We start from the raw sequence: 55,551 nt of genomic DNA on the forward strand, positions 1-55,551 counted from the left end.
CCCGTCACCGCCAAGGGCGCCCCGATCGCGGGCATCGGCGTCGCCGGTGCGCCCTCCGGCGACCTCGACGAGAAGTTCGCCCAGGCGGGCGTGGCCGCGCTCGGCAACTGAGCGCTCGGCGACTGAGCGCTCGGCGACCGAGCCCCCGGTGACCGAGCCTTCGTTCAACCGAGCCTTCGTTCACCGAGCCCCCGGTGACCGAGCCCTCGTTCGACCGAGCCCTCGTTCGACCGAGCCCTCGTTCACCGAGCCCCCGCTCGGCGGCAGTAGCCCCCCAGCCGGCGGTGGCGCCCGGACCCCCGCCGGGCGCCACCGCCGTTCCCGTACCGCGCCCGGTCCGGGAGGGTTCCTTAGGATCGGTACGTGACCCAGCGCAACCGGACCGGAGCCGCCGCGGCCCTTCTCGCCCTCGCGCTCCTCGCGGGCGGCTGTACGGAGGCCGCAAGCGGCGTCCGGGGCGCCCCCGGGGCCGCCGGGCTGCGCGACCCGTACTTCCCGAAGCTCGGCAACGGCGGCTACGACGTGGGGCACTACGCCCTGACCCTCTCCTACGACCCGGTCACCGGGCGCCTCGACGGCACCGCCGAGATCACCGCCCGCGCCACCCAGGACCTCAGCGCCTTCAACCTCGACCTGGCCGGTCTCCGCGTGACCAGGGCGACGGTCGACGGAGCCCCCGCCGCGTACAACAGGGCCGGGAACGAGCTGACGCTCCGCCCGCACGAGGAGATCCCCGACGGCGCGGAGTTCGGCGCCACCGTCACCTATACGGGCGTGCCGGAGCCGATCACGGACGCGGACGGCTCCGTGGAGGGCTGGCTGCGCACCGGAGGCGGTGCCGTCGCGGTCGGTGAGCCGGAAGGCTCCATGACCTGGTTCCCCGGCAACCACCATCCCTCCGACAAGGCCGCGTACGACATCACCCTCACCGTCCCGGCCGGGCTCGACGCGCTCTCCAACGGCGTCAGGACCGAGCGGCGCACGGAGCGGGACGGCCGTGTCACCACCGTGTGGCACGCGGCCGAACCGATGGCGAGCTATCTGGCGACGGTCGCGATCGGCCGGTACGAGACGACGACCGCGACGGCCACCGGATCCCTGCCCGTCCTGACCGCCGCCGAGCCCTCCGTCGCGGCGCGCAGCGCGGCGCTGCGGGGGGAGATCCCCGGGATCCTCGCCCGGCAGGCCGAGCGCTTCGGCCCGTACCCCTTCTCGGCCGCCGGGGCGATCGTCACCAAGGACGGGACCCTCGGCTACGCCCTGGAGACACAGACCCGGCCCGTCTTCCCCGCGGCCTCCTTCGACCGTCCGACCCTCGTCCACGAGCTGGCCCACCAGTGGTTCGGGAACTCGGTCACCCCCGCCACCTGGCAGGACCTGTGGCTGAACGAGGGCTTCGCGACGTACGCCGAGTGGCTCTACACGGAGGAGTACGAGAACGTCCCGGCGCGGACGCACTTCGAGCGGGCCTTCGCCCAGCAGGCCAACTGGGCCTTCCCGCCGGCCGATCCGCCCTCCGCCGCGAACCTCTTCGACCCGCCCGTCTACCAGCGCGGCGCGATGGTCCTGCACAAGCTGCGCGAGACGGTCGGCGAGGCGGCCTTCGACGAGATCCTGCGCGGCTGGCCCGCGAAGTACCGGCACGCCAACGCCTCCACGGACGACTTCACGGCCTACGCGGAGAGCGTGGCGGGGAAGGACCTCGACGGGCTGTGGGACGTCTGGCTGTACGGCGAGGGGAAGCCGAGGACTCCCTGATCCGGATCGGTCCGATCGGCCCGGTCCGCTCGGATCCCGGCCGCCCGCCGATCAGCCGAGGCTCTTGCGCAGGACGACGCAGGGGCGGCCGTGCGCGCGGTCCGGGCGGCGGGCGGTCTCCCGGTAGCCGAGGGAGGTCCAGAAGGCGAGCGCCTTCGGGTTGTTCTCCAGGACGGCGAGCCGCAGTCCGGTGCGCCCCGCCGCGCGGAAGCGGTCCTCGACGTATGCGGCGAGCCGGCGCCCGTGACCGGCGCGCCGCTCACCCGCGTGGACCATGAGCAGGCCGAGCCACGGGTCGGGGTCGGCCGGGTCGGGGTGACGGCCGAGGGTCACGGCGACGGCGACGAGGCGGCCCTCGGAGCGGGCGAGGAGGACCTCGGCGGTGGGCTGGGCGAGCTCGTCGGCGAGGGCGGCCGCGACCTGCTCGGGGCGGATGTCGGAGGGGTCCGGGAAGTCGCCGCTGAGTTGCTGGAACTCCTCGTTCGACGCGTACAGCGCGGTGATTTCGGTGAGCAGCGGGCCGGGGAGGGCCGCACCGTCCTCCAGGGCCTTGGGCGCGAGGGCTTCGACGATCACGCGGAAAGGGTAGAGCCCCGGCCGGGAATCCCGGCCGGGGCTCTAGGGGGTGTCGTGCCGATCAGGCCGGACACCCCCTACCCGTGTCCTGGCTCGTGCGTCAGAGGTTGACGCCGAAGTCGCGGGCGATGCCCTCAAGGCCCGAGGCGTAGCCCTGGCCCACGGCGCGGAACTTCCACTCGGCGCCGTTGCGGTAGAGCTCGCCGAAGACCATGGCCGTCTCGACGGCGGCGTCCTCGGAGAGGTCGTAGCGGGCGAGCTCGGCGCCGCCGGCCTGGTTGACGATGCGGATGTACGCGTTCCGCACCTGGCCGAAGTTCTGCGAGCGGGCGACCGCGTCGTAGATGGAGACCGGGAAGACGATCTTGTCGACGTTCGCCGGGAGGCCCGCGAGGTTGACGTTGATCTGCTCGTCGTCGCCGCCGCCCTCGCCGGTGCGGTTGTCGCCGGTGTGGACGATGGTCTGGTCCGGCGTCGACTTGTTGTTGAAGAAGACGAAGTGGGCGTCGGAGGCGACCTTGCCGGCGGCGTCCACACCGATCGCCGAGGCGTCGAGGTCGAAGTCGGTGCCGGTGGTGGTGCGGACGTCCCAGCCGAGGCCCACGGTGACGGCGGTGAGGCCCGGGGCCTCCTTGGTCAGAGAGACGTTGCCGCCCTTGGACAGGCTCACAGCCATGGAAAGTCCCTTTCATCGTGGTGTCGTCGCCTGGAGAAACGCGCGCGGGCCCTCAGCGGTTCCCGACGGGTTCCCGGCGAAAACAGGATGACTCCAACAGCCCACACCGGGGAACATGGAGGGCATGTCCGGTCCCTATCCCATTCGCGGCTCCGTCTCGCTTCCCGAGGCCGAGCTCCAGTGGCGTTTCTCGCGTTCGTCGGGCCCGGGCGGGCAGCACGTCAACACCAGTGACTCGCAGGTGGAGCTCCGCTTCGACCTCGCGGCCACGGAGTCGCTGCCCGAGGTGTGGAAGGCCCGCGCCCTGGAGCGCCTCGCCTCCCGCCTGGTCAACGGCGTCGTGACGGTCCGGGCCTCGGAGCACCGCTCCCAGTGGCGTAACCGCGAGACGGCGTCGGTGCGCCTCGCGGCCCTGCTCGCGGAGGCGACGGCCCCGCCGCCGAAGCCCCGCAGGGCGACGAAGATCCCGCGCGGCATCAACGAGCGCCGGCTGCGCGAGAAGAAGCAGCGCTCGGAGACCAAGCGCACCCGGCAGTCCCGCGGCGACTGGGGCTGAGCGCCCCGCCGGCACCAGATGGCGGGCGCTACGTTACGGGCAGCCTGTAGCGCATCCGGTAGCGGTGCGCCGCCTTCGTCATCAGTGTGACCTCGATCGGACGCTGGGCGTCGGAGTAGACCACCCGGAAGGCGACCAGAACAGGCATGTCCTTCGGAAGCTCCAGCGCCACGACCTCTTCCTCCGTCGGGATCTCGGACGACAGTTCGTCCACGAACTCGCGAGGAGGGAAACCCATCGAGTCGAGCAGCGCCGGCGTACCGCCTCGAATCCGCTTCCTCTCCAGCATGGCCGTGCCCTCGACCAGGTTCAGCGGGTAGTACGACTTCGTGAGTTCCGTGGGCTCCTCGTCCAGGAACAGGATCTGCCTGCGGAGCACGGCCCGCTCGCCATCTTCCAGCCCAAGGGCTTCGGCCACCTCCTTCGGTGGGATGACGACCTCGACGTCGAGCAGCTGAGACCTGCCGACCTGCTGCCGCTTCGCGGCCTCGGAGACCCACGGGTAGGGCTCGCCCGACACGGCTGGCCTCATGTAGGCAAGCGGCTCGACGGACTGCTGCGCGTGCTGCCGCACGTATACGCCCTTGCCTGGGAGTCCTTCGAGGAGTCCCTCGGACTTCAGCGACTGGAGGGCCTTCTGAATGGTCGTGTTGGCCACGCCGCCGTACTGCTCCATCAGCTCGGCCGTCGAGCCCAGCTTGCTCCCCGGAGGGAGTTCTCCGCGGGTGATCCGTCGGCGGAGTTCCGCCGCGATCTTCTGGTGCGGTGATCTCGGATCCTTGAACGCCTTCGCCATCACACGCCCTGCTTCCCGAGCCGATACGTGAGGTGTCTGCCCGCTGGCATGGTCATCAGAGAGGCCTCCATCGGTGTGCCGTCGGCGGTCCGCGTCAGGCGGAGCAGGTGGAGGACAGCGCTGCCCTCAGGTAGGCCCAAGTGCTCGCGCTCCTCGGTGGTGGCGAGGTCGGCACTCACGTCCTCCACGACCTCGGCGCCCGTGTATCCCAGCTCCTTGAGCAGGGTGACGGCGCCGCCAGGCACCTTGCGCGGTTCGGCCAAGGGTGTGCCACCGGCAATGGGGACGGGGTAGTAGGAGTCGGCCAGCTCCACGGGTCGGCCATCGAGCAGGATCAGCCGACGCCTGACGATCACACGCTCGGCGACGGGCAGCCGCAGGGCTGTGCGGACAGCATCGGGGGGGTTCACCTCGCCTGCCTGGAGAAGTCGTTGGCCGCCACGGCGCCCACGGCGAGCGGCCTCATCGGACCATGCGTCGCTCCGGCCGGGCTCGCGCGGGGCCAGGTATGGCGCAGTCTCGCTGATCCACGCGTCGCCCGACATCTTCTACCTCCAACTCACTGTTGTCAGCGACCCTACTTCCTTGCTCCTGCCGGACTCGGTAACCTTAAGGCCTTGCCGCTTATAGTCGTTTGCGCTTAAGGTGGGTTGCATGGAAACGACGGACGCTGACGAACCGCAGTGTGGTGCTCCCGTGCCGCCGGCGGGTTTGAGCCCCGCTCTCCGCGCTCGGGCCGAGGCTGGATGGCAGAAGTTTCTCGATCGGTGGATCGATGCCTGCGGGGAGTCCGAGGGGTGAACGCGCCGGGCGTCGGGGACCGGGAGAACCACCCCCTCCTTCACTGGATGGTCCGCGACATCGTGAGTCAGGGTGAAGGGGTGCTGACGGCCGTCGTTCACGAGTGGCGCGGTGGCCGACTCCTGCGTATCGCTTACCTTCAGCCCGCCGTCGGCGTCGCCTGGACCACGGCAGCCGACAACATCCGGCCCGCTCTGTGGCGCAGCGCATCGCCTTCCGGGACCCCTGCGAAGGAGGGGCGGAAGCGCCATGAGGTGCCGTGGCCCCAGTCACCGCCGGCCGTGGCTGGTTGCCTTCTGGGGTCTTCCCCTGCCCCGGTTCAGCGGGATCCAGCGTGGAACCCTGGGCCTTCAGGTCCGGGAGGAAGTGATTCTCTGGGCTGCTCTGACCGGGGCATGTGTACGGATCTGAGGTGTTGTCAGTGGTGCGGGCTAGGTTGATGGCGTGAAGGTTGTCGTGCAGGTGAAGTTGATGCCTGATGCCGTGCGGGCGTCGGCTATCGGTGCGACTCTGCGCGCGGTCAACGAGCGGGCGAACTGGGTGTCGGGGGTGGCGTTCGAGCGCGGTGTGCCGCGTGAGTACGAACTGCGCAAGCACACCTACGCCGAGCTGAAAGCGGCCGGTCTCGGGGCGCAGGCGGCACAGCACGCGATCAAGAAGGTCTGTGACGCCTACGCGACGTTGAAGGCGAACATCCGGGCGGGGAACCTGGGGAAGCCGGGCTCGAAGCGGCGGGTGAAGGCGGAGTCGAAGCCGATCGTGTTCCGGCCGGAGGCGGCGCACCCGTTTGACGACCGGTGTCTGTCCTGGCAGTACGACACACGGACGGTCAGCATCTGGAGCACCGCCGGGCGGTTGAAGAACGTCCGGTTCGCCTGCTCTGCCGGCGCGCTCAGGATGCTCCGCGAGTCTCGCAAGGGCGAGTCGGATCTGATCGAGCGTGATGGCGTGTTCTATCTGATCGCGGTGTGCGAGGTCCCCGAGGCGCCGCTCAACGAGAATCCATCCGGGTTCATCGGTGTGGATCTCGGGATCGTCAACATTGCCACGACGTCCACCGGCTACCGGGCCGCCGGGCGCGGTCTCAACCGGCACCGGAAGCGGCAGCTCGAACTGCGCCGCAAGTTGCAGGCCAAGGGCACCCGGTCCGCCAAACGCCGACTGAAGCACCGCGCTCGCAAGGAGGCGCGGCACGCCGCGAACGTCAACCACATCATCTCGAAGAAGATCGTCACCACCGCTGAACGCACCGGACGCGGAATCGCACTCGAAGACCTGAGTGGGATCCGCGACCGGGTACGGCTCCGCAAGGACCAGCGGGCACCACTGCACTCGTGGAGCTTCCACCAGCTCGGCCGGTTTATCGCCTACAAGGCGCTGCGGGCCGGAGTACCGCTGGTGTACGTCGATCCGGCGCACACCAGCCAACAGTGCTCCCAGTGCGGCCACATCGACCGGAGGAACCGGGTCGATCAAGCGACGTTCGCGTGCAGGGCCTGCGGGTTCTATGCCAACGCGGACGACAACGCGTCCCACAACATTGACCGCAAAGGTCAAGACGTGTGGACCGCGGGGCGTGAGTCACGCGTCCCAGCCACCCCATAGGGGTGTCCGGATGGAGGAGACAAACCCAGCAACCAGTTGGGCTCTACCTCCGCGCCCGGTCGTTCACGACCGGGTCAAGTTGACCTCAGGTGCCGGTACTTCCCCTGGAAGTACGTCAGTGGCCCGCTGCCGTCCGTCGAGGGCAGGCCCGCCGTCAGGACCCGGCCCACGACCAGGGTGTGGTCCCCGGCCACGACACGGCTCTCCGTGCGGCACTCCAGGACCGAGAGCGCGCCGTCGAGCAGCGGAGCGCCGCTCTCCTCGCCGCGCGTGTACGGGAGGTCGGCGAAGAGGAGCCGGTCGCTGACGCGGTTCTTCATCGCGAAGCGCCCGGCGACCTGCCGCTGCCCCTCTGCGAGGACCGAGACGGCCCAGACGGGGACCTCGGCGAGCAGGTCGTCCATGCGGGAGCCGTTGCGGAGGCTGACCAGGACCAGGGGCGGGTCGAGGGAGACCGACATGAAGGCGGTGGCCGTCATGCCGATGTCCTCGCCGCGCGGGCCCTCGTCGGGGTCGTGCGCCGTCACCAGGACCACGCCTGCGGCGAGGCGGGACATCGCCGCCCGGAACTCGTCGTTGCTCACCCCCTCAGCATGGGGGACGGCCAGGTCGGACACGGGGGGCGGGGCGGGGGTCTTCTGCAGCACACTCGCACGGTAGTCCGGGCCGTCCGGCGGCCGCATCGGGCCCCGGGACCAGTTCGCCACCCCCGGGGGTCCTAGGACCCCCGGGTCGTCGGCCGTACCGGTCGACACGTGTCGACCAGTACGGGACCAGCGCGGGACCGGTACACGACCGGTACGGACCGGTAGGCCCAGACCACCCCGGGGGGTTGTGCGCGACCCGCCATGACCTGTTGTGACTTGAGTCACAGAGGCCAGTATTTGCTGACCCTGTGTACCGGGTACGCAGCGCGCTGTGATTCAGTGGCAGGGACAGTGCAGCACGAAGCCGATGAGAACCCTGGAGTTGCTGTCGAGGTCTCGGGGAGAGCGAGCGATGGAGACCGAGTCGGAGCCGTACGTCCGTCTCTCGACCCTGCGGCAGCTGCATCAGGTCGTGGCGGACCTCAACACAGCCCGCAGCCTGGCGGACACCCTGCAGACCGTCGCCGACGGTGTGGTCGCCGGTCTCAACTACGAGCTGGCCTGCGTCAACCTCGTCCGCCCCGACGGTGACCTCGTCGTCGCCGCCTTCGCCGGAAGCTCCGCCGCCGAGGCCCTGATCACCGGCCGGGTCGGCTCCCGCGCCTCCTGGGACCGCCGCCTCTCCATGGGCTCCTCCTGGGGCGACCTCCGCTTCATCCCGCACACCGAGGGCTGGGTGCTCATGGAGGACGACGTCCCCCAGTGGCACACCGACGGCCCCGCGCCCCGCTTCGAGGACGAGTGGCACCCCCACGACCGCCTCTACGCCCCCATGTACGCCTCCGGCTCCGGCCGGGAGCTGCTCGGCGTCATATCCGTCGACCGCCCGCGCAACGGCCGGCACCCCGGCCCCTGGGGCCAGGAAGCGCTCCAGATGTACGCCTCGCAGTCGGCGATCGCCATCAGCAACGCACGCCTCCGCTCCAACATGCAGCGCGCCCTGGTCCGGCTCGAACGGGAACAGCAGGCCCTCCGCGCCAGCGAGGAGTCCTTCCGGCAGGCCTTCGAGTACGCCCCCTCCGGCATGGCCATCGCCGAGATGGGCGGCGACCAGCACGGCCGGCTGCTCCGCACCAACGACGCCCTGTGCCGGCTCCTCGGCCGGCCCGCCTCCGTCATGCGCCGCTACTCCTTCGCCGACCTCGTCCACCCCGAGGACATAGGCACCCTGCTCCGGACCTCCGCCGAGGGCGGCCGCGCCGAGCTGCGCCTCGGGCGGCGCGACGGCACCTACGTCTGGGTGTCCCTGCGCAACTCGGTCGTCGCCGACACCGCCGACGGCCCCCGCTTCCTCCTCACCCACGTCGAGGACATCGAGGAGCGCAAGCGTCACGAGCTCCAGCTCGCCCACCGCGCCTCGCACGACGCCCTCACCGGGCTCCCCAACAGCGCCGAACTGCGCTCCCGGCTCTCCGCCCGGCTCTGCGAGCGCCCCGCGCAGGCCGCCGGATACGGCGGCTACGAGGGCGGCGGCCACGACGGCGGCTACGACTCGGCACGGGACGGCGGCTACGGCCCCGACCCCGGTTCCGGCGCGGGCCCCGGCCCCGGACCCGCTCACGACTCCGGCTACGAGTCCTCGCCGTACGAGCACGAGCACGGCTTCGGCTTCGACCCCGTGAACGGCGCCGGCCCGTACGACCACCACGTGCACATCGTCGCCCCCTCCGCAGCCGAGGCCGACGACGGTACGAAGGGGCTGGCCGTCCTCTTCTGCGACCTCGACGGCTTCAAGTCGATCAACGACCGCTTCGGCCACCACACCGGTGACGCCGTCCTCATCGAGGTCGCCCGCCGGCTCACCACCGGCGTCCGGGACGGGGACACCGTCGCCCGGCTCGGCGGTGACGAGTTCGTCGTCCTGGCCGACGGCCTCGGCGCGGCCGACGCCGCCGACCTGGCCGTACGCCTCCGCAACGCGATCATTCCGCCCATCCGGGTGGACGGCCGGGCGGTCCGTGTCGGGGCGAGTTTCGGCATCGGCTGGGCCGAATGCGGGATGTCGGTGGAAGAGGTCCTGAACTCCGCCGACCAGCGGATGTACGTCGAGAAGCGCTCCCGCGCCAAGGTCCACCGCCGGGCCGGCTGAGAACACCGCGAGCCGTCCGTCTGTCAAGGCCAGCGCCGGGCGCTGGCCCGTTCGGGGTAGGCTCGGCCCGTCGGCGACGGCTGGCGAGCATGGAGAGGATGACCCGGATGGCTGCCGGTAACGACGGCGCGAACAAGCCCGAGGACGACGATCCGTTCGGCTACCTGTACGCGGATGGTCAGGCAGCGGGCGCCCAGGCACCGCAGGGCGGCAACTACGGCTACCCCGGCCCCGCGTCCGCGCAGCCGGGCGTGCCCCGGACCTCGTACAACCAGGTCAGGACGGTCGGCGAGCGCCAGTACGGCGGTCAGCCCCCGCAGGCCTACGTACCGCCGCAGCAGCAGGCGCCGTACGGCCAGCCGCACGCGCAGTACGCCGCACCCGAGACCTACGGCGGCCCGCCGACCCGCCAGTCCCCGCCGCCCCAGCGCGGCGGCTCCGGCCGCGGCCCCAACACCAGGGGCCTGCTGATCGGCGCGGTCGCGGTCGTCGCGGTCGTCGTCGTCGGCATCGCCGCCGCCGTGATCAACAACGCGGGCGACAAGGACGACCAGGGCAACCAGGCGGGCGGCGGTACGCCGTCGACCGCGCCCTCCCAGGCCTCGGAGGAGCCCAGCACCGCGCCGAGCACGGAGCCGACCCCGGTCGAGCTGCCGAAGCAGGATGCGGCGACGCTGAAGCTGGGCGGCGCGGCCGTGACGGAGAAGACCGTGCCGGGCGCCGAGGGCGTGGGCGGCACGTACGTCTCGGGCTTCAACCAGGTCGGTGCCTCGGTGACCTGGAAGGCGACCATGCCGACGGAGGGTGGGTACCGGCTGACGGTCCGCTACGCCATTCCCGCGGTCGATGCCAACGCCACCCTGACGGTCAACGGCAAGGCGAACTCCTCGCCGCTCGGGCTGAAGAACTTCATCCACTCCGCGGACCCGAACCTGGAGAAGAACTGGCAGACCACCTGGGCGCCGGTCACCCTCAAGAAGGGCGAGAACGAGATCAAGATCTCGTGCGAGACCGGCAACCAGTGCAACGTTCTGCTCGACTGGCTGGAAGTCACGCCGGGCGGACCGAACTGACCCCTCGGGGGTGACCCCGCGAGGGTGTCAGAGGGTCTCCTCCGTCACCTTCACGCGGGGCAGCAGTTCCGCGTAGGCCGCCGCGTCGAACTCCCCGGCCACCGGGGAGAGGACCGTCGCCGCCGAGAGGGCGACCGCGCGGGTGAGGAGTTCGGGCCAGGGGGCGCCGTCCACCAGGCCCGAGAGCAGGCCGGCGACGGCCGAGTCGCCCGCGCCCGTGGGGTTTCCCTTGACGGCGGCGGGCGGGGCCGCGCGCCACAGGCCGTCGGGCGTGGCGGCGAGCAGGCCCTCGGGTCCGAGTGAGGAGACCACCGCGTGGGCGCCCCGGCGGCGTGCGTCGCGGGTGGCCCGGTGGGGTTCGCGGGAGCCGGTGAGCTGGGCGAGCTCGTCGGCGTTCGGTTTGACCAGGTCGGGGCGGGCGGCGATGCCCCGGCGCAGGGGTTCGCCGCTGGTGTCGAGGAGTACGGGGACGGCGGCGGCGCGGGCGAGCCGGACGAGTTCCGCGTACGCCCCCACGTGGATGCCCGGCGGCAGGCTGCCGCAGAGGGCGACCGCCCGGGCCCCGTCGAGGAGCCGGGTGAAGCGCTCACGGAAGGTGCTCCACTCGTCGGCGGTGACGGTGGGGCCGGGTTCGTTGAGCTGGGTCGTGTCACCGGTCGTGGTGTCGACGACCGCGACCGTGCGGCGGGTCGGGCCGGCGGTCTCCACGAGCTCGTCCCGGACCGGGGTCGGGGCGAGGTGTGTCCGCAGCATGGCGCCGGTGGCGCCGCCCGCGAAGCCGGTGGCGACGGTCTCGTGACCGAGCGCGGCGAGCACCCGGGCGACGTTGAGGCCCTTGCCGCCGGGGCGCTCGATGACCTGCGTGACCCGGTGCGAGGCGTGCGGGGTGAGGGCGGGGACCCGGTAGGTCAGATCCAGTGCCGTGTTGAGGGTGACCGTGAGGATCACCTGTCCACCCCCCGTACTCGGTGTGAAGTCCTGTGGAACGCGCGTTCCGACGGGCACCGATCATGCCAAAGGAAAGGCGGTTGGCCCAGACCCGCGACCGACCGCCCCTCCGTGTGACACCTGATCAGGCAGTCGTGCCTGCCGTCGGGTCGACGATCCAGGCGCCCTTGCGCATGACGCCCTTGAGGGTGAACTCGGCGTCGAGGACCACGATGTCGGCGTCCTTGCCGGGCTCCAGGGAGCCGACGCGGTCGTACACGCCGAGCAGCCGGGCCGGGTTGGCGGAGATGGCCTGGACGACCGCCTCGACGGGGAGGCCGTCGAGGGTGGCGGCGCGCTTGAAGGCGCGGTCCAGGGTGAGGGTCGAGCCGGCGATGGAGCCGCCCTCGACGAGGCGGGCGACGCCGTCCTTGACCTCGACGGCGAGCGAGCCGAGGGAGTAGTGGCCGTCGCCGAAGCCGGCGGCGTCCATGGCGTCGGTGATGAAGGCGACGCGCTCGGGGCCCGCGTGGTGGAAGGCGAGCTCCAGGGCGGCGGGGTGCAGGTGGGTGCCGTCGTTGATGAGCTCGACGGTGATCCGCTCGTCCTCCAGGAGGGCGGCGATCGGGCCCGGCGTGCGGTGGCCGAGGGCGGGCATCGCGTTGTAGAGGTGCGTGGCGACGGTGGCGCCCGCGTCGATGGCGGCGACGGTCTGCTCGTACGTCGCGTCGGTGTGGCCGATCGCGGCGATCACGCCGTGCTCGGCGAGGAGGCGGACGGAGTCGATGCCGCCGGGCAGCTCGGTGGCGAGCGTGACCATCTTGGCCCGGCCGCGGCCGGCGTCGATGAGCTTGCGGACCTCGGCCGGGTCGGGGTCGCGGAGCAGCGTCTCGTCGTGGGCGCCCTTGCGGCAGGGGGAGATGAACGGGCCCTCGAAGTGGAGGCCGGCGATCTCGCCCTGCTCGGCGAGCTCGGAGAGCAGCCCGGCCCGCTGGACGAGGAAGTCCATGTCGCCGGTGACGAAGGAGGCGACGACGGTGGTCGTGCCGTGCAGGCGGTGGGTGTGGACGCCCTTGAGGACCTCGTCGACGGTGCCGGAGGTGAAGGACGCGCCGCCGCCGCCGTGGTTGTGCATGTCGACGAAGCCGGGGACGAGCCAGTGCCCGGTCAGGTCGATGGCCGGGGCGCCTTCCGGGGCGCTGCCGGTGATGCGGTCGCCTTCGACGATCACGCGTCCGTTCTCGACGATTCCGGTGGGCAGCACGACGTGTGCGCCGGCGAGAACCTTGTGATCGGCCATCAGGCGGAAACCTCCGAGTCGGTGGGGCGCTGGTCGGCGAGCAGGTCCCAGGCGAGGAGGCCCGCGCCCAGGCATCCGGCGGTGTCCCCGAGGGCCGCCGGGACGATGGCGGGCAGCTTCTGGAACGTGACTCGCTCCTCCACCGCGGCCCGAAGTGGTGTGAACAAGGTTTCCCCTGCCTCCGCGAGACCGCCACCGATGATCAGTGTGCGGGGGTCCAGCAGGGTGAGCGCGGTGACGAGGCCGTCGGCGAGTGCGTCGACGGCGTCCCGCCAGACCCGGATGGCGGTGGCGTCGCCGGATTCGACGGCCTTGGCGCAGTCGGCGGCGTCCGCCTCGGGGTCGCCGCTGGCGGCGGCCCAGGCCTGCGAGACGGCGGAGGCGGAGGCGTACCGCTCCAGACAGCCGCGCTGGCCGCAGCCGCAGTCGGTGCCACCGGGGCGGACGACGATGTGGCCGATCTCTCCGGCGTAGCCGTGGGCTCCGGCCTCGATGCGGTCGCCGATGCCGATGGCGCCGGCGATGCCGGTGCCGAGGGGCACGAAGAGGAAGCGGTCGGCGCCGTTGCCCGCGCCGATACGGCCTTCGGCGAGGCCGCCGGTGCGTACGTCGTGGCCGAGGGCGACGGGGATGCCGTCGAGGCGGCGGCTGAGGAGTTCGCGCATGGGAACGTCGCGCCAGCCGAGGTTGGCGGCGTAGACGGCGATGCCGTTCTCGGCGTCGACGATGCCGGGTACGGCGACGCCGGCGGCCGCCGCGGGCTCGCCGTACCGCTCCTGGCCGAGGGCGCGGAGTTCTTCGGCGAAGCCGAGGATGGTCTCCACCACCGCCTCGGGGCCGCGCCCGCGCCCGGTGGCGCGGCGGGCCTCGTGGAGCAGGGTGCCGTCCGCCCCGACGAGGGCGGCTTTCATGCCGGTGCCGCCCACATCCAGGGCGATGACGTGTCTCACGGAGGACAGTTTGGCGCGCCGGGACCCAAAAGGTCTAGTCCACTGCCGAGGATTGTTGCGCACGGATACAAATTCGGGACCCGCCATGGGTCCATGGTCCCCGTCACGTTGCGATAGTGATACCCAAGTGGTGTAGACCTCATGCCCGGCTACGGGGGAGACTTGCGGCCCTGCGCCGGGCGAACACGCGGCCCGACGCAGCTCAACGACGAGCAAAAGGTGGATGAAGCCGTGGAGCGGCGACGATTCCTTGGACTGACCGCGGCCGCCGCCGCCCTCGGACTGACCGCGACGGTCGCCGGGTGCGGCGTCCTGGAGGGCGACTCCGGTGACGTGACCCTCAGACTGGTCGCCGCCGACTACGACCTGACCGGTGGCGACACCACCAAGAAGTACTGGACCGACCTCGTCGCCGCCTTCGAGGCGACCCACCCCGGTGTGAAGATCGACCTCCGGGTCGAGTCCTGGGACGACGTCGACCGCAAGGTCGCCGAGATGGTCAAGGCCGACCAGGCCCCCGACATCGCGCAGATCGGCGCCTACGCCGACTACGCGGCCGCCGGCGAGCTCTACGCCGCCGACGAGATCCTCTCCATCCCCGTCCAGGCCAACTTCCTCGCGCCGCTCGTCGCCGCCGGAGAGACCGAGCGCACCCAGTACGGCCTGCCCTTCGTGGCCTCCACCCGGCCCCTCTTCTACAACAAGGACCTCTTCGAGGCGGCCGGGGCCGAGGCCCCCACCACCTGGGCCGAGCTGGCCGCCGCCGCCGAGAAGCTCAAGGACAGCGGCGTCCGCACCCCCTTCGCGCTGCCGCTCGGCCCCGAGGAGGCCCAGGCCGAGGCCCTGATGTGGCTGCTCAGCGGCGAGGGCGGCTGGACCGACGCCAGCGACCACTACGCCGTCGACTCCGACGCGAACATCCGCACCTTCGACTGGCTGAAGAACAACCTCGTCGGCAAGGGCCTCACCGGGCCCGTCGCCCCCGGCAAGCTCAACCGCAAGGCCGCCTTCGCCGCCTTCGCGAGCGGCGAGGTCGGCATGCTCAACGGCCACCCCTCACTGGTCAAGGAGGCCCAGAAGAAGGGCGTCAAGGTCGGCCAGGTGCCGCTTCCCGGCATCAACGGCAAGCCCAAGAGCTCCATGGGCGTCGCCGACTGGATCATGGGCTTCAAGCAGAACGGTCACCGCAAGGAGATCGGCGACTTCCTCAACTTCGTCTTCAGCGACGAGAACGTCCTGAAGTTCGCCGGGGACAACGACCTGCTGCCGGTCACCGTCAGCGCCTCCACCCGCATGGAGACCGACCCCGAGTACGCCAACCTGCGCGAGTTCCTCAAGGGCCTGCCCGACGCCCAGCTCCCGCCGGTCGGCAAGACCTCGTGGGCCACGGTCAGCGAGAACGTCAAGCAGAACATCGGCAAGGCCGTCACCCCCGCCGGCCGGCCCGCCGAGGTCCTCGGCTCGATCGGCCGGGCGGCGACGGCGGCGGAGGCCGCCGAGTAGGTAATAGGTTGGTCGCATGACCGAAGAGCAGGGCGGGACGGACGGCGGTGGGCTCGGCGAGCGCGAGCGGGCCCTCCTCGCCGTCGAGCGCCGCTCCTGGCCCGGCCCCGGCGCCAAGGAGCGGGCCGTCCGCGAGGGCCTCGGCCTCTCCCCGACCCGCTACTACCAGCTGCTCAACGCCCTCCTCGACGACCCGCGCGCCGCGGAACACGACCCGGTGACGGTCAACCGGCTGCGCCGGGTGAGGGCGGAGAAGCAGCAGAGGCGGTAGCAGCGGGGGCGGGGCGGTGGTGGTGGCGGTCAAGACCGGGGATGGTGACCCCGGCCACGCTGACGCCGACGCCCCGCGTCGGTAGGGTCGTGAACATGGTCAGCAGCTTCCCGCACCCGACCACATCCGCCGGCCGCGACGGTCTGGCCGCGCTCCTCGCGCGGCCCGCGAAGGCCGTCGTCGCCCTCGACTTCGACGGGACTCTCGCCGAGATCGTCCCCGACCCCGAACAGGCCCGCGCCCATCCCGGTGCCGTGGCCGCCCTCGCCGCCCTCGCCCCCGAGGTCGCCTCCGTCGTCGTGGTGACCGGGCGCCCCGCCGGGGTCGCCGTCCGCTACGGCGGCTTCGCCGGAGTCCCCGGCCTCGAACACCTCGTCGTCCTCGGCCACTACGGCGCCGAACGCTGGGACGCCGTCACCGGCACGGTCCGCGCGTCCGCCCCGCACCCGGGCGTGGCCTCCGTCCGCGCCGAGCTCCCCGGTTTCCTCGACCGCGAGGGCGCCTGGCCGGGCGTCTGGATCGAGGAGAAGGGCAGGGCGGTCGCCGTCCACACCCGCCGCGCGCTCGACCCGGAGGCCGCCTTCGAGGCCCTCAAGGGCCCGCTCGGTGACCTCGCGACCCATCACGGCCTGGTCCTGGAGCCGGGCCGTCTGGTCCTGGAGCTGCGGCCCCCGGGCATGGACAAGGGCAAGGCGCTCGCCGAGTACGTACGGGAGACGGGCGCCGGGTCCGTGCTCTACGCGGGTGACGACCTGGGCGACCTGCCCGCCTTCGCCGCCGTCGAGAAGCTCCGCTCGGACGGCACCCCGGGCGTCCTGGTGTGCAGCGGCTCCCGCGAGGTCCCGGAGCTCGCCGACCGCGCGGACCTGTCGGTGGCGGGCCCGCCGGGGGTGGTGGGGTTCCTGACCACGCTCGCGGAGGCGGTACGGGCGCGGGGCTGAGCCCCGGAGTGAGGACGAGCCCCGGAGCGGAGAAACGGCGAGGGCGGTACGGGGGGGCCGAAGCCCGCCCGTACCGCCCCCTCAGGCCGTACCGGTGATCAGTGCGCGGCCGGGTTGGTCACGCTGATCGTCAGGTCGTCACCGGCGTCGCCCGTGACGGTGACCCGTACGCCGTGTCCCGCGACCTTGACGCTGGCCTGCGGGGCCGTCGTGTCGTAGTACGCGTTCGGGTCGGTGTCGTCGAAGACCGGGATGCCCGGGACGGAGGGGGCGCAGGCCGCCTGCGTCTCGACGGTCTTGCTGCCGCCCTTGCCCACCAGGGCCTCCTTGTGGAGGCAGGTCGCGTCCGTGGCCTCCAGGCCGAAGGTCGCGTCGAACGGCTGGCGCCGGTTGGAGGGCGCGGTGCCGTCGGGGTAGGTGAACGGCGCCGGGCGGGCGTCGACGGCCATGGCCTGGCCGCCACCGGGGTGGTTGCTGACGTTGTTGTCGTCGAAGGAACGGTCGACGTACCAGACGAGCAGGCCGTTCTGGTAGCGGAACCACTCCACCCAGTCCGGCGCCGTGACGCCCTTGTTGAACTGGTACGGGCCCTCGGCGAGGAGCGCGTCGGCGCCGACGTACTCGCGGTTCTCCAGGAGGTAGTACCGCGGCGAGGTGGCGGTCTCGGTGCCGGTGGAGATCTTCCAGCGGCCCGTGGCCGTCCAGCCGCCGACACCCTGCTCGACGTCGTCGGTCACGAGGGTCGTACCGCCGGAGGTCAGCGTGATGTCGTCGAGGAACGCGCCGGCGAAGTGGATGCCGCCGTCCGTCTGGTAGCGGAACCGGAAGAGGGACGGCTTGCCGCCCGCGTCGTACGTGTACCGCAGGGTCGCCCACTTGCCGGCCGACGAGCCGTCGACGGCTTCGCCCGCGCGGGCCCAGGTGGCCCCGTTGTCGAGGGAGTACTCGGCGAAGAGGTAGTCGTAGTCCGCCTCGATCTCGTACCAGGCGCTCGCCTTGACCGTGACGCGCGGGGCGGCCGGCACGGAGCGGCTGACGGACTGGTTGAGGCCGTCGGCGGAGCCGGTCCACCAGGCGTGGGTCCCCGAGGTGGGGGTGGCGTAGGTGGTGCTGGTCGTCTTGTCCGGGAGCGGGATCCTGACGGCCTGGTCCTTGCCGGTGACCTGGAGCTGCGCCGGGTTGAGCGTGTACGTGCCGGAGGCGCCGAGGGGGGCGTCGGTGTAGTCCAGCCAGCCGAGGAAGAGCTTCTCCTCGGCGCCCATGAGGCCCGGGTGGGTGCCGATGCCCGCGTTGGCGGCGGCGCCGTGGCTCAGCCACGAGCCGGAGCTCATCAGGGTCCAGAAGGCGGTGGAGTTCTCGCCGCCGTCGGTGTCGTAGTAGTCCGGCAGGCCGAGGTCGTGGCCGAACTCGTGGCAGAAGACGCCGAGTCCGCCGTTCTCGCCCTCGGTGGTGTAGTCGCCGAGCCAGTACTTGGACTGGCCGATGCGGGCGCCGCCGCCCTTGTTCTGGGTGCCGGAGACGTCCGGGCCGGTCAGGCCGTAGTCGTCGCCGTTGACGAACCAGCGGTGGGACCAGATGGCGTCCTCGCCCTGCGCGCCGCCGCCCGCGTCCTCGCCCATGCCGGCGTGGACCGCCTGGAAGTGGTCGATGTAGCCGTCGGCCTCGTCGAAGTCGCCGTCGTGGTCCCAGTCGTTGCGGTCCCAGACGTCGAACTGCGCGAGGTGCGCGTCGATCTCGGCGGGCGTCTTGCCGGCCGCGATCTGGGCGTTCCACCAGGCGTCGCCGGTGTCCTGGATGAAGGCCCACGAGCCGCCGGTGTCCTCGACGGCGTTGTCGCCGTAGAAGGAGGCGTTGTGGGGGACCTTGACCCAGTCCTCGACGACGTTGCTGACCGAGTAGCGGCCGCCCGAGAGCTTCTCGTAGTACGTCTTCATGGACTCGCCGGAGCCGTTGAAGAGGTTCTCGTAGTACGCCTTGTTGAAGTCGGCGGTCCAGGCGTTGGAGTTGTCGACGCTCCGGTCCGGCCGGGCTATCTCGTTGTGCAGGGGGCCGGGGACGGTGCCGAGCTTGCCGGAGCCGTCCGTGCCGAACTCGGAGAGGATCGTGAAGATCTTCTCCTGGCGCTGCTCGGTCGTGGTCTCGGTCTCGACGAACTTGCCGTCGGCGACCTCGACCACGCCGTCGGCGTTCGCCCGTGCCTTCCCCTTGGCGATCTTGTCGATCGCCTGTTCGCGCAGCTCGGTGCGCTGCTTCGTGAGCGGTCCGGGACGGTTGTCCGACCGGTGCGTGGTTCCCGCGCCGGCCGGTGCCGCGTCCTGGGTCTCCTGCGCGGCGGCGGGGGTGAGCCCCGCGGCGAGGAGAGCGGTGAGCGCCGACCCGAGGGTCATGCTCACGACAATCTTTTTCACGTGTCGCGATCCCTTCGCTCACATGCGGGTGTGCCGCATGGTTCGCGTGGTCCGTTTGAGGGTGACGGATCGCCTGGGGGAACGATCGGGGCGAGTGTGACACGAAAGGACCCGTGGGGAGGAGGGGTTGGGGCGGGTAAAATTTCACTGTCTTCGGGGCGTTACGCGGAGACAACGCGGCGCGGACCGTCAGCGCAGCAGCAGGTCCACCACGCCCGTCAGGTCCTCCTCGCCGCCCGCCTCGGCCAGGCGCCGGGCCATCAGGTCGAAGTACGGGCGGAGCAGCTCCGGGCTGACGCCCTGCTGTTCGGCCGTGCTCAGGAACGTGGGCGTGCCGGCCACCTGCATGGCGAGGTTGGAGACGACGCCCTGCGTGTAGTCGCCGCTCCGCAGCTGGTCGGCGGTGAGGTGGACGCCCTGCGCCATCGCGGTGAGCCAGCCCGCGAGCAGCGGGGCGAACCCGACCGGGTCGATGCCCTCCTTCGAGATCAGGGCGAAGGCGTGGTGCACCCCGGCGAACATCCCGTACATGGCGCTGAGCAGGGCCACGTCGTGCAGGGCCGCGTGGCCGGTGTCCTCGCCGACGTACGTGGTGCCCGCGGGCACGGCGAGGGTCTCCCGGTGCTGCTCGAACACCGCCTCCGCGCCGCTGTAGAAGACGTACCCCCCGGCCTCCGGGACGCCGATCATCGGCGGTACGGCCATGATGCCGCCGTCCAGGTAGCGGGCGCCGCGCTCGCGGGCCCACGCGGCGCGGGCGCGGGCCTCGGCCGGGGTCGTGGTGGTGAGGTTGACGAGGTCCTTCCCCGCCAGGTCGACATCGGCGAGGGCCTCGCCGACCGAGGCGTCGTCCAGGAGGCAGACGACGACCAGGCCGCTCGCGGCGACCGCCTCGGCGACGCCGCCGACGGCCTTCGCGCCCTCGCCGGCGAGTCCGGCCGCGCGGCCCGGGGTGCGGTTCCAGACGGTGAGGGGGTGACCGGCGGCGAGCCAGGCACGGGCCAGGGCGGTACCCATCGCACCGAGGCCGAGCAGGGTGACGGGGTTCTTCTCTGCGGAGTTCTGTGTCATGCCCACAGGCTGCTTCAGCCCTCTGACCTGCTCAAGTACCCACTTCGAAGTGGGTGGTTACCCTGAGGTGAGCGAACAGGTCAGAAGGGTGTGGGGGATGGCGACGCTGAACCGGCCCGGAGCCGAGGACGGGCACGTCTGCGGGATCGACACCTCGATGGAGGTGATCGGCGGCAAGTGGAAGGTGCTCATCCTGTGGGCACTCCACGAACACCCGCACCGCCGCTTCGGCGAACTCCGCCGCCTCCTCCCGGGCATCACGGAGAAGGTCCTCGCCTCCCACCTGCGGGAGATGGAGGCGGACGGGATCGTGGACCGCGTCGCGTACGACGAGGTCCCGCCCCGCGTCGAATACGGGCTGACGAAGGACGGCATCCGGCTCAACGACGCCCTCGAACCGCTCGCGGCCTGGGGGCGCGAGCGGCGGGAGCGGGCGGAGGGGGCGGAGGGGGCGGAGTCCTAGGGGGTGCCAGGCCCCGCGAGCCCGGCCTGATCGGCAAGACGCCCCCTAGGGGGTGTCCAGCGCCTCCAGCTGGTCCAGGAACCAGCGCTGGGGCGGGAGGGCCGTCGCCGTCGCCGCGAGGCGCTTGGAGCGGTCGGTGCGTTCGGGTGCCGGCATCGACAGGGCGGTGTGGAGGGCCTCGGCCGTCTCCGACACGTCGAAGGGGTTCACCGTGAGCGCGTCCTCGCGCAGCTCCTCGTACGCCCCCGCCTCTCGTGACAGGACCAGCGCGCAGCCGGCCTCCGAGACCACCGGTATCTCCTTCGCGACCAGGTTCATGCCGTCGCGCACCGGGTTCACCAGGGCCACGTCCGCGAGCCGGTAGGCGGCCAGGGAGCGGGTGAAGTCGTCCCGTACCGAGACCAGGACCGGCTGCCAGTCGGCCGTGCCGAACTCGGAGTTGATCTCCTCCGCGAGCGCCCCCACGGCGGCCGTGTACGAGCGGTACGACTCCAGGTCCTGCCGCGAGGGGTACGCCGAGGCCAGGTGGACCACCCGGTCGCGCCACTCGGGGTGGGTGGTGAGCAGTTCGCGGTAGGCGAGGAGGCCGCGGAGGATGTTCTTGGAGAGTTCGGTGCGGTCGACCCGGACGATGGTCTTCCGGTCGCCGACCTCCGCCCTCAGCAGGGCCAGCCGCTCGTCCACCTCGGGGCGGTGCGCGAGCGCCCGCAGCTCCTCGCCGTCCACCCCGAGCGGGTACGCCCGGACCCGGGTGCGGCGCTCGGCGCCACCCCGCCGGTGCTCGACCCCGCGCCACGGGTCCCCGCTCGGCCACAGGCCCCGCGCCGACCCGTCCGGGCCGTCCAGGGACGCGCCGCTGACGAACGCCGACGCCCATCCCCAGGTGTGGAAACCCAGCTCGTCCGCGCCGAGCATCCCCCACAGCAGCTCCTCGCGGATGTCGTCCGGGAGCATCCCCAGGTACGCGGGGGAGCCCCACGGGGTGTGCGTGAAGTGCGCGATCCGCAGGTCGGGCCGGAGCTCCCGGAGCTGTCCCGGGACGAGCGCCAGGTGGTAGTCCTGGACGAGGACCGCGGCGCCTTCGGCGGCCTCGGCGGCGAGCGCCTCCGTGAAGGCGCGGTTGTAGCTCCGGTACGACTCCCAGCGGCGCCGGAACTCCGCGTCGAAGACCGGCTCGCGCGGGATGTCGTACAGGTGGTGGTGGAGGAACCACAGCACCGAGTTCGCGATGCCGTTGTACGCGTCGGCGTAGACGTCCGGGGCGATGTCCAGCATCCGCACGCCCGGCTCGCCGACCCCGCGCCGTACGGCCTCGCGGTCGCCCTCGCCGAGCGCCGCGCACACCCACAGGCTGTCCTGGGAGGTGACGGCGCTCAGGCCCGAGACCAGGCCGCCTCCGCCCCTGCGGGCGTCGAGCGAACCGTCCTCGCCGCGCACGTACGAGACGGGTCCCCGGTTGGATGCCACGAGCACAGTAGCCATGTGGCGAACCTAGCCCGTCCCGTAAACGCTCAAACGTACGTATACGAGACGGGCCGATCCGGCCACGGTGTGTGGTCGGATCGGCCCGCCGAAAGGGACGACGAGATCGGTCGGCGTCAGTGGTCGCGTCGGCCGCGCATCGCCGCCTTCGCCACCAGGCCCGTCGCCGCGAGGGCCACGCCGAGCGCGCCGAGCAGCCACAGCCGCTCACCGCTGCTGCCCGTCTCGGCCATCGAGCCGCCGTTCTGTCCGTGGGGCCCCGGGGCCGGGGCGACCGGGGAGGACGTGCCCACCGGGACGGAGGCAGAGGCCGACGGGGAGGCGGGGTCCGTGGGATCCACGGGCGCGGAGGACGTCGGCGCCGGAGAGCTCGACGGGTCGGTCGGATCGGTCGGGTCCGTCGGGTCGGGCGAGCCCGGCGGGTCGGTCGGGTCCACCGGTGTCGGTGTCGGCTTCGGGCTCTCGATCACCGGGGTCACCGCGCAGGACGGGTCCTCGCTGCCGTCGCCGCAGTTGGAACGCGGGGTCTCCACCTCGACGCTGTTGCGGAGCTTGCCGTCCCCGGTCGGCGGGTCCTTGATCTTCACCGAGTACGTGACCGTCGCCGTCTTCCCGGCGGGGATGTCCCCCACGTACCCGATCCTCGGCTTCACGTACGACACCGCGCCGAGGTCCGTCCGCACGTCACCGTTGTAGTCGGCGTCGTCGAGGTTCCCGGTCAGATCGTCGCTGAACTTGGCGTTCGGGTAGTCGAGCGTGCTGATGTTCTTCGCGGTGATCGTGTACGTGAGGGTGTCGCCCGGCTTCACCGTGCGCGGGCTCGCCGTCTTGGTGATCTCCAGGTCGGGCACCGGCACGGAGAAGGCGAGCCCGGACGGCACGTACGTGTCGCCGTTCGTGGAGAACGTCAGATCGGTCGCGGTCGCGCCCTGCGGGATGGCGCCGTCCGGGATGTCGAAGGCCTTGGCGTCGATGCTCAGGTTGTTGACGAGCTTCGGGGCGACGGCGCCGTCGTCCTCGCTGATGAAGAAGTTGTTCGTGTTCCCCGTGTGGGCCTCGGTGACGACCTTGCCGTCGACGAGGAACTTGTCGCCCGGGGTGTTCCAGTCGCCCTCGTACGCGGTCACGCTCGCCCGTGCCGTGCCGCCGCTCCGGTAGAAGCCGTCGACCGTGATCGTGGTGGCGGGGGAGGTCGAGCGCTGGAGGACGTGGCCGCCGTACACGTACACGTTCCGCCGCTCGGGGGCGCGGACCGGGTCGGGGCCGGGGAACTTGTGGACGACGGTCAGGGACCAGCCCGCCACGCAGCCCTTGCCGTTCGGCGCCCAGATGTCGCCCACCGCGACCTGCGCGTCCGTCCCCGAGACGCCCGCGAAGGCGGCGGTCACGTCCGACTCGCCCGTGTAGTAGTGCGGGCCGTTGGCGTCGGACGGGTCGGCGACCATGCTGTCGATCGAGACCGGGGTCGCGGCCCCCGTCCCGACCTTGATCACCGGCGCGGTCGTCGCCGGGTCGCCGGGGGAGGGGGCGACGTCGGCGCCGGAGATGTCGCAGCGCTTGAGCTGCGCCCCGCTCGGCCCCTTGTACGTGCCGTCGTTGCCGCCCCAGAACAGCCGGGCGTACGCGACCTCGGCGCCCGCCGGGATCCTGACGTGGCCGGTGCTGGAGCCGAAGTCGGGCGCCGCGCCGGCCGCCGCCAGGCCGGCGGCGTCGAGCCGCCGCATGACGAAGGTGTTGTTGTTGTCGGAGCCCTGCCCGCTCGCCGCGGTCGCGCAGCGCGTGGCCATGTCCGCGGGGTCGGTGGGGCACCCCATGACCGTGTTGCCCAGCGTCGTGAAGTCGCCGTAGAGCGACTCGTCGTACCGCTTGCCGAAGGGCTCGATGACGTCCGCCGAGGCCGGACCGGCCGCCGTGAACGGGAGCGAGGCCACCGCGAGGCCGACGAGCACCGCCGTCACACCGCCCAGGTGAAGTTGTCTGAAGCGCATAAAAGGGCAATGTAGGCAAAACGGATCATCGGTGGGCGTTACGCCACGCGGCGGCGCGCGTACTCCGTGATATCGGCCATCGGCGGCCGCTCCTCGGTGTCCACCGCGTAGGTCCGGGGGACGAACCCCTCCTCGCCCCGCTCGAACTGGGTCAGCCGCGGCCGTACGAGGTGCCCGCGCGAGAGCCGGAGCTGCGCCGTCCGGTAGATCGCCGCCGCCATCCGGCCCAACGCCCGCTCGTCCTGGTGCCGGTGCTTGCGCACGCCCACGTCCACCTGGGCGAGCGCGTCCAGGCCCACCGTGTGCAGCGCGTCGACGAGCAGCCCCAACTCCACTCCGTAACCGACGGGGAAGGGCAGCCGTTCGAGGAGGGAGCGCCGCGCCGCGTACTCGCCGCCCAGCGGCTGGACGAAGCCGGCCAGCTGCGGCCAGTGCAGATTGAGCAGCGGCCGCGCCACCAGCTCCGTCACCCGACCGCCCTGACCTGGGGTCTTGCCGGAGGCGAGCTCGTCGAGTCCGGTGTCGAAGGGACGGTCGTACGTCGCCTTGACGAAGTCGATGTCGGGATCGGTGAGCAGCGGGCCCACGATCCCCGTCACGAAGTCCGCCGAGAAGTCCCGGAGGTCCGCGTCGACGAAGCACACGACGTCCCCGCTCGTCACCATCAGCGACCGCCACAGGACCTCGCCCTTGCCGGGGACGGCCGGTATGCGCGGGAGTATCGCGTCCCGCGCGACCACCCGCGCCCCGGCGGCCGCGGCGACCTCCGCCGTACGGTCGGTGGAGCCCGAGTCGACGACCACCAGTTCGTCGACGAGCGGCACCGCCTCCGACATCAGTTCGCGGCGGATGACAGTGACGATGTCCCCGACCGTCGCCTCCTCGTTCAGCGCCGGCAGCACGACGCTGACCTTCGTGTTTCGCTTGGCGGCGAGGATCCGCTCCATCGGCCGGTCAGCCACGGACCAGGACCGCCGGTCCAGCCAGCGCTCCACCTCTTCCAGCACGTGATCTCCATCTCGCGGTACGGACGGCCCGTCCAAGCGCCCAGGCCTTCGGTTACAGTCTTGAACAACGCGGATGCCCGATGCACGTCGGGGTGCCGCCCGCGTCGGAGCGCAGGAACGAAGTCCACCGCGCTTCACAATCGAATACCGCTCATCCAGAGGGGCAGAGGGAAACGGCCCGTTGAAGCCCCGGCAACCCTCCAGTCGGTTACTCGTCCTCCAGCGAGGCTCCCGGCTAGGGAAGGTGCCAAATCCGTCTCATGACGAAAAGTTCGTCATGGGAAAGATGAGGAGAAAGGGCCTCGCCTCCATGGCTGTACAGACTGTCGCCTCTGCCACCACCGTCGACCTCGGTCCCGCTTCCGGGCTTTCCTGTCGCGAATGCGGTGAAATCTTCGCACTCGGTCCGATCTTCGCCTGCGAACTCTGTTTCGGACCTCTCGAAGTCGCTTACGACCTCCCCACCGGTGACCCCGAGGCACTGCGCAAGCAGATCGAGGCCGGCCCCGCCAACATCTGGCGCTACGCCCCTCTGCTGCCCGTCCCCGCCGACGTCGCCGAGAAGCCGAACCTGAACCCGGGCTGGACCAAGCTCGTCCAGGCCGACAACCTCGCCCGCGAGATCGGTGTCGCCCCCGGCAAGCTCTTCGTCAAGGACGACTCGGGCAACCCGACCCACTCCTTCAAGGACCGGGTCGTCGCGCAGGCCCTGGAGGCCGCTCGCGCCTTCGGCTTCACCACCCTCTCCTGCTCCTCCACCGGCAACCTGGCCGGCGCCGTCGGCGCCGCGGCCGCCCGCGCCGGCTTCCGCTCCTGCGTGTTCATCCCGCACGACCTGGAGCAGGGCAAGGTCGTCATGGCCGGTGTCTACGGCGGTGACCTCGTCGCCATCGAGGGCAACTACGACGACGTCAACCGCTTCTGCTCGGAGCTCATCGGCGACCCGCTCGGCGAGGGCTGGGGCTTCGTCAACGTGAACCTCCGCCCGTACTACGGCGAGGGCTCCAAGACGCTCGCGTACGAGATCTGCGAGCAGCTCGGCTGGGTCATCCCCGACCAGCTCGTCATCCCGATCGCCTCCGGCTCGCAGCTCACGAAGATCGACAAGGGTCTGCAGGAGCTCATCAAGCTGGGCCTCGTCGAGGACAAGCCGTACAAGATCTTCGGCGCCCAGGCCGAGGGCTGCTCCCCGGTGTCCGTGGCCTTCAAGGCCGGCCACGACGTCGTGCGGCCCCAGAAGCCCAACACCATCGCCAAGTCGCTGGCGATCGGCAACCCGGCCGACGGCCCGTACGTCCTCGACATCGCCCGCCGCACCGGCGGCGCCGTGGAGGACGTGAACGACGAGCAGGTCGTGGACGCGATCAAGCTGCTCGCCCAGACCGAGGGCATCTTCGCCGAGACCGCGGGCGGCGTGACCGTCGGCGTCACGAAGAAGCTCGTCGAGGCGGGTCTGATCGACCCGAACCTCACCACCGTCGTCCTCAACACCGGCGACGGCCTCAAGACCCTGGACGCCGTGGCCGACAGCTCGCAGGCGACCCTCACCATCCGCCCGAGCCTGGACGCGTTCCGCGACGCGGGCCTGGCCCACTGAGAGGTACGAAGACATGGCCGTGAACGTCCGCATCCCCACCATCCTCCGCACCTACACGGGCGGGCAGTCCGAGGTCCAGGCCGAGGGCGCGACCCTCGCCGAGGTCATCGCGGACCTGGAGAAGAACCACACGGGCATCGCCGCCCGCGTCCTGGACGACCAGGGCAAGCTGCGCCGCTTCGTCAACGTGTACGTGAACGACGACGACGTGCGCTTCGAGCAGGGTCTGGAGACGGCCACCCCGGCCGGCGCGGGCGTCTCGATCATCCCGGCCGTCGCCGGAGGCTGACCGTCGGGCGCGGTGCCGGAGGCCGCTGACGCTTCCTGCGCATCTCTTGTCCCGTCTTTCTTGAATTGCCCCTTCCGCGCCATAAAGCGGAAGGGGCAATTCTGCAGGGTTGAGCGGGGTAGAGTTGGGGAAGCCCCCTCTGCTGCTCATGCCGGACGCATATGAGAATGCGTCCCTGTGCGTCAGGAAGCAGCCAAAGTGCCTGCGCGTTGTGTACGTTCTGCGCGTTTTGCCGGGCCCGACTTGCCCCGGAACTCCGGGGATTCTCCCTAATTCCCCTTTCCGCAGTGCCCAGAATTCTCGCCCGAATGACCTGTTGCAGAGGGCAGTTGGGCAGATACATTCAGCGGCGGTCGACGCGTTCCGGCGCAGGGTCTGACCCGGGTCCGCGAAGTGCGGTCCCGCGCAAGGGCCAGTAATAGGGGAGTTAGGCATGGCTCAGGGCACCGTCAAGTGGTTCAACGCGGAGAAGGGCTACGGCTTCATCGCGGTCGACGGTGGTGCGGATGTTTTCGTCCACTACAGCGCGATCCAGATGGATGGCTACCGCAGCCTCGAAGAGGGGCAGCGGGTCGAGTTCGAGATTTCGCAGGGCCAGAAGGGTCCGCAGGCGGACATGGTCAAGCTCGCCGTCTGAGCGCGGCGCGATCGGCCACCGACGCAACGCCGTCGAGGGGCCCGCATCCCTGAGGGGAAGCGGGCCCCTCGCGCGTTCCCCGGCCCGCGCCGGAGCTGCGGGAAGGCCGCTGTCGGAGTTGCTCGAAGGCCCGTGCCGGGTTGCCCGGAGGCCTGTGCCGGAGTCGCCCGAAGTCCTGTGCCGGAGCTGCTCGGAGTGCCGTGCCGGAGCTGCCCGAAGTCCTCTGCCGGAGTCGCCCGAAGTCCCGTGCCGGAGCTGTCCGAAGTCCTCTGCCGGAGCTGCCCGAAACCCGAGAGTCGCTTGCACTCTCCTAGGGCGAGTGCTAATCATTGGCGTTAGCACTCGGAAGGTGAGAGTGCTACGAGGATCGGGCAGACGAGGCCGCCGGCCGGGTGGGGCAAGGAACCACGCGGAGCACCGGAGGCCGTCCGTCGCGGGCGTCGGCGCGGTCCTGGAGCGTTATCCACCCCATGTCCGGGAGGACCACTTCACATGGCCAAGATCATCGCGTTCGACGAGGAGGCCCGGCGCGGTCTCGAGCGCGGCATGAACCAGCTCGCTGACGCCGTCAAGGTCACCCTCGGCCCCAAGGGCCGCAACGTCGTCCTCGAGAAGAAGTGGGGCGCCCCCACGATCACCAACGATGGTGTCTCCATCGCCAAGGAGATCGAGCTCGAGGACCCGTACGAGAAGATCGGCGCCGAGCTGGTCAAGGAAGTCGCCAAGAAGACGGACGACGTCGCCGGCGACGGTACGACCACCGCCACCGTTCTCGCCCAGGCGCTCGTCCGCGAGGGCCTCCGCAACGTCGCCGCCGGTGCCAACCCGATGGCCCTCAAGCGCGGCATCGAGAAGGCCGTCGAGGCCGTCTCCGGTGCGCTCCTCGAGCAGGCGAAGGATGTCGAGACCAAGGAGCAGATCGCTTCCACGGCCTCCATCTCCGCCGCCGACACCCAGATCGGCGAGCTCATCGCCGAGGCGATGGACAAGGTCGGCAAGGAAGGCGTCATCACCGTCGAGGAGTCGCAGACCTTCGGTCTGGAGCTCGAGCTCACCGAGGGCATGCGCTTCGACAAGGGCTACATCTCGGCGTACTTCGCCACCGACATGGAGCGCATGGAGTCGTCGCTCGACGACCCGTACCTCCTGATCGTCAACTCCAAGATCTCCTCGGTGAAGGACCTGCTCCCGCTCCTGGAGAAGGTCATGCAGTCGGGCAAGCCGCTGCTGATCATCGCCGAGGACGTCGAGGGCGAGGCCCTGTCGACCCTGGTCGTCAACAAGATCCGCGGCACCTTCAAGTCCGTCGCGGTCAAGGCCCCGGGCTTCGGCGACCGTCGTAAGGCCATGCTGAACGACATCGCCATCCTCACCGGCGGCACGGTCATCTCCGAGGAGGTCGGCCTCAAGCTGGAGAGCGCGGGCCTCGACCTGCTGGGCCGCGCCCGCAAGGTCGTCATCACCAAGGACGAGACCACCATCGTCGACGGTGCCGGTGACAGCGAGCAGGTCGCCGGTCGCGTGAACCAGATCCGCGCCGAGATCGAGAACTCGGACAGCGACTACGACCGCGAGAAGCTGCAGGAGCGCCTGGCGAAGCTCGCCGGCGGTGTTGCGGTCATCAAGGCCGGCGCCGCGACCGAGGTCGAGCTCAAGGAGCGCAAGCACCGCATCGAGGACGCCGTTCGCAACGCGAAGGCGGCCGTCGAGGAGGGCATCGTCGCCGGTGGCGGCGTGGCGCTGCTCCAGGCTTCCTCGGTCTTCGAGAAGCTCGAGGCCGACCTCTCGGGCGACGAGGCCACGGGCGCGAACATCGTGAAGCTGGCCCTCGAGGCCCCGCTGAAGCAGATCGCGGTCAACGCCGGCCTCGAGGGCGGCGTCGTGGCGGAGAAGGTCCGCAACCTGCCCGTCGGCCACGGCCTGAACGCCGCGACCAACGAGTACGTCGACCTCATCGCCGAGGGCATCATCGACCCGGCGAAGGTCACGCGCTCCGCGCTGCAGAACGCCGCGTCGATCGCCGCGCTGTTCCTCACCACCGAGGCCGTCATCGCCGACAAGCCGGAGAAGGCGTCCGCGCCGGCCGGCGGCGGCATGCCGGGCGGTGACATGGACTTCTGATCCTCCGGGATCGGTGGTTCATCGCTGAACGCGACCGAGGGCGGCACTCCCCAGCAGGGGGGTGCCGCCCTCGGGCGTTTCCGCCGCAGGTGACGTGGGGGAGAGGCGGGGCGATCCTGGAATGGGCCCTTCGTGAAGGGAACGCACCATGGTCACGCTGCTGACGACGCCGGCCGATCGCGAGCTGGTCATCACTCGGACCTTCGACGCCCCGCCGCGCCTGCTCTGGGAAGCCTGGACCCGCCCCGAGCACGTCCGCGCGTGGTACGGGGTCTCCGGGCTGACCACGACGGTCGTCGACATCGATCTCCGGGTGGGCGGCGCCTGGCGGTGGGGCCAGACCGCCCCGGACGGTCAGGAGATCGTCTTCTCCGGTACGTACGAGGAGATCGTCCCGGTCGAGCGGCTCGACTACACGGAGGTCTTCGAGCAGATGCCGGACACGGGCGCGGTCCGGGTCACCCTGACCTTCGACGCGACCCCGGACGGCGGGACGGCCCTGACCAGCGTCTCGGTCTGGCCCTCGAACGAGATTCGGGACCAGGCGCTGGCGGCGGGCATGGAGACGGGCGTACGGGAACAGTACGACCGCCTCGCGGACCACCTGGGATCGCTGGGCGCGAGCTGACAGGTCCCAGGGCAGGCCCTACGCGCGGGCCTCGCGCCACATCGACCAGAGGGCGGGGCCGCCGCCGGGGAGGCTCAGCTCCTCGCGCACGGTGAATCCGAAGTGCGCGTAGAAGGGGAGGTTGTCCTCCTTGGAGGACTCCAGGTAGACGGGCAGGCCCGCCGCGTCGGCCTTGGCGAGGCCCGAGCGCAGCAGGGCGGCGCCGTGGCCCTGGCCCTGGGCGGCGGGGTCGGCGCCGATCACGGCCAGGAACCAGTGCGGCTCCTTCGGCGTGTGCGCGAGGGACGCCCCGACGGCCTCGCCGAACAGTCCGGCGCGGTCGCCGAGGATGGCCATCAGTTCCCGGATGGTCTCCGCGTCGGGAGCGGCCTTGTCCGCGGCCTCCGCCGGCACCCAGAACGCCGCTGCGGCGTCGGTGAGTTCGCAGACGGCGTTGTGGGCGTACTGCCGGGTGAAGAGCGTGCTGAAGTACCGGTTCAGCGCGTGCTCGCGGGAGGCGTCGTCGGGGAAGAAGAAGCGCATCATCGGGTCGTCGCCGAAGGCGCGGGCCAGCGAGCGACTGATCGATTCGGCGTCGGCGATCGCTGCCGTCTTCGGTGTGTTCGTCATCGACATACGGGTCATTCTGACCCTTGATGATCTTGAATGGTGACGCGGGGTCAGCGACGGAAGAGGGCCGTCCAGAGGAAGGACTCCCCGAAGCTCGGCGACGCGGCGGGCTCGTCGCGCATCCGGCGGAGGTCGAGCTCCGTCAGGCCGGCGAAGATCGTGCGCAACTCCGCGTCGGTGTAGGCGAGTCCGCCGTCCAGCTTCCCCTGCCGGTAGAACTCGGCGTCCGGCAGCTCCGAACCCATGCCGCCCTCCCCGGCGGCGAACGCGGTGAGCGCGAAGTGCCCGCCGGGCGCGAGGACCCGGTCGAGGAGCGCGAGGTAGCTGACGCGGCGGTGCGGGGGCAGGTGGTGGAAGCAGCCGGAGTCGTAGACGAGGTCGTACGGGCCGTCCAGGGGTGCGGCGAAGGCGTCGCCGTGCACGAATCGCACGCCCCGCGCACCGGCCTCGCGGGTGCGCTCCTCCGCCCAGCCGATCGCGGTCGCGGAGAGGTCGACGGCGTCCACCTCGTACCCGAGCGACGCGAGGTACAGGCTGTTCCGCCCGGGCCCGCACCCGAGGTCGAGCGCCCGCCCGCCGGCCGGGAGCAGGCCCCGCTCGACGTACGACACCAGGTTCTCGTCCGGCTTCGCGACGAAGAACGGCACCGGCTTGTCCCGGTCGGCGTAGAACCCGTCCCACCAGTCGGCCCCACCCTCGGTCCACCGGTCGGCACCGGGCGCGAACAGCCCGTCGAGCAGGCGCAGTACGTCCTCGACCGTGCGGATGTCACGGTTGTTCAGGTCCATGTGGATCCCCCTCCGAATCGATCTCCAGAATAGAGCCGGGAGCGATAAAAGCCCAGGTCAGAGGCGGTGTGTGGATCTGTTGTGCGAGCCGCGCGCGGGCTCTGGGCGGTGTCGTGGACCCCGGGGACGGATCCCGCCCGCGGACCCCTGCGCGCCCGCTCCCAGGCCCGGGAAGAGGCCTTCCCGGGCTTCGCCGGCGGATGTTTCTGGCGCGGTTGAATCGAGTGAATGTACGATCCAGCTGCCGACAGGGGGGGTCCCGCCGGCCCCCGGCCCGCGCGGTCCACTCCGCCCTGTCCTGCCTGCTCGTCGTGCCACCCTCCCGTGTCGTTCCCGCCTTCAGGCTCCACTCCCGTACGAGGGGACACACGTACTTGTCCGTCCGAAGAGCCGTCGCGCTCGCGCTGAGCGCGGCCCTTGGCATCACCGGCCTGACGGCCACCACCGCACCCGCGGCCACGGCCGCGTCCGCGTCCGACACGCCGTACGACGTCACGATCGCCGCACCGGCGGACCCCGCAGGAACGCCCGACACCCGACTCGTCGGGGCCGGCACCGGTGTCCTGCTGATGCGCGACGGGGAGATCGCTCACCCCTCCTGGCAGAGCCTGGAGGACGGGCGTGTCGCCCACGGTCCGGTGTGCCCCTCCTCCGACCCGATCATCCACGGAGACAGGGTCGCCTGCCTCTCCAGCTTCGGGGACGAGGTCACCGTCCACGACTTCGGGAGCGGCGCCAGCTACTCCTGGGCCATCGGGTCCGAGCAGCGGTCCCCCGATGTCGCGGCGGACCGGCTGATCACCACCGAGTTCGGGAACGACGGCGGCGTCGTGCACCTGCTGGGCTACGGCCCGGACGCCCCCGCCGACCTGGACGTGCTCGTGCCGGGTGCCGTCGACGCGCCCGGCATCATCAGCCACGACGACGCCGGCGCGCTCATCACCTACGCCGACGCCACCTCCCGGCACAACGCGATGCTCGACTTCGCCACGGGCACGCTCACACCCGTGCCCACGGTGCCGTTCGCCATGAGCAACGCCCGTACGGTCCTCAGCGCCGACTGGATCGTCGTGTACGACGAGTCGGGCACGGACCGGGCGTTCGTCGTCTCCCGCACGGACCAGGGCGACCCGGGCCGGACCGTGAAGCTCCCGAACGACCGGGACGACGTCGGCGCGCGGCTCGGCGTCGTCGGCGACTGGATCGTCGGCCACTACGACGGGCCGGTCGACGGGTACGAGTTCACGACCGTCCCGGTCGTCGCCACGCCGATCGCCGGGGGTGACACGCGGGACCTCGGCATCGTCACCCCGTCGGGCGCGGGCGTCGAGACCGGCGCGGACGGCGCCCTGTACCTCATGGGCGGCACCGATTACGCCCATTGGGGCGTGCGACGCGTCTCCCCGGGAGCCGACGGGGCCCCGGTCACCTCCCAGGCCCTGGCCGCTCCCCCGACCGTCCCGTACACCGCTGTGACCATGGCCAACGGCAGGGTCGTGACGGAGACGCGTGCGGGCACCCACACCCTCCGGGGATTCGGCCTGTCCCTTGCCGGCGCGCACACGCCGTCGCAGGCCTGGACCTGCGACGGGCTGTCCGGCACCGCCGCGAACTGCCCGTCGATCCTCAATTCGTCGGGCTCCGCCGGGGCGTGGTGGCACGACACCGGGGACGGCCGCCTGGTCACCCTGGACGTGGTGAACCGCCCGGCGTCCGGCGGGCAGCCGTCGTGCTCCGACTGCGCCGTCCAGGCGCGTGTGACCACGCCCGGATCCGCGGGGACCACGCGCACGGTCACGCTCGCCTACGCGGGCAAGCTTCAGTCGGCCTTCCTCTACGGCGTCTCGGGTCGCCATGCGCACTTCCGCGGGACCACGGACTCCGGGACGCGCTCGATCGTCGCGGACATCGAGACGGGGAAGATCCTCCGGGACTCCGCCGCCGGCACCGGTCAGGCGCTGTGGGGAGGCCGGCTCTGGACGGCGTCCGCGACGGACGACACCGTCTCCGCGATCGACCTGCGGACGGGTGCGACCGTCGAGACGCTCGACCTCGGGACGGACTGCCGGCCCTTCTCCCTCCAGGTCGTCGGCAGGTGGATCTACTCGCGCTGCTCGTCGGGTTCGACGGACGCGGCGGTGTACGACCGCGAGAAGAAGGTCTCGGTCGACGTCTGGGTCCCGTCCAACGGCGAGCCCCGGCTGGGCGACGGCTTCCTCGCCCACGCCTCCTACGGCACCTACGGGTACACGCTGACGGCGACCGACGTCCGTTCCGGTGAGCCGGAGGACCGTGAACTCGGCGTCCTCGCCTACGACAACGTCCAGGATGAGAACGAGGTCTGGACGGTCGACCGCTTCGGCGGGGCCGTCGCGTTCGTCGACTCCCTGCGGAAGGTCCACGTCTCCGGCCTCGGCGGCGCCACCACCCGCCTGACCGCCATCGACTACGACACCCCCGCCGCCAACCTCAAGTCCGCCCCCTGGAAGCCCCGCTGGTGGCTCTCCAAGCCCGCCGCCTCCTGGACCCTGTCGCTCAAGCACAAGGCGACCGGCAAGGTCGTCCGGACGCTGACCGGGGGTGAGGCCCGGGGTCTCGTCGCTCCGTCCTGGGACGGGAAGGACGCCGTCGGGAAGCTCGTCGCCAACGGTGCGTACACCTGGACGTTGACCGCGAAGGCGGCGGACGCCCAGGGCGCCGACCTGTCGGTGACCGGGGCCGTCGCCGTGAGTGGCGGCGCCGCCGTCCGGCGGGACCTCGCCGGGAGCGACGGGTTCGGCGACCTGGTGGTGATGGACACGGCCGGCCTGGTCTCGATGTACCGGGGGACCGGTACCGGCACGCTCTCGGGGCGGATCGCCGGCACGGGAACGAAGTTCGCGACGACCTCGGTGTTCATCCCCATGGGCGACCTGAACGGCGACCGCTGCGCCGACGTGTACGTACGCGTCGGGGACCAGCTGCGGGCCTACCGGCCCGGCTGCGACAAGGTGGTCTCCGCCTCCTCGCCGTACACGCTCGTCAGCGCCGGCTGGGGCCCGTACGACGTCCTGACGTCCTCCGGCGACGTCAACGGCGACGGGTACGCCGACCTGATCGCCCGCCAGGCGTCCAGCGGCGACGTCTACTTCTACGCGGGCACGGCGGACCACCGGCTCAAGGCCCGGGTCCGGATCGGCGTGAACTGGAAGCCGTACAAGAAGATCGTCGGCGCCGGGGACCTCAACGGCGACGGACGGGGCGACCTGCTCGGCGTGGACGCGTACGGCGTGATGTGGCGGTACTACGGCACGGCCACCGGCGGTGTGTCGGCCCGCGTCAAGCTCGGTGGCGGATGGAGCGCGTTCTCCTCCCTGGTCGGCGTCGGCGACCTGTCCGGTGACGGACGCGCGGATCTCCTCGCCCGCGACACGGCGGGCCGGCTGTTCGCGTACAAGAGCACCGGCACCGGCCTCTACGTCGCCGGCGTCATGATCGGCTCCGGCGGCTGGAACGGCTTCAAGGGTCTGTACTGATCCCTGACCCTTGCCTCCTGCCTCCTGGCACCTGATCGATTCGCACCGAGGGCCCGGCCGTACGGCCGGGCCCTTCGCGTTCCGCGAGGTTCTTCTTCAGCCGTCCGACCGTGTCGGTCAGACCGCCTCAGGCGTGCGGTGGAGGTCGTTCAGGAGGGCCAGGTCCTCGGGGGTCAGGCGGAGGGCACCCGCCTCGACGTTGGCAGCGAGGTGGGCGGGGTCGCCGGTGCCGGGGATGGCGAGCAGATGGGGACCCTGGTGGAGGGTCCAGGCGATGCGGACCTGGGCGGCGCTCGCGCCGTGGGCCTTCGCGACGGCGAGGACCTCGGAGCTCTCGGGGGCGGTCGCTCCGGTCTCGCGGCCGGCGGCGGCGATCGCGTAGAAGGGGACGAAGGCGATGCCCTGCTCGCCGCAGAGCCGGACGAAGTCCTCGTACTCGGGGCGGACGCCGATCCCGTACATGTTCTGTACGCAGACGACGGGGGCGATGGCCTGGGCCTCGGCGAGGTGGGCAGGGGTGATGTTGGAGAGCCCGAGGTGGCGGATGAGGCCGGCCTCGCGGAGCTCGGCGAGGGCGCCGAAGCGTTCCGCTATCGAATCGGTCCCGACGATACGGAGGTTGACGACGTCGAGGTGGTCGCGGCCGAGCTGGCGCAGGTTCTCCTCGACCTGGGCGCGCAGTCGGGCGGGGGTGGTGGCGTGGGGGAGCCACCCGCCGGCCCGGTCCCGGCCCGGGCCGACCTTGGTCGCGATGACCAGGTCGTCGGGGTAGGGGCCGCCGAGGGCGCTGTTGATCAGCTCGTTCGCGGAGCGGAGCGGCGAGAAGTAGAAGGCCGCCGTGTCGATGTGGTTCACCCCGAGCTCGACGGCCTTGCGCAGGACGGCGATCGCGCTGTCGCGGTCCCTGGGGACGGCGTTCTCGACGAGGGCCTCGCCGATCTGGGGCAGCCGCATGGCGCCGAAGCCGACGCGGTTGACGGTGAGTTCACCGCCGAGGGTCCAGGTGCCCGAGGAGGAAGCGTGGGGCGAGGCGGTCGAACCGGTGGTGGTGATGGTGGTCATGGCCGGGATGATCTCCCGGCGGCGGCATCGGTGCCAACGGGTTCCCGTGTCGGCGGGGTGTCCGTCCGCTGACGGGTATCGGGTGATGCCGGTGATGCCGGTCGCTGTCGGGTGTCGGGTGATGCCGGTCGCTGCCGGGGTGTCGGGTGATGCCGGTCGCTGTCGGCTGCGTTGGCCGGTGGCCCCCGTCAGCCGGGGGCCCCGTCGGTCCCACCCGCCCCGTCGGCCGGTGGCCTTCCCGCCGTCAGGCCTTCCCCGTCCTGGAACTCGATCAGCATCCCGCTGTCCGTGAGGAGGAACCAGCAGGCGTAGCACCCCCCGAGGATCGCCTCGGCGTGGCGCGCCGCCAGGGACGCCGGCAGGGCGATCGACGGGACCACGAGGTTGTCCCAGAAGACGACCACGAGCTCGTCGGGTCCGGCGTGCACGCCGAGGAGGGACGCCAGTGCCTCCCCGTCGAAACCGTCGCACCGCTCGACGACCTCCGCCCCGCGCCAGTCCAGCCGGGCGGAGCCGATGGCCCCGAAGCGGTTGAGGCTCACCGAGGCGAACCGCCGCTGCTCCTCGTACGAGAGGAGCAGGACGTCCTTTCCCAGGAGGCCCAGGACCTCGGCGATGTACTCCGGGTGGGTCCCGTACACCTCGTGTGCGCTCATGCCTCAAGCCAACCAGAGCCGGACGCCCTGGGGTTGGCCCCACCCTGGACCCGCCGGTCTGCCGGATGGGGGGCGCGGGGCCGTTCCGCGAGGCTGTGCGCATGACAACGAACCGTGGACGCAAGGCCCTGCTGCTCGCCCTCTCCACCGCCGCCGTCGCCGGTGTCGCCCTCTCCGGGAGCGGTGCCGCCGCCGCTGCCGCCGCGGTGGGGGCCGGGCTGAACTGGGGGGACTGCTCGCCGGCGGTGAAGCCGCTGCCCGGGCAGCGCTGCGCCACGCTCTCCGTACCCCTCGACTACGCCCGGCCCGACGGGGAGCAGATCCAGCTCGCCGTCTCCCGCCTGCCCAGCACCCGGCCCGAGGCACGGCGCGGCACCCTGATGGTGATTCCGGGCGGGCCCGGCAGCTCCGGGGTGCAGCGGCTGGGGCAGAAGGGCGCCGCCCTGGCGAAGGAGATGGACGGGGCGTACGACCTGGTGGCGTTCGACCCGCGCGGGATCGGCGGCTCCGCCAAGGCGCGGTGCGGGCTCGACGAGGGCGACCGGTGGATGATGACGCTGCGGTCGTGGCCGGACGCCGACGGCGGCATCGAGGAGAACGTCGCCCGGTCGAAGCGGATCGCCGAGGCCTGTGCCCGTAACGGCGGCGCCATGCTGCGCGGGCTGACGACGGCCAACCAGGTGCGGGACATGGAGCGGCTGCGGCAGGCGCTCGGCGAGCGGAAGCTGTCGGCGTGGAGCGTGTCGTACGGGACGTACGTGGCGGCCGCGTACGCGGAGAAGTACCCGCACCGGACCGACCGCTGGGTCCTCGACAGCAGCAGCGACCCGGACCCGAAGCAGGTGGCCCGGGGCTGGCTGGAGGGCATGGCGTGGGGCGCCGAGGACCGGTTCCCCGACTTCGCGGCCTACGCGGCGCACCCGGACCGGGCGGCCGAGGGGCTGCGGCTCGCGGAGCGGCCCGAGGACGTACGGGCGGTGATCATGGAGCTGGCGGCCCGGCTCGACCGGGAGCCGCACGCCTCGGTGGTGCCCGGTGCGCCGGGCGCGCCCGTGACGCCCGGGCCCCCGCTCACGGGGTCCATGCTGCTGCAGGCGCTCCAGCTCGCGCTCTACTCCGACGGGGCCTTCCCGGCCTTCACGCAGCTCGTGACCGAGGCCCTCGACCCGCAGGGCGAGCCGGTCCTGCCGCGTGAGCTCGCGGGGGCGATGCCGGACGACGCGGCGGCCATCACCGTGGGCGTGATCTGCAACGACGTGGACTGGCCCGCGTCCGTACCGGCGTACGAGCGGGCCGTCGCGGCGGACCGGGAGCGGTTCCCGCTGACGGCGGGGATGACGGCGAACATCACGCCCTGTGCCTTCTGGAAGGGCGGGGCCGTGGAGAAGCCGGTCCGCATCACCGACCGGGGGCCGTCCGACGTCCTCATGATCCAGAACCTGCGGGACCCGGCGACGCCGTACGCCAAGGGGCTGCGGATGCGTGCGGCGCTCGGTGAGCGGGCGCGGCTCGTCTCGGTCGACCACGGTGGGCACGGGGTCTACCTGGGCAACGGCAACGCGTGCGGTGACGCGGCGGTGACCCGCTACCTGACCGAGGGCGTGCGGCCGTCGGAGGACGTCCTCTGCCGGTGACGACAGGGAGGAAGGGCCCGGGTGGCTGTCGCCGCCCGGGCCCTTCCCGTACGCCTCCGGGGTGTCAGACCTTCGCCGGTTCCGGGGTCGGGGGCGTGGCCGTGCCCGGGGTTCCGGACGCCACCGGAGCCTCGGCAGGGGTCCCGACCGCTTCCGTGTCGACGTCGAACTCCTCCAGGAGTTCCTTGCTGAAGCCCCAGAAGTAGGTGGCGACGAATCCGGTGGCGTAGCCGACGAGGAGGCCGCCGGCGTAGATCGCGATGGTCTCGCCGAGACCCCTGTTCCCGTCGAGGAGCGGGAAGAGCGCCCAGCCCGAGGGGCCGATCGCGGTGGAGCCGACCGAGGCGCCCAGCATGCTGAAGAAGCCGATGAAGGCACCGCCGAACGCGCCGCCGACGCAGGCCGTGACGAACGGGCGGCCCAGGGGGAGCGAGACGCCGTAGATCAGGGGCTCGCCGACGCCCAGGAAGCCTGCGGGGAGGGCGGACTTGATGGTGCGGCGGATCGAGCCGTTGCGCGGGAGCTTGAGGTAGACGGCCATGGCCGCGCCGACCTGGCCCGCGCCCGCCATCGCGAGGATGGGGAGCAGGACGGTGTAGCCCTGCTGCTCGATGAGCGTGGTGTGGATCGGGATGAGGGCCTGGTGCAGGCCGAGCATGACGAGCGGGAGGAAGAGGCCGCCGAGCAGGAGGCCGGCTCCGGCTCCGGCGTGGGCGAGGAGCCAGTCGGCGCCCTCGCCGATCGCGGTGGAGATCTCACCGGCGACGAACATCAGGCCGAAGATGGTGACGAGCCCGGAGATCAGCACGGTCAGCGTCGGGGTGACGAGGACGTCGAGGGACTCCGGTACCCAGCGGCGGCACCACTTCTCCACGTACACGGCGAGGACCGCCGCGCCCAGTGCGCCGAGGACACCGCCCTGGCCGGGGGAGAGGGTCTGGCCGAAGGCGTCGATCTTGGCGACGCCCGGGAAGACGATGATCGCGGCGACCGCGCCGCCGAGGATCGCCGTACCGCCGAACTCCTTGGCCGTGTTGTAGCCGACGAAGACCGCGATGAGGGCCATGAAGCCGCTCGCGATCGCCGCGAGGGCGGGGGTGACGCCGGGCAGCCAGCCGAGGTTGATGAGCAGCCCGTTGAGGCCGGCGATGATGCCGCAGCCGATGAGGGCGGGGATCAGCGGGACGAAGATGTTCGCGATCCTGCGCAGGAACAGCTTGAACGGGGTGGCGTTCTTCTGCTTCTGCGCGGCCTTGAGGGCGGCGCCCTGGGCCGCGAGGTCCTCGGCGGTGTGGGCGGGCTCCGGGGTGGCGGGCTCCGGGGCGGCGGCGACGAGGGCTTCGAGCTCGGGGGTCACGCGGGCGACGGTGCCGGGGCCGAGGACGATCTGGTACGTGTCGTCCTCCACCACACCCATCACGGCCGGGAGGGCCTTGAGGGTCTCGTCCTGGACGAGGGAGCGGTCACGCAGTCCCAGCCGGAGGCGGGTCATGCAGTGGGCGACCGAGGAGATGTTCCCGGCGCCGCCGACGAGGGGGAGGATCGCGGCGGCGATGGCGCGGTTCTTGTCGTCATTGCTCATGGTGCGGTGGGCCTTGCTGTGCGGGGGAGGGGGTACCGGTCCGGCCGGGTCAGGTGGTGGTCGTCGCGTGCAGCGCCGCACGCAGGTGACCCCGGGAGACGGTGAGCCGCCGGGCGGCCGTGGGGGCGTCGACATCGGCGAGGATCATGAGGATCGCGTTCTTCACCTCGCCGTCGGCGGCGGTGAGGGCGGCCTCGATCTGCTCGTCCGGTGCGCCGGTGGCCAGGGCGACGATCCGCCGCGAGCGGGCCTGGAGCTTCTCGTTGGAGGCGCGGACGTCGACCATCAGGTTTCCGTAGGTCTTGCCGAGGCGGATCATCGTGATGGTCGAGATCATGTTGAGGACGAGCTTCTGGGCGGTGCCGGCCTTGAGGCGGGTGGAGCCGGTGAGGAGCTCGGGGCCGGGGACGACCTCGATGCCGTGCTCGGCGGCGGCGGCGAGCGCGCTGTCCGCGTTGCAGGAGAGCCCGATGGTGAGCGCGCCGAGGGAGCGGGCGTGCTCGACGGCGCCGATGGCGTACGGGGTACGGCCGGAGGCGGAGATGCCGACCACGGTGTCGTCGGCGGTCAGCCCGAGCGCGGTCAGGTCCTCCACCGCGAGCTCCTTGGAGTCCTCGGCGCCTTCGACGGCCTTGACCATGGCCGAGGGGCCGCCCGCGATCATGCCGACGACCTGGGAGGGGTCGGTGTTGAAGGTGGGCGGGCACTCGCTGGCGTCGAGGACGCCGAGCCGGCCCGCCGTGCCGGCGCCCAGGTAGAGCAGTCGGCCGCCGCGGGCCATGCGCTCGGCGGTGGCGTCGATCGCGGCGGCGATGGCGGGCAGCTGCCGGGCGACGGCTGCGGGGACGGTCTGGTCCTCGCCGTTCATGGTCCGGGCGATGTCCAGGGTCGGGAGCCGGTCGATCTCGGCGAGCTCGGGACGGAACGCCTCGGTGGTGAGGGTGGCCAGCTGGGCGCGCAGCTCGGAGTAGGTGGCGGAAGCGGCGGGAGTGGACATGTGCGGCTCTTTCGGTGCGTGGACGTCGTCGGCGTCGTTGGCGGTCGACGTGTGACGCTCGGCGGGCGGTCGGTCGGTCTCTCGCGGGGCCGTCAGCGGGTCCGGGGCGAGTGCCGGTGGGCGAGTGCTTCGTACGAGGCGGCGAGGGCAGGGGCCGCCGTCTCGTACGTACGCTGGGTGACGCAGGTGAACAGGCAGTCCACGACCAGGAGTTGGCTGGTGCGGGACGACATGGCGGCGGGGCGCAGTTCGCTCTCGCGGGCGGTGGAGGTCGTCAGGATGTGGTCGGCGTACTGCGTGACCGGACCGTCCGGGCGGCCGGTGATCGCGACCGTGGTGGCGCCGTGGTCGAAGGCGACCCGCAGCGGTTCTATGACGTCGCCGGTGGAGCCGGAGTGGGTGATGGCGATGGCGACGTCGCCGGAGCGGAGCTGTACGGCGTTGGTGACGGCGAGGTGCGGGTCGCTGTGGGCGTGGGCGATCAGGCCGATGCGGAGCAGTTTCTGGCCGAGGTCCTGGGCGACGAGGCCGGAGGCGCCGACGCCGTAGATGTCGATGCGGCGGGCGGTGGCGAGGGCGGCGACGGCTGCGCCGAGCTGGACGGTGTCGAGTCCGGCGGCGGTGTCGGCGAGGGTCTGCTGCTCGTCGTAGGCGAGCTTGGCGACGACGTCGGCGATCGGGTCGTCGACGGCGATGTCGGCGGTGACGGAGGGCGCGCGGCCGGACTGCTGCTGGGCGGCGAGGCCGGCGAGGGCGAGGCGCAGGTCGCGGTAGCCGGGGTAGCCGAGGAGCCGGGCGGTGCGGACGACGGTCGCCTCGCTGGTGCCGGTGAGCTCGGCGAGGCCGGTGACCGTGAGGGCGGCGCAGCCGGCCGGGTCTCCGGCGACGGCTTCGGCGACCCGCTGCATCGAGCGGGTCATGGAGGGCGCGAGGGTCCGCACCTTGGCCGCGAGGGCGGCGGGAGCGGGGGGAGCGAGGGGCGCGGGCTGCGCGTCACCCGTGAAACTTTCCTTCACGTCATTGGTCACACCTGAAAGATACTTTCGGCCCGGTGGGCCGACAAGACCCCATCGGTCCGAAAACGGACGGGACCTTCGACCTTCCGCCGCGGCGGGTGACAATGAGGGCATGGACGAGATCGACCCCGTGGAGCAGGCGCTCCACGCCGCTCGCGCGCTGGTACTGGCCGACCTGGTGGCCCGAGAGGTGGCCGCCGCCGAGGTCGTGTCGATGGTGGAGGACGCGGTGACCCACCGGCGCTGGTGGGTCGAGCAGTGGCCCGAGGGCGTGACGTACGTCGCGGGCCTCGTCGCCCAGGACGTCCAGGACGCCCTGCTCGAACGGTACGGACGCTGGCCGCTCTGCCCGGTCTGCGCCTCGGGCGCCCCGCACGCCCTCGACGTGGAGCCGGAGCTGGGCCCGGACCCGCACTGGGTCTGCGGCAAACAGGGAGTGGTGATCGCGCCGGTGGGCGGCCTGACGTGAGCCTCTACATCGACCCGCCGACCTGGCCGGGCCATGGCCGCATGTGGTCGCACCTGGTCAGCGACGTCTCCTTCGAGGAGCTGCACGCCTTCGCCGCCTCGATAGGCGCCCCGCCCCGGGCCTTCGAGCGGGACCACTACGACATCCCGTCCGAGCGGTACGCGGACGCGGTGGCGGGCGGCGCGGTCGAGGTCGGCTCCAAGGAACTCCTCCGCCGCCTCACGGACGCGGGCCTCCGACGCCCGAAGGGCCGCCCGGCGGAGTAACGGCCCCTCCGCGTGACCGTCGGCCGACCCGTACGAGCGTTGCTCTCTCCGTGTGACCGTCGGTCGACCCGTACGAGCGCCGTTCCCTCCGCGTGACCGCCAGCCGACCCGTACGAGCACCGTTCCCTCCGCGCGACCGTCAGTCGACCCGTACGAGCGCCGTTCCCTCCGCGCGACCGTCAGTCGACCCGTACGAGCACCGTCTCCTCCGGCGGTCCGCTGAGGAGCTCCGGGCCGGCCGCCATCGCCGCCGCGAGGTGCGGGCTCTTCAGATGCGCTTCGAAGGCGTCCCGGTCCGCCCACTCCTCGACGATGATCCAGGAACCGGGCTCGACCGGGTCCTCGTACGGCCGGTACGACAGGCACCCCGGCTCGGCGAGCGTCGGCCCGACCAGCGCGAGCGCCTGCTCCCGCACGGCCTGCTCCTTGCCGGGCGCGGCTTTGAGTCGTGCGATGACGGTGACGGCGGTGGTGTCGGTGGTCATGGTTTCCCCCCGTGGGTGCGTACGGAACGTCGGCTGGACGATACGGCCTGCCGCTCCCGGGCCGCGCCCGAAATCGCCACGCGAGACGGGGACTTCGGGTCGTCCCGGGCCCGGCCGCAGGGCGGGACGGCCTGCCTCCCCGTACCGTGGCGTCGCATGACCGATGTCGAGATCGAGATCACCGCAGACCTGGTCCGCGCCCTGCTGCGGGAGCAGCATCCGGACTTCGCGGGGCTGGCCGTCCGTGAGGTGGCGGGCGGATGGGACAACCAACAGTGGCGCCTCGGAGACGAGTTGGCCGTGCGCATGCCGCGTACGGAACGTGCTCCGGAGCTCCAGCGCAAGGAGTGCCGGTGGCTGCCTGTGCTGGCCCCGCGCCTGCCGCTCCCGGTCCCGGTCCCTGTGCGGGTCGGTGAACCGTCCGCGCGCTTTCCGAAGCCCTGGGCCGTCATGACGTGGGTTCCCGGCGAGCCGCTGGACTCCACCTCGATCAGCCGTGGCGACCACGCGGCCGACGCTCTGGCGGGCTTCCTCAGGGCACTCCACGTGGAGGCGCCCGCCGAGGCGCCGGCCGGTTCGGACCGTGGCGCTCACCCCAGGGAGTGCACGGACGGCTTCGACCACTTCTTTCGGGAGGTCGCACCCGACGGCATCGCCGACGACATCCGGGCCGTCTGGGCCGATGCCGTCGCGGCCCCCGGGTGGGAGGGCCCGCCGCTGTGGGTGCACGGTGACCTTCACCCCGCGAACGTCGTCGTCTCGGACGGGACGCTCTCGGGCGTGATCGACTTCGGTGACATGTTCGCCGGCGATCCGGCGTGGGACCTCGCTGCCGCGTGGGTGATCCTTCCCGCGGGCGCCGCCGCACGGTTCTTCGACGCGTACGCGCGTGCGGACGAGGCGACGATCCGGCGCGCCCGCGGGCTGGCCGCCCTGAAAAGCCTGTTCCTCGTACTCATGGGCCGGAGCGGGGATCGGGGCCTTCCCGGCGGCAAACCGACCTGGGGACCCGCGGGCCGGGCAGCGCTCGATCGTGTCCTGGGACGCGGTCCGGTGTAGGTACCGGGCCTGCCCCTTCACCCCGAGTCGGTCGCTCCGGGGCCTCCGGGGTGGTGCGTCGGTGGACTCTGGGCTCGCAGGGCCGCGACTTCGTCCCGTAGCTCGGTCAGTTCCCGGTGCAGGGCCTGAATGGCGACGAGGGCCACGCCGTTGGCATCGGTGCAGCAGATCGTCCTGTCGTTCTCCCCCACCCCGAACGCCTTCCACCAGTCCTGCGCCATGGGCCCCAGGTGGCGTACGTGCGGAGGGTCCCAGTGGTACCGCCACGTGCTGACCGGCAGTCGTACGACCTGTTCGAGCACATGGTGGCCGTTGACCGGATCGCTGCCGTGCACCGCCCCGGACACGGCCCCCGAGGCCAGGCCGGCCGCCGAGGCGTCCTGCCGGAGACGCCTCCTGACCAGGGTCGGCGTCCACATCCTGGCCAGGATTCCCCTCAACCCCCGGTCGCTCATCGCTCCCAGACCACCGCGGTGACCTCGGTCTTCAGCGCACGGTCCGAGAAGAGCAGGCTGCCGCCACCACCGCGGTTGGCGGGGTGGTCCACCGGCAGCTGGACGAGACCGTTCCCCAGCCCGCCGCTGTAGGCGGTCTCACCGACCGCCGTGACGTCCTGGTTCTTGTTGATCATCGTGGTGTCGTGGGCGGCGTTCCCGACGGCCAGAACGTTCGTGCTCGCCACGGCCGGAACGCTCAGGGCGCCCGTGCAGGTCGCCGCCGTGGCGGACAGCACCAGCAGACGACGGGTGACGCGCTTCGTGGGCATGGGGCATCCTTCCGGCCGGGACGCCGAATGCGTCCGCGACACCCCTAACGGCCTAACGGCCCCGAAGGCACGTCGACGTCCGCACCTCTTTCCGGGGCCGGGTCAGGCGCCGCCCGTCGGCTCCGTCGGCTCCGTCGGCTCCGTCGGTCCCGTCGGTCCCGCCAGTTCCTTGAGCTCCCGTTCCATGTTCTCCCGCGCCCTCTCCTCCCAGACAGCCGCCCCGTACGGCGTGTGGAAGAGGCGGGGGAGGGTGAGGAGGTGGCGGAGGATGGTGGCGCGGCCTTCGCGGAAGGCCGGGTCCGGGACGAAGGCGTACTCCTCGCGGACCGCCGCCGTATACCCCCTGTAGGTATCCGGGTCGGTGGCCAGGATCGCGAGGTCCGCGTCGCAGAGGGTCTCGCCGTTCAGGTCGCCCTCGGGCGGGTCGTGGGAGATCGTCAGGCGGACGAGGCGGGCCACCTCCCGGACCTCGTGCTCTGTCAGGCCTGCTTCGGTGAGGGCTTTTTCGGCCAGGGTCGCCGAGCGCTCCTCGTTCTCGGAGCGGTCCGGGCGGTAGACCGCGTCGTGGAACCAGGCGGCCAGCCGTACGAGTTCCAGCTCGCCGCCCTCCCCGCCCTGGTCGGCGAGTTCGTCGATGCGGTCGAGGACCGCCCGCAGGTGGTCGACCGTGTGGTAGCGGCGCTGCGGTTCGGCCCAGCGGGACAGCAGGTTCCGGCCGTACGGGGTGGGGTCGGGGCCCTCGTGGCCGGCGCGGGCGGCGCGCAGGGTGGCGTTCCAGCGCTGCAGCAGCTCGGGGTGTTCCTCGGCGGTCATGGGGGCATTCTGCCCGGCGGACGTCGGGCGCGCGGGCCGGAACGGCCGCTTCCCCCGTGTCGCCCTTCGCGCTCCCCACTCACCCTTACATACCCCCCATGGGTATGTTACGGTGCTCCGCGAAGGTACCCCCTAGGGGTATGCCTCGGGGGTGACTCGGGGCTGGTAGCGAGCGAAGGGTCAGGGCAATGTCAACCGTCAATCCCCGGCGCTGGTGGGCACTTGTCGTGCTCGCCGCCGCACAGTTCATGGTCATCATGGACACCTCGATCATCGGGGTCGCACTCCCCGAGATGCAGAAGGACCTGGGCTTCACGCAGGGTGAGCTCCAGTGGGTCTTCAACGCCTACGTCATCGTCTTCGGCGGCCTGCTGCTCCTCGGCGGACGCCTCTCCGACCTCATCGGGGCCCGCAGGATCTTCGTCGCCGGCTGGGCGATCATGATCGTCGGCTCGATCCTCGCCGCCGCCGCGCAGACCGCCTGGGTCGAGATCGCCGGCCGCGCCGTCCAGGGCGTCGGCGGCGCGCTCATCGCGCCCGCCGCCATGACCCTGCTGATGATGCTCTTCATGCACGACCCGAAGGAGCTCGGGAAGGCCATGGCGCTCTACGGCGCCGCGGCCCCCGCCGGCGGCACCGCGGGCGTCTTCCTCGGCGGCGTCTTCACCGAGTGGGCCGCCTGGCAGTGGGTCTTCATCATCTACATCCCGATCGGCCTGGCGACCCTCGCCGCCACCAAGCTCCTCCCGAACGTCGAGTCCCGCCGCGGCTCCGTCGACGTCCTCGGCGCCGTCGCCGTCACCGCCGGTCTCGCGCTCGCCGTCTTCGCCGTGGTCCGGGCCCCCGAGGTCGGCTGGGGCGCCACCGCCACCATCCTCGAACTGGTCGGCGCCGCAGCCCTGCTGATCCTCTTCTTCGTGATCCAGAAGAGCATCCGCGAGCCGCTCATGCCGCTCAGCGTCTGGCGGGTCCCGCGCCTCGGCTCCGCCAACCTCGCGATGACGCTGCTCGGCGCCGCCTGGATCCCGATGTGGTACTTCCTCAACCTCTACCTCCAGCAGGTCCTGGGCTACGGCGCCTTCGCCTCCGGTGCCGCGCTGCTCCCGATGACCGTCCTCCTCATGATCTTCATGACGGCCATCACCGCCCGGCTCATGATGAAGTTCGGGGCCAAGCCGCTCATCGGCATCGGTCTCCTCGTCCTCGCGGCCGGTCTGGTCTGGCTCGCGGCCGTCCCGCCGACCGGCACCTTCGTCGTCGACGTCCTGCCGGCCTCGCTCGTCGCCGCGCTCGGCATGTCCCTCGCCTACATCCCGGCGATGATCGCCGCCATGTCCGGCGCCCCGCAGGAGCAGGCCGGTCTCGCCTCCGGCATCGTCAACACCACCTACAACGTCGGCTCCGCGCTCGGTCTCGCCGCGCTGACCGCCGTCGCCATGTCCCAGGGGGCCGACCAGCTCGGCAACCTGCCCGCCCTCACCGACGGGTTCTCGGCCGCCTTCATCGGCGCCGCGATCATCGCCGCCGTCGGCGGTGTGATCACCCTCCTCGTCATGAAGAGCGACAAGGCCGTCGCCGCCGAGGCCGCCGCGCCCGCCCCGCAGGGCGAGAAGGTCTCCGCCTGACCCGCAGGACCCCAGGGGCCGCCCGATGTCCGTCACCGGACGTCGGGCGGCCCCTTTCCCGTACCCCGAGATTCCGGAGGAGCCCGCAATGGAACTGAACACCCGCGCCGTACACGTCGTCAACGAGCCGTTTCTTACCGGTAGTTGGCCGCTCTCCGTGCCCCTCGTGCAGTCCTCCGCCTTCGCCTTCGACTCCGCCGCCGAGCTCGCCGACGCGATGGCCGACCCCGACGGGCGGTACGTCTACAGCCGCCGCGGCAACCCGACCGTACGGGCCCTGGAGCAGACCCTCGCCGGCCTGGAGGGCGGCGCCGGGGCCCTCGCCTTCGCCTCCGGGATGGGGGCCCTCAGTGGCGTCCTGCTGGCGCTCCTGCGGCCCGGCGACCGCGTCGTGGCCCAGCGCTGTCTGTACGGGGGCACCCACGCCGTCCTCTCCGACCTGGCCGAGCGGTACGGGATCGAGGTCGTCCGGATCTCCGGCGACGACCCGGCCGAGCTGGAGGCGGCCGCCGTGCACCCCGCCACCCGGCTCCTCGTCCTGGAGACCATCGCCAACCCCACCGGGCAGGTCCCCGACCTGCCCGGGCTGCTCGCCGCCGCCCGCGCGGCGGGCGTGACGAGCCTCGTCGACAACTCGCTCGCCTCGCCCGTGCTGTGCCGCCCGCTGGAGCTGGGCGCCGACATCGTCGTCCACTCCACCACCAAGTACCTCTCGGGGCATTCGGACGTCCTCGGCGGCGCCGCCGTCTTCGCGGACGACGGGCTACGGCGCCGCGTCTGGCCCCGGACCGTCGAACTCGGCGCCTGCGCCGACCCGTTCGCCGCCTGGCTGACCCTGCGCGGGATACCCACCCTGCCGCTGCGGATGCGCGAGCACTGCGCCAACGCGGCCGTGCTCGCCGAGCGGCTCGCAGCCCGGGGAGAGTCCCGGGGCGAGTCCCGCGGTGACGTCACGGCCGTCCACTACCCCCTGCGCGCCGGCCACCCCTCGTACGAGCGGGCCCGGAAGGTGCTCTCGGGCGGCGGCGGGCTGCTCTCCTTCGAGCTCGCCGGCGGCCGGGAGGCCGGCCGGGCCTTCATCGAGCGCGTACGGGTGGCGAAGCTCGCGCTCTCGCTGGGCGGCGTGGAGACCCTCGTGACGCACCCCGCCTCCACCTCCCACCGGGAGCTGGACGAGGCGGCGCTCGGCGCGGCCGGGATAGCACCCGGTCTGGTGCGGATGTCCGTCGGCATCGAGGACGTCGAGGACCTGTGGTCCGACGTCGAACAGGCCCTCGCCTGAAGGGATTCCGAGCTTCTTTTGGGTTGACAAAATAAATGGTCGATTCGTAGATTGGATGTCGCCAGGGAAAGACCACTCCTAGGTCAAGGGGGGCGCACGATGCGCTACTTCGAGGACTTCCGGCCCGGCGACGTCCACGAGCTGGGCACCGTCACCGTCACGGCGGAGGAGGTGCTGGAGTTCGGCAGGCGCTTCGATCCGCAGCCCTTCCACACGGACCCCGAGCTCGCGGAGCGTTCGCAGTTCGGCGGCCTGATCGCGAGCGGGTTCCACACGCAGTCGATGTTCATGCGGCGGTACGTGGACGGTCTGCTCGCCTACAGCGCCTGTATGGGCTCGCCCGGCATCGACGAGGTCCGCTACCTGCGGCCCGTCCGCCCGGGCGACGTCCTCACCGCGCGCGTCGAGATCCTCGGCTCCACCCCGTCGCCGTTCAACCGCGCCACCGGCACCGTCAAACCGCGGTGCAGCCTGGTGGCCGCCGACGGGACGGCCGTGTTCAGCATGATCCTGCACAGCATCTTCCGCCGGCGTCCCGCCGACTCCGAGGCCGACCATCTGTCGTCGATGCCCGCGGCCGAGGACCCCGTCGCCTGCGGTCGACCGGCCAAGAGCTGTGTCCCGGCCATGAGCGCCTGACGAGCCGTCCCTCGTCGGGCCCCTGAGCACGGCCGTCCGTACACCGTTCATCAACCGAGTGAAGGGGGACCTCCTGTGGAGGCCGTATCCCGCACCGCCCAGTGGACCGCCGCCGCGCGCGCCCTGGAGACCGAGCGCGAGGACCGGCTGTTCGCCGATCCCTACGCGCGCACCGTCGCCGACGAGATCGGCTTCGAACTGCTCAAGCGCTACGACGGGGGCGGCATCGTGCCGTTCCTCGCCATCCGCACCACCTACCTCGACCGCGCGATCGTCAAGGCCGTGGAGGAGCGGGGCATCCGCCAGGTCGTCTTCCTCGCCGCCGGCATGGACACCCGCTTCTTCCGGCTGCCCTGGCCCGACGGCGTCACCGTCTACGAACTCGACCGCCCGGCCCTCCTGGAGGCCAAGGCCGGGATGCTCAAGGACGAGCCGCAGCCCGCAGGCCGCACCCGGATCACCGTCCCCGTCGACCTGACCCAGGACTGGACCGGCCCCCTGAAGGAGGCGGGCTGGAAGAGCGAGGAGCCCGTCCTGTGGGTCGTCGAGGGCCTGCTGTTCTTCCTGCCCGAGCAGGCCGTGCGCACCCTCGTGTCGACGCTCTCCGCGCACGCCGCCCCCGGCTCCGTGCTGCTCGGTGACGTCATCTCCCGGTCCGCCCTGGCGAACCCGCTGGCCCGCGGCTTCATGAAGGCCCTGGAGGAGGACGGCAACCCGTGGCTCTTCGGCACCGAGGAGCCCGAGGCGCTGCTCGCCGACTGCGGCTGGGCCGTACGGGAGGTCAGGCAGCCCGGTGAGGAGGGCGCCGACTTCGAGCGCTGGCCCTACCAGGTCGCACCCCGCGCCCTCCCGCGCGTGCCGAGGTCGTTCCTCTTCACGTGCGATCTCCCCACCCACAGCGAGGAGCAGGCGGCATGAGCGCCCACGACTTCCACCAGCGGGTCATCACGGACGCCGGCGCGGCCGTCCGCGGCCTGACCGTCGCGCTCGGCGAGCGCCTGGGCCTGTACAAGGCGCTGGCCGCCGAAGGTCCCCTGACCGCCGAGCAGCTCGCCGACAGGACCGGCACCGATCCGCGGTACATCGAGGAGTGGCTGCACGCCCAGCTCTCCGCCGGGTACGTCGAGCGGCACCCCAGCTCCCTCACGTACACGCTCCCCGCCGACCACGTCGAGGTCCTCGCCGACCCGAAGGCCGTCACGTACGCCGCCGGGTTCTTCACCGCCCTCAAGGCGCTGTACGCCACCGAGGACCTGCTCGTCGAGGCGTACCGCACCGGTGACGGCGTCGGCTGGGCCGAGCACGACGCGGCCCTCGACACCGGCATGGGCTCCTTCTTCCAGCCCACGTACGAGCACAAGCTCGTCCCGGACTGGCTGCCCGCGCTGCACCAGGTCACCGACAAGCTCGCCGCCGGCGGCACCGTCGCGGACGTCGGCTGCGGCGTCGGCCACACGACGCTGCTCATCGCCGAGGCGTTCCCGCAGGCCACCGTCCACGGCTTCGACTACTCCGAAGAGGCCATCGCGATCGCCCGCGAGCTCGCCGAGGAGGCCGGTCTGTCCGACCGGGTCGTCTTCGAGGTCGCCTCGGCCGACGACTACCCGGGCTCCGGCTACGACCTGGTCTGCTTCTTCAACGCCCTGCACGACATGGGCGACCCGGTCGCCGCCGCCCAGCACGTCCACAAGTCCCTGGACACGGACGGCACCTGGATGCTCGTCGAGTCGAACGTGTCCCCGCAGGACATCGACACGCAGACCCCCGCCGCCCGCATGTTCATGGCCCTGTCGGCCGTGATGTGCCTGCCGGTCGCGGTCGCGCAGCGCGGCCCGCACGCCCTCGGCAACCACTCCGGCGAGAAGGCCTTCCGGGCCATCGCGGAGGAGGCCGGCTTCACCCGCTGGCGCCGAGCCACGGAGACCGCGGTCAACGCGGTCTACGAAGTCCGGCCGTAACCCCCATCTTCAAGGAGTCTCACCATGGGCGTGTCCGCCCCCCTGCCGGTCACCGACCGGTTCATGGAAGTCCTGGAGCGGCTCTCCGAGCGCTCCGTGGAGGACTACTACAACCCGTACCAGACCTTCCAGTGGCCCGAGACGCTGGAGGAGAACCGTTTCTGGATGACACCGGAGCTGCTCACCGTCTACGGCACCGAGCACTACGACACCCTCGGTGAGGAAACGCTTCAGCGCCTGTCGAAGTGGGAGTCCATCAACTTCTACAGCCTCAACGTGCACGGCATCCGCGAACTCCTCATCGAGGTCGTCGGCCGCATCCACATGCCGGGCTTCGAGGTCCCCTCGGACTTCTTCCACCACTTCATCGGTGAGGAGAACGAACACATGTGGTTCTTCTCCGAGTTCTGCCGCCGTTACGGCCACAAGATCTACGGCTCCACCGCGATGCGCGCCGACGCGGCCTGGGAGCCCGAGGTCGAGAACTTCCTCGTCTTCACCCGCATCCTCTTCTTCGAGGAGCTCGTCGACCACTACAACTCCCGGATGGCGAAGGACGACTCCCTCTGCCACACCATCCGCGAGGTCAACCGCATCCACCACCAGGACGAGTCCCGGCACATCGCCTTCGGTCGTGAACTGGTCTCGCTCCTCTACTCCCGGATGTGCCAGTCCGTCAGCGCCGATCGGGTCCGGGAGGTGGAGGCGTACCTCAAGCGGTACGTCGTCTACAGCACCAACTCCCTCTACAACCCGCACGTCTACCGCGACGCCGGCATCCCGGACCCGCTGGCCCTGCGCAACGCGCTGGTGGCCGACGAGCGCCGCCGCCCGCACGAGCGCAAGGCCGTCCGCAAGCCGCTCAACTTCTTCCTGAAGACCGGGATCTTCTCCGACGACACCCTGCCCGTCGTCTGAGCGACGCCCTCACCCGAGAGGTGAAGAGATCATGACCGTGACGACCCCCGCACACGCCGGGGCCCCCGGGAAAGCCGGGGAAACCCAGGGTGATCCGCAGCGCGAGGCGCAGCGCGACCGCCCGGGCACCACCCGGGGCCTGCCCTCCCTCGGCCCGGACGGGACCCGCCTCCTGCGGCTCCTCGACGACACCTTCGAAGCCTGGGGAGTGGCCGCGGGCGCCCGCCCGATGACCATGCCCCCGCTCCTCCCGGCCGCCGACCTGGCCAGGCTCGACTACTACGACAACTTCCCCCACCAGGCCGTCGTCGCCGCCCCGCTCGACCTGGAGCGCCGCACGACCACGCCCTTCTCCGCCGACACCGGCTGCTTCCCGAGCGAGGCCCTCGAACCGGCCGCGCTCGGACTGCCCTCGGCGTCCTGCTACGCCGTCTACCTCGACCACCAGGGCACCTCGGTCGCCGACGACACCCTCGTCACGATCTGCTCCTGGTGCTTCCGCAAGGAGACCCACTACGAGGGGATGCGGCGCCAACTCGGCTTCCGCATGCGGGAGATCGTCGCCATCGGCGCGCGCGAGCACGCCGAGACGCACCTCGCCTCCTTCACCGCCCGGATCCAGGCCTTCGCGACGGCGCTCGACCTGCCGCTGCGCCGGGAGGCAGCCTGCGACCCCTTCTTCGACAAGGGCGGTTCGAAGGCGGTCCTGCAGCGGCTCACGCCGGTGAAGTACGAGTTCCTGTACGAGGACCTGGCGATCGCCTCCGTCAACACCCACCGGAACTTCTTCGGTGACCGGTGCGACATCACCCTGGAGTCGACCGGCGGGCCGGCCTTCACCAGCTGTGTCGCCTTCGGCCTGGAGCGATGGCTGTCCGCACTGACCCGGCGCCACGGCAGCTGGGAGTCCGCCACCCAGGCGGTGCTCGACGCGAACGCCCGCCTGCGGGCCGATGCGAGTGGCACGGCCGGGCCGGTGATCTGACGTGCCGGCCCGTCCCGCCGCCCCGCCGGCGGGCGGCCTGGGGTGGGCGAACCTCGGCATGGACATCGTGTCCGTCAACCGTGTCCGCAGGCTCCTCGCCCAGTACGGGGAGGGGTTCTTCGAGCGGATGCTCACCCCCGGCGAGCTCGCCGACTGCCGTACGTCCTCCGGGCTCGACGTCCTGAGCCTGTGCGGGCGGATCGCGGCCAAGGAAGCGGCTTTCAAGACCTTACGGGTCAGGGGCAGGTTCCTGCCCTGGCCGGACATCGTCGTACGGCGCTCCGAGGGCGGCTGGCCGCTCGTGGAGCTGCACCGGTCCGCCGCCGAGATGGCGGCCGAGTCCGGGATCGCCGAGATCACCGTGTCCATCAGCCACGACGTGGACTACGCGGTGGCGGTGGCCGCCCCGATCATCGCCCCCACCCCTTACGTATCCAGCAGTAGCTAGCAGCAGCTAAAGGAGATCAACCATGGCCGACGGCCTGCAGACGGTGAAGAACTGGATCCTCGACCGTCACCCCGAGCGCGACGACATCGCCTCCGACCTCGACCTGATCGAGAACCGGCTCATCGACTCGCTGTCCTTCGTCGAGTTCGTCTTCCTCCTGGAGCAGGAGAGCGGCACCGCGATCCAGATGGAGACCCTCGAGGTCGAGTCCATCCGCACGCTCGGTGCCATCGAGCAGCACTTCTTCAACGCCCCGGCGCAGGCTCCGGTGGAGGTCCAGGCATGAGCCGCCGCCTCTTCACCTCGGAGTCCGTCACCGAGGGACACCCCGACAAGATCGCCGACCGGATCAGCGACACCATCCTCGACGCGCTGCTCGCCGAGGACCCGTCCTCGCGCGTCGCGGTGGAGACCCTGCTCACCACGGGTCTCGTGCACATCGCCGGCGAGGTCACCACGACGGCGTACGCGCCGATGGCGAAGCTGGTGCGCGAGGCCATCCTCGACATCGGCTACGACTCCTCCGCGAAGGGCTTCGACGGCTCCTCCTGCGGGGTGTCGGTCTCCATAGGCTCGCAGTCCCCGGACATCGCGCAGGGTGTCGACACGGCCTACGAGTCCCGGGTCGAGGGCGCGGGCGACGCGCTCGACGCCCAGGGCGCCGGCGACCAGGGCCTGATGTTCGGCTACGCCTGCGACGACACCGCCGAGCTGATGCCGCTGCCGATCGCGCTGGCCCACCGCCTGGCGCGCCGGCTGACGGAGGTCCGCAAGAACGGCACCGTGCCGTACCTGCGGCCCGACGGCAAGACGCAGGTCACCATCGAGTACGACGGGGACCGCCCGGTCCGCCTCGACACGGTGGTCGTCTCCTCGCAGCACGCCGCCGACATCTCCGTCGAGGGCCTGCTCGCCCCGGACGTCCGCGAGTACGTCGTCGAGCACGTCCTCAAGGAGCTCGTCGAGGAGGGCGTCACCCTGGAGTCCGACGGCTACCGGCTCCTGGTCAACCCGACCGGGCGCTTCGAGGTCGGCGGCCCCATGGGCGACGCCGGGCTCACCGGCCGGAAGATCATCATCGACACGTACGGCGGGATGGCCCGGCACGGCGGCGGCGCCTTCTCCGGCAAGGACCCGTCGAAGGTGGACCGCTCGGCGGCGTACGCGATGCGCTGGGTCGCGAAGAACGTCGTCGCGGCCGGGCTCGCCCGCCGCTGCGAGGTGCAGGTCGCGTACGCGATCGGCAAGGCGGAGCCCGTCGGCCTCTTCGTGGAGACCTTCGGCACCGGCACCCTCTCGGACGAGCGGATCCAGGAGGCCGTCAGCGAGGTCTTCGACCTGCGGCCGGCCGCGATCATCCGCGACCTGGACCTCAAGCGGCCGATCTACGCGAAGACGGCGGCGTACGGCCACTTCGGCCGTGAGCTCCCGGAGTTCACGTGGGAGCGCACGGACCGCGTGGAGGCCCTGAAGAAGGCAGTGCTCGCGCCGCAGGAGAGCGCCGGCGTCGAAAGGGAGAGCGCGCGCAGGGCGCGAGGAACGAGCGACCGAGCACGGTCGACCGTCGACGCCGGCGGGAGCGCTCCGGAGGCGCAAAAAGAGGGAGGGGAGTAGGCCATGCGTATCGCTGTCACGGGATCCATCGCGACCGACCATCTGATGACCTTCCCCGGCTGGTTCAGCGAGCAGCTGCTCGCCGACCGGCTCGACCGGGTCTCCCTGTCGTTCCTCGCCGACAACCTGGAGGTCAGGCGCGGCGGAGTGGCAGCGAACATCGCCTTCGGGCTCGGTGTGCTCGGGCTGCGGCCCGCCCTCGTGG

The 55,551-nt window shown here is 71.5% G+C and carries 54 protein-coding genes, 1 pseudogene and 1 riboswitch (2 of these 56 cut by a window edge); of the genes and pseudogenes, 31 read left to right on the top strand and 24 right to left on the bottom strand.

Translation table 11 applies throughout. The features are described from left to right. Together OG580_RS19755 and OG580_RS19760 are read left to right on the top strand one after the other, a co-directional pair. On the top strand, nt 1-111 hold the final stretch of the coding sequence (locus OG580_RS19755; RefSeq protein WP_267044991.1) for a heme-binding protein. 429 nt of this gene lie to the left of the window's left edge; only the last 111 of its 540 coding nucleotides appear in the window; its start codon lies off the left edge, out of view; the stop codon is at nt 109-111. 252 nt (nt 112-363) lie between these two features. Beyond that, the gene (locus OG580_RS19760) at nt 364-1,758 is read left to right on the top strand and encodes a M1 family metallopeptidase (RefSeq protein ID WP_267044992.1); all 1,395 of its coding nucleotides are present in this window, start codon (nt 364-366) and stop codon (nt 1,756-1,758) included. Nucleotides 1,759-1,809: 51 nt separating this feature from the next. Here OG580_RS19760 and OG580_RS19765 read toward each other — a convergent pair whose 3' ends face one another. Together OG580_RS19765 and OG580_RS19770 are read right to left on the bottom strand one after the other, a co-directional pair. Further along, entirely contained in the window at nt 1,810-2,334 is a 525-nt protein-coding gene (locus tag OG580_RS19765) for an N-acetyltransferase (protein ID WP_267044993.1), read from the bottom strand. A 100-nt stretch (nt 2,335-2,434) separates the two neighbouring features. Then, nucleotides 2,435-3,010 (bottom strand): TerD family protein, encoded by a 576-nt coding sequence (locus tag OG580_RS19770; RefSeq protein WP_267044994.1) that lies wholly within the window; start codon nt 3,008-3,010, stop codon nt 2,435-2,437. Nucleotides 3,011-3,125: 115 nt separating this feature from the next. Here OG580_RS19770 and arfB point away from each other — a divergent pair, with 115 nt between their 5' ends. Beyond that, entirely contained in the window at nt 3,126-3,566 is a 441-nt protein-coding gene (arfB, locus tag OG580_RS19775; protein ID WP_267044995.1) for an alternative ribosome rescue aminoacyl-tRNA hydrolase ArfB, read from the top strand. Between the two features lie 28 nt (nt 3,567-3,594). Here the strand turns inward: arfB and OG580_RS19780 are convergent, their stop codons facing one another. Both OG580_RS19780 and OG580_RS19785 read right to left on the bottom strand, forming a co-directional pair. Further along, nucleotides 3,595-4,362, bottom strand: a complete 768-nt coding sequence (locus OG580_RS19780) for a GntR family transcriptional regulator (protein WP_267044996.1) — start codon at nt 4,360-4,362, stop codon at nt 3,595-3,597. After that, the gene (locus OG580_RS19785; protein WP_267044997.1) at nt 4,362-4,907 is read right to left on the bottom strand and encodes a GntR family transcriptional regulator; all 546 of its coding nucleotides are present in this window, start codon (nt 4,905-4,907) and stop codon (nt 4,362-4,364) included. Before OG580_RS19785 ends, OG580_RS19780 begins: the two co-directional genes overlap by 1 nt. A gap of 700 nt (nt 4,908-5,607) precedes the next feature. On the opposite strand from OG580_RS19785, the gene OG580_RS19790 reads away from it, so the two are divergent. Then, the gene (locus tag OG580_RS19790) at nt 5,608-6,768 is read left to right on the top strand and encodes a transposase (protein ID WP_267044998.1); all 1,161 of its coding nucleotides are present in this window, start codon (nt 5,608-5,610) and stop codon (nt 6,766-6,768) included. Nucleotides 6,769-6,842: 74 nt separating this feature from the next. Here OG580_RS19790 and OG580_RS19795 read toward each other — a convergent pair whose 3' ends face one another. Further along, nucleotides 6,843-7,415, bottom strand: a complete 573-nt coding sequence (locus OG580_RS19795; RefSeq protein WP_267044999.1) for a flavin reductase family protein — start codon at nt 7,413-7,415, stop codon at nt 6,843-6,845. A gap of 352 nt (nt 7,416-7,767) precedes the next feature. Between OG580_RS19795 and cdgB the strand changes: the two genes are divergently transcribed. Together cdgB and OG580_RS19805 are read left to right on the top strand one after the other, a co-directional pair. Beyond that, complete coding sequence (cdgB, locus tag OG580_RS19800; protein ID WP_267045000.1) at nt 7,768-9,504, top strand: diguanylate cyclase CdgB; 1,737 nt, start codon at nt 7,768-7,770, stop codon at nt 9,502-9,504. A gap of 107 nt (nt 9,505-9,611) precedes the next feature. After that, the gene (locus OG580_RS19805; RefSeq protein WP_267045001.1) at nt 9,612-10,577 is read left to right on the top strand and encodes a CBM35 domain-containing protein; all 966 of its coding nucleotides are present in this window, start codon (nt 9,612-9,614) and stop codon (nt 10,575-10,577) included. Between the two features lie 27 nt (nt 10,578-10,604). Here the strand turns inward: OG580_RS19805 and OG580_RS19810 are convergent, their stop codons facing one another. The 3 genes from OG580_RS19810 to OG580_RS19820 form a co-directional block, all read right to left on the bottom strand. After that, complete coding sequence (locus tag OG580_RS19810) at nt 10,605-11,525, bottom strand: 1-phosphofructokinase family hexose kinase (RefSeq protein ID WP_267045002.1); 921 nt, start codon at nt 11,523-11,525, stop codon at nt 10,605-10,607. 124 nt (nt 11,526-11,649) lie between these two features. Continuing rightward, entirely contained in the window at nt 11,650-12,804 is a 1,155-nt protein-coding gene (gene nagA, locus OG580_RS19815) for an N-acetylglucosamine-6-phosphate deacetylase (RefSeq protein WP_267045003.1), read from the bottom strand. Further along, nucleotides 12,804-13,754: an ROK family protein gene (locus OG580_RS19820; protein ID WP_267045004.1), complete on the bottom strand. Its 951-nt coding sequence runs from the start codon at nt 13,752-13,754 to the stop codon at nt 12,804-12,806. Before OG580_RS19820 ends, nagA begins: the two co-directional genes overlap by 1 nt. Nucleotides 13,755-13,973: 219 nt before the next feature. On the opposite strand from OG580_RS19820, the gene OG580_RS19825 reads away from it, so the two are divergent. The 3 genes from OG580_RS19825 to otsB all read left to right on the top strand — a co-directional run bounded on the left by OG580_RS19825 (nt 13,974) and on the right by otsB (nt 16,469). Further along, a complete protein-coding gene (locus OG580_RS19825; RefSeq protein ID WP_267045005.1) occupies nt 13,974-15,257 on the top strand; it encodes an extracellular solute-binding protein in 1,284 nt (427 codons plus the stop codon). Between the two features lie 16 nt (nt 15,258-15,273). Next, on the top strand, nt 15,274-15,528 hold the full coding sequence (locus OG580_RS19830; RefSeq protein WP_267045006.1) for a DUF3263 domain-containing protein: 255 nt from the start codon (nt 15,274-15,276) through the stop codon (nt 15,526-15,528). Between the two features lie 95 nt (nt 15,529-15,623). Then, nucleotides 15,624-16,469, top strand: coding sequence for a trehalose-phosphatase (gene otsB, locus OG580_RS19835; RefSeq protein WP_267045007.1), 846 nt, complete (start codon nt 15,624-15,626; stop codon nt 16,467-16,469). 98 nt (nt 16,470-16,567) lie between these two features. On the opposite strand, the gene OG580_RS19840 is transcribed toward otsB, so the two are convergent. Together OG580_RS19840 and OG580_RS19845 are read right to left on the bottom strand one after the other, a co-directional pair. Beyond that, on the bottom strand, nt 16,568-18,856 hold the full coding sequence (locus tag OG580_RS19840) for an immune inhibitor A domain-containing protein (RefSeq protein ID WP_267045008.1): 2,289 nt from the start codon (nt 18,854-18,856) through the stop codon (nt 16,568-16,570). Between the two features lie 210 nt (nt 18,857-19,066). Then, a complete protein-coding gene (locus OG580_RS19845; protein ID WP_267045009.1) occupies nt 19,067-19,948 on the bottom strand; it encodes an NAD(P)-dependent oxidoreductase in 882 nt (293 codons plus the stop codon). 97 nt (nt 19,949-20,045) lie between these two features. Between OG580_RS19845 and OG580_RS19850 the strand changes: the two genes are divergently transcribed. Then, nucleotides 20,046-20,411, top strand: a complete 366-nt coding sequence (locus tag OG580_RS19850) for a helix-turn-helix domain-containing protein (RefSeq protein ID WP_267045010.1) — start codon at nt 20,046-20,048, stop codon at nt 20,409-20,411. Between the two features lie 45 nt (nt 20,412-20,456). Here OG580_RS19850 and OG580_RS19855 read toward each other — a convergent pair whose 3' ends face one another. The 3 genes from OG580_RS19855 to OG580_RS19865 all read right to left on the bottom strand — a co-directional run bounded on the left by OG580_RS19855 (nt 20,457) and on the right by OG580_RS19865 (nt 24,888). Beyond that, nucleotides 20,457-21,893 (bottom strand): trehalose-6-phosphate synthase, encoded by a 1,437-nt coding sequence (locus tag OG580_RS19855; RefSeq protein WP_267045011.1) that lies wholly within the window; start codon nt 21,891-21,893, stop codon nt 20,457-20,459. 116 nt (nt 21,894-22,009) lie between these two features. Next, complete coding sequence (locus tag OG580_RS19860; RefSeq protein ID WP_267045012.1) at nt 22,010-23,881, bottom strand: hypothetical protein; 1,872 nt, start codon at nt 23,879-23,881, stop codon at nt 22,010-22,012. Between the two features lie 38 nt (nt 23,882-23,919). Further along, nucleotides 23,920-24,888: a glucosyl-3-phosphoglycerate synthase gene (locus OG580_RS19865; protein ID WP_267045013.1), complete on the bottom strand. Its 969-nt coding sequence runs from the start codon at nt 24,886-24,888 to the stop codon at nt 23,920-23,922. 148 nt (nt 24,889-25,036) lie between these two features. After that, nucleotides 25,037-25,181: riboswitch (SAM riboswitch) on the top strand. On the opposite strand from OG580_RS19865, the gene thrC reads away from it, so the two are divergent. The 5 genes from thrC (at nt 25,175) to OG580_RS19890 (ending at nt 30,160) form a co-directional block, all read left to right on the top strand. Beyond that, a complete protein-coding gene (gene thrC / locus OG580_RS19870) occupies nt 25,175-26,485 on the top strand; it encodes a threonine synthase (RefSeq protein WP_267045014.1) in 1,311 nt (436 codons plus the stop codon). It overlaps the preceding riboswitch by 7 nt. A 13-nt stretch (nt 26,486-26,498) precedes the next feature. Then, a complete protein-coding gene (locus OG580_RS19875; protein WP_055642141.1) occupies nt 26,499-26,774 on the top strand; it encodes a MoaD/ThiS family protein in 276 nt (91 codons plus the stop codon). A 433-nt stretch (nt 26,775-27,207) separates the two neighbouring features. Further along, nucleotides 27,208-27,411 carry a cold-shock protein gene (locus tag OG580_RS19880; RefSeq protein WP_015035246.1) on the top strand — a complete coding sequence of 68 codons (204 nt, stop codon included), beginning with the start codon at nt 27,208-27,210 and terminating at the stop codon, nt 27,409-27,411. 492 nt (nt 27,412-27,903) lie between these two features. After that, nucleotides 27,904-29,532: a chaperonin GroEL gene (groL, locus tag OG580_RS19885; protein WP_267045015.1), complete on the top strand. Its 1,629-nt coding sequence runs from the start codon at nt 27,904-27,906 to the stop codon at nt 29,530-29,532. Nucleotides 29,533-29,680: 148 nt separating this feature from the next. Continuing rightward, a complete protein-coding gene (locus OG580_RS19890) occupies nt 29,681-30,160 on the top strand; it encodes an SRPBCC family protein (RefSeq protein ID WP_267045016.1) in 480 nt (159 codons plus the stop codon). An 18-nt stretch (nt 30,161-30,178) separates the two neighbouring features. Here the strand turns inward: OG580_RS19890 and OG580_RS19895 are convergent, their stop codons facing one another. Continuing rightward, entirely contained in the window at nt 30,179-30,784 is a 606-nt protein-coding gene (locus OG580_RS19895) for a GNAT family N-acetyltransferase (RefSeq protein WP_267045017.1), read from the bottom strand. A gap of 35 nt (nt 30,785-30,819) precedes the next feature. Further along, entirely contained in the window at nt 30,820-31,557 is a 738-nt protein-coding gene (locus OG580_RS19900; protein ID WP_267045018.1) for a class I SAM-dependent methyltransferase, read from the bottom strand. Between the two features lie 374 nt (nt 31,558-31,931). On the opposite strand from OG580_RS19900, the gene OG580_RS19905 reads away from it, so the two are divergent. Further along, entirely contained in the window at nt 31,932-35,072 is a 3,141-nt protein-coding gene (locus tag OG580_RS19905) for an FG-GAP-like repeat-containing protein (protein ID WP_267045019.1), read from the top strand. Between the two features lie 117 nt (nt 35,073-35,189). On the opposite strand, the gene OG580_RS19910 is transcribed toward OG580_RS19905, so the two are convergent. Then, nucleotides 35,190-36,134: an aldo/keto reductase gene (locus OG580_RS19910; protein ID WP_267045020.1), complete on the bottom strand. Its 945-nt coding sequence runs from the start codon at nt 36,132-36,134 to the stop codon at nt 35,190-35,192. A 188-nt stretch (nt 36,135-36,322) separates the two neighbouring features. Then, a complete protein-coding gene (locus tag OG580_RS19915) occupies nt 36,323-36,790 on the bottom strand; it encodes a hypothetical protein (protein WP_267045021.1) in 468 nt (155 codons plus the stop codon). 101 nt (nt 36,791-36,891) lie between these two features. Between OG580_RS19915 and OG580_RS19920 the strand changes: the two genes are divergently transcribed. After that, a complete protein-coding gene (locus OG580_RS19920; RefSeq protein WP_267045022.1) occupies nt 36,892-38,424 on the top strand; it encodes an alpha/beta hydrolase in 1,533 nt (510 codons plus the stop codon). Between the two features lie 64 nt (nt 38,425-38,488). Here OG580_RS19920 and OG580_RS19925 read toward each other — a convergent pair whose 3' ends face one another. From OG580_RS19925 to OG580_RS19935, 3 genes are all read right to left on the bottom strand, one after another. After that, nucleotides 38,489-40,006 carry a PTS transporter subunit EIIC gene (locus tag OG580_RS19925; RefSeq protein ID WP_267045023.1) on the bottom strand — a complete coding sequence of 506 codons (1,518 nt, stop codon included), beginning with the start codon at nt 40,004-40,006 and terminating at the stop codon, nt 38,489-38,491. Between the two features lie 49 nt (nt 40,007-40,055). Beyond that, nucleotides 40,056-41,003, bottom strand: coding sequence for an N-acetylmuramic acid 6-phosphate etherase (gene murQ, locus OG580_RS19930; protein WP_267045024.1), 948 nt, complete (start codon nt 41,001-41,003; stop codon nt 40,056-40,058). A gap of 92 nt (nt 41,004-41,095) precedes the next feature. After that, nucleotides 41,096-42,031 carry a MurR/RpiR family transcriptional regulator gene (locus OG580_RS19935; protein WP_267045025.1) on the bottom strand — a complete coding sequence of 312 codons (936 nt, stop codon included), beginning with the start codon at nt 42,029-42,031 and terminating at the stop codon, nt 41,096-41,098. A gap of 100 nt (nt 42,032-42,131) precedes the next feature. Between OG580_RS19935 and OG580_RS19940 the strand changes: the two genes are divergently transcribed. Both OG580_RS19940 and OG580_RS19945 read left to right on the top strand, forming a co-directional pair. Continuing rightward, nucleotides 42,132-42,488 (top strand): hypothetical protein, encoded by a 357-nt coding sequence (locus OG580_RS19940; RefSeq protein WP_267045026.1) that lies wholly within the window; start codon nt 42,132-42,134, stop codon nt 42,486-42,488. Beyond that, nucleotides 42,485-42,754, top strand: coding sequence for a DUF4031 domain-containing protein (locus OG580_RS19945; protein WP_267045027.1), 270 nt, complete (start codon nt 42,485-42,487; stop codon nt 42,752-42,754). Before OG580_RS19940 ends, OG580_RS19945 begins: the two co-directional genes overlap by 4 nt. A gap of 179 nt (nt 42,755-42,933) precedes the next feature. On the opposite strand, the gene OG580_RS19950 is transcribed toward OG580_RS19945, so the two are convergent. Then, nucleotides 42,934-43,239 (bottom strand): putative quinol monooxygenase, encoded by a 306-nt coding sequence (locus tag OG580_RS19950; RefSeq protein WP_267045028.1) that lies wholly within the window; start codon nt 43,237-43,239, stop codon nt 42,934-42,936. Nucleotides 43,240-43,395: 156 nt separating this feature from the next. Between OG580_RS19950 and OG580_RS19955 the strand changes: the two genes are divergently transcribed. Beyond that, nucleotides 43,396-44,298, top strand: a complete 903-nt coding sequence (locus tag OG580_RS19955) for an aminoglycoside phosphotransferase family protein (RefSeq protein WP_267045029.1) — start codon at nt 43,396-43,398, stop codon at nt 44,296-44,298. A gap of 17 nt (nt 44,299-44,315) precedes the next feature. Here OG580_RS19955 and OG580_RS19960 read toward each other — a convergent pair whose 3' ends face one another. The 3 genes from OG580_RS19960 to OG580_RS19970 form a co-directional block, all read right to left on the bottom strand. Next, nucleotides 44,316-44,717, bottom strand: a complete 402-nt coding sequence (locus tag OG580_RS19960; RefSeq protein WP_267045030.1) for a tail fiber domain-containing protein — start codon at nt 44,715-44,717, stop codon at nt 44,316-44,318. Nucleotides 44,718-44,749: 32 nt separating this feature from the next. Beyond that, nucleotides 44,750-45,064, bottom strand: coding sequence for a hypothetical protein (locus OG580_RS19965; RefSeq protein ID WP_267045031.1), 315 nt, complete (start codon nt 45,062-45,064; stop codon nt 44,750-44,752). 102 nt (nt 45,065-45,166) lie between these two features. Then, on the bottom strand, nt 45,167-45,877 hold the full coding sequence (locus tag OG580_RS19970; protein WP_267045032.1) for a hypothetical protein: 711 nt from the start codon (nt 45,875-45,877) through the stop codon (nt 45,167-45,169). Nucleotides 45,878-46,065: 188 nt separating this feature from the next. Here OG580_RS19970 and OG580_RS19975 point away from each other — a divergent pair, with 188 nt between their 5' ends. The 11 genes and pseudogenes from OG580_RS19975 to OG580_RS20025 all read left to right on the top strand — a co-directional run. After that, nucleotides 46,066-47,502, top strand: coding sequence for an MFS transporter (locus OG580_RS19975; RefSeq protein WP_267045033.1), 1,437 nt, complete (start codon nt 46,066-46,068; stop codon nt 47,500-47,502). Between the two features lie 88 nt (nt 47,503-47,590). Beyond that, nucleotides 47,591-48,784 (top strand): PLP-dependent aspartate aminotransferase family protein, encoded by a 1,194-nt coding sequence (locus OG580_RS19980; RefSeq protein ID WP_267045034.1) that lies wholly within the window; start codon nt 47,591-47,593, stop codon nt 48,782-48,784. Nucleotides 48,785-48,883: 99 nt separating this feature from the next. Continuing rightward, on the top strand, nt 48,884-49,423 hold the full coding sequence (locus tag OG580_RS19985) for a MaoC family dehydratase (protein ID WP_267045035.1): 540 nt from the start codon (nt 48,884-48,886) through the stop codon (nt 49,421-49,423). 75 nt (nt 49,424-49,498) lie between these two features. After that, nucleotides 49,499-50,341: an SAM-dependent methyltransferase gene (locus tag OG580_RS19990; RefSeq protein ID WP_267045036.1), complete on the top strand. Its 843-nt coding sequence runs from the start codon at nt 49,499-49,501 to the stop codon at nt 50,339-50,341. Further along, nucleotides 50,338-51,381, top strand: coding sequence for a class I SAM-dependent methyltransferase (locus tag OG580_RS19995; protein WP_267045037.1), 1,044 nt, complete (start codon nt 50,338-50,340; stop codon nt 51,379-51,381). Before OG580_RS19990 ends, OG580_RS19995 begins: the two co-directional genes overlap by 4 nt. A gap of 24 nt (nt 51,382-51,405) precedes the next feature. Further along, a complete protein-coding gene (locus tag OG580_RS20000; RefSeq protein ID WP_267045038.1) occupies nt 51,406-52,299 on the top strand; it encodes a diiron oxygenase in 894 nt (297 codons plus the stop codon). 31 nt (nt 52,300-52,330) lie between these two features. Continuing rightward, a complete protein-coding gene (locus OG580_RS20005; protein WP_267045039.1) occupies nt 52,331-53,284 on the top strand; it encodes a hypothetical protein in 954 nt (317 codons plus the stop codon). A 1-nt stretch (nt 53,285) separates the two neighbouring features. Further along, nucleotides 53,286-53,732: a holo-ACP synthase gene (gene acpS / locus OG580_RS20010; RefSeq protein WP_267045040.1), complete on the top strand. Its 447-nt coding sequence runs from the start codon at nt 53,286-53,288 to the stop codon at nt 53,730-53,732. 22 nt (nt 53,733-53,754) lie between these two features. Then, nucleotides 53,755-54,018, top strand: coding sequence for an acyl carrier protein (locus tag OG580_RS20015; RefSeq protein ID WP_267045041.1), 264 nt, complete (start codon nt 53,755-53,757; stop codon nt 54,016-54,018). Next, nucleotides 54,015-55,211: pseudogene (metK, locus tag OG580_RS20020) on the top strand (methionine adenosyltransferase); the annotation flags it as partial. The gene OG580_RS20015 and the pseudogene metK, both read left to right, overlap by 4 nt. 138 nt (nt 55,212-55,349) lie before the next feature. After that, a protein-coding gene (locus OG580_RS20025; RefSeq protein ID WP_267045042.1) for a carbohydrate kinase family protein crosses the window boundary here: on the top strand, nt 55,350-55,551 show its start. It continues 782 nt past the right edge of the window; only the first 202 of its 984 coding nucleotides appear in the window; its start codon is at nt 55,350-55,352; its stop codon lies off the right edge, out of view.

Source organism: Streptomyces sp. NBC_00094 (genome assembly GCF_026343125.1).
Lineage (GTDB): Bacteria > Actinomycetota > Actinomycetes > Streptomycetales > Streptomycetaceae > Streptomyces.

Bases quoted from the DNA above. Each gene is read 5' to 3' on its own strand.
- OG580_RS19770 (WP_267044994.1), bottom strand. From the start codon at position 3,010: ATGGCTGTGAGCCTGTCCAAGGGCGGCAACGTCTCTCTGACCAAGGAG.
- arfB (WP_267044995.1), top strand. From the start codon at position 3,126: ATGGAGGGCATGTCCGGTCCCTATCCCATTCGCGGCTCCGTCTCGCTT.
- OG580_RS19780 (WP_267044996.1), bottom strand. From the start codon at position 4,362: ATGGCGAAGGCGTTCAAGGATCCGAGATCACCGCACCAGAAGATCGCG.
- OG580_RS19785 (WP_267044997.1), bottom strand. From the start codon at position 4,907: ATGTCGGGCGACGCGTGGATCAGCGAGACTGCGCCATACCTGGCCCCG.
- cdgB (WP_267045000.1), top strand. From the start codon at position 7,768: ATGGAGACCGAGTCGGAGCCGTACGTCCGTCTCTCGACCCTGCGGCAG.
- OG580_RS19805 (WP_267045001.1), top strand. From the start codon at position 9,612: ATGGCTGCCGGTAACGACGGCGCGAACAAGCCCGAGGACGACGATCCG.
- nagA (WP_267045003.1), bottom strand. From the start codon at position 12,804: ATGGCCGATCACAAGGTTCTCGCCGGCGCACACGTCGTGCTGCCCACC.
- OG580_RS19830 (WP_267045006.1), top strand. From the start codon at position 15,274: ATGACCGAAGAGCAGGGCGGGACGGACGGCGGTGGGCTCGGCGAGCGC.
- otsB (WP_267045007.1), top strand. From the start codon at position 15,624: ATGGTCAGCAGCTTCCCGCACCCGACCACATCCGCCGGCCGCGACGGT.
- OG580_RS19840 (WP_267045008.1), bottom strand. From the start codon at position 18,856: ATGACCCTCGGGTCGGCGCTCACCGCTCTCCTCGCCGCGGGGCTCACC.
- OG580_RS19845 (WP_267045009.1), bottom strand. From the start codon at position 19,948: ATGACACAGAACTCCGCAGAGAAGAACCCCGTCACCCTGCTCGGCCTC.
- OG580_RS19850 (WP_267045010.1), top strand. From the start codon at position 20,046: ATGGCGACGCTGAACCGGCCCGGAGCCGAGGACGGGCACGTCTGCGGG.
- OG580_RS19855 (WP_267045011.1), bottom strand. From the start codon at position 21,893: ATGGCTACTGTGCTCGTGGCATCCAACCGGGGACCCGTCTCGTACGTG.
- OG580_RS19860 (WP_267045012.1), bottom strand. From the start codon at position 23,881: ATGCGCTTCAGACAACTTCACCTGGGCGGTGTGACGGCGGTGCTCGTC.
- thrC (WP_267045014.1), top strand. From the start codon at position 25,175: ATGAGGAGAAAGGGCCTCGCCTCCATGGCTGTACAGACTGTCGCCTCT.
- OG580_RS19875 (WP_055642141.1), top strand. From the start codon at position 26,499: ATGGCCGTGAACGTCCGCATCCCCACCATCCTCCGCACCTACACGGGC.
- OG580_RS19880 (WP_015035246.1), top strand. From the start codon at position 27,208: ATGGCTCAGGGCACCGTCAAGTGGTTCAACGCGGAGAAGGGCTACGGC.
- groL (WP_267045015.1), top strand. From the start codon at position 27,904: ATGGCCAAGATCATCGCGTTCGACGAGGAGGCCCGGCGCGGTCTCGAG.
- OG580_RS19890 (WP_267045016.1), top strand. From the start codon at position 29,681: ATGGTCACGCTGCTGACGACGCCGGCCGATCGCGAGCTGGTCATCACT.
- OG580_RS19895 (WP_267045017.1), bottom strand. From the start codon at position 30,784: ATGACCCGTATGTCGATGACGAACACACCGAAGACGGCAGCGATCGCC.
- OG580_RS19900 (WP_267045018.1), bottom strand. From the start codon at position 31,557: ATGGACCTGAACAACCGTGACATCCGCACGGTCGAGGACGTACTGCGC.
- OG580_RS19910 (WP_267045020.1), bottom strand. From the start codon at position 36,134: ATGACCACCATCACCACCACCGGTTCGACCGCCTCGCCCCACGCTTCC.
- OG580_RS19915 (WP_267045021.1), bottom strand. From the start codon at position 36,790: ATGAGCGCACACGAGGTGTACGGGACCCACCCGGAGTACATCGCCGAG.
- OG580_RS19920 (WP_267045022.1), top strand. From the start codon at position 36,892: ATGACAACGAACCGTGGACGCAAGGCCCTGCTGCTCGCCCTCTCCACC.
- OG580_RS19925 (WP_267045023.1), bottom strand. From the start codon at position 40,006: ATGAGCAATGACGACAAGAACCGCGCCATCGCCGCCGCGATCCTCCCC.
- murQ (WP_267045024.1), bottom strand. From the start codon at position 41,003: ATGTCCACTCCCGCCGCTTCCGCCACCTACTCCGAGCTGCGCGCCCAG.
- OG580_RS19940 (WP_267045026.1), top strand. From the start codon at position 42,132: ATGGACGAGATCGACCCCGTGGAGCAGGCGCTCCACGCCGCTCGCGCG.
- OG580_RS19950 (WP_267045028.1), bottom strand. From the start codon at position 43,239: ATGACCACCGACACCACCGCCGTCACCGTCATCGCACGACTCAAAGCC.
- OG580_RS19955 (WP_267045029.1), top strand. From the start codon at position 43,396: ATGACCGATGTCGAGATCGAGATCACCGCAGACCTGGTCCGCGCCCTG.
- OG580_RS19960 (WP_267045030.1), bottom strand. From the start codon at position 44,717: ATGTGGACGCCGACCCTGGTCAGGAGGCGTCTCCGGCAGGACGCCTCG.
- OG580_RS19965 (WP_267045031.1), bottom strand. From the start codon at position 45,064: ATGCCCACGAAGCGCGTCACCCGTCGTCTGCTGGTGCTGTCCGCCACG.
- OG580_RS19970 (WP_267045032.1), bottom strand. From the start codon at position 45,877: ATGACCGCCGAGGAACACCCCGAGCTGCTGCAGCGCTGGAACGCCACC.
- OG580_RS19975 (WP_267045033.1), top strand. From the start codon at position 46,066: ATGTCAACCGTCAATCCCCGGCGCTGGTGGGCACTTGTCGTGCTCGCC.
- OG580_RS19980 (WP_267045034.1), top strand. From the start codon at position 47,591: ATGGAACTGAACACCCGCGCCGTACACGTCGTCAACGAGCCGTTTCTT.
- OG580_RS19985 (WP_267045035.1), top strand. From the start codon at position 48,884: ATGCGCTACTTCGAGGACTTCCGGCCCGGCGACGTCCACGAGCTGGGC.
- OG580_RS19995 (WP_267045037.1), top strand. From the start codon at position 50,338: ATGAGCGCCCACGACTTCCACCAGCGGGTCATCACGGACGCCGGCGCG.
- OG580_RS20000 (WP_267045038.1), top strand. From the start codon at position 51,406: ATGGGCGTGTCCGCCCCCCTGCCGGTCACCGACCGGTTCATGGAAGTC.
- OG580_RS20005 (WP_267045039.1), top strand. From the start codon at position 52,331: ATGACCGTGACGACCCCCGCACACGCCGGGGCCCCCGGGAAAGCCGGG.
- OG580_RS20015 (WP_267045041.1), top strand. From the start codon at position 53,755: ATGGCCGACGGCCTGCAGACGGTGAAGAACTGGATCCTCGACCGTCAC.